The sequence below is a fragment of the Vreelandella alkaliphila genome (assembly GCF_016107625.1).
GTDB lineage: Bacteria > Pseudomonadota > Gammaproteobacteria > Pseudomonadales > Halomonadaceae > Vreelandella > Vreelandella alkaliphila.
In genome coordinates, this window is the sequence record NZ_JABASV010000004.1 from 230,355 (window position 1) to 286,575 (window position 56,221).

The window sequence follows — 56,221 nt, forward strand, 5'->3', positions numbered from 1 at the left end:
GCAGTTGCCAAACTACCTGCTCTACCCGAAGAGCGCCACGTCGATCTTACCAGCGATACAGTGAGCGTTGATGTCGCTTTGAGTGATAGCCAAAAGCGCCAGTGTTTTAACCTGCTGCGCAAACTGTCGCCCTGGCGCAAAGGCCCCTTTCGGTTGGGTGGCATTGATATCGACACCGAATGGCGCTCCGACTGGAAATGGCAAAGAGTTGCCCCGCATCTTGCGCCGCTAAAGTACCGTAAGGTATTGGATGTTGGCGGTGGCAGCGGCTACCACGCTTGGCGCATGGCCGGAGAAGGCGCAGCCTTTGTGCTTGTGATTGATCCTTCACCACGCTTTTATTGGCAGTTTCAGGCGGTGCGCCACTTCGTTGGCAATGCCGACGGCGGCCGCACGCAGTTTCTACCGGTAGGCATTGAAGATGTGCCGGAAAAGCTGGGATTTTTCGATACGGTATTTTCCATGGGCGTGCTCTACCACCGTCCTTCGCCACTTGAGCATCTGCAGCAACTAAAAGAGGCGTTAGCCCCTGGCGGTGAACTGGTGCTAGAAACACTAGTGGTGGAAGGCGATGAGCAAAGCGTGTTTGTACCCGGCGAACGCTACGCCGCGATGCCTAATGTTTACTTCCTGCCCTCTTCAAAAGCGCTATGCCACTGGCTAGAACGGTGCGGTTTTACCAATGTGCGAGTGGTCGACGAAGCGCTAACAACACTTGACGAGCAGCGCTCAACCGAGTGGATGACCTATCAATCGCTAGCGGATTTCCTCGACCCCAGCGACCCAACCCGCACCATTGAAGGCTACCCCGCCCCACGTCGAGCGGTGATTATCGCCAACCGAAACTAATACGAATACGTTATGTCGTATTTTCAGCAGTATAGGCCTTAATGAAACAGTTCTTAATTACACAGCCAGTCATCACCTAGTTCATAATGACGTGCTCACTAATAGAACATCGAGGAGTAAAGATGGGTTTTTTAGCATGGATTCTATTCGGTCTTATCGCCGGTGTTATTGCAAAAGTGATTATGCCTGGTAAAGATCCAGGTGGCCTTATCGTTACCATTCTTCTCGGTATTGCTGGCGCCTTTGTCGGTGGCTGGATTGGCTCACTGGTTGGGCTTGGCACCATGGGTGACTTTAGCTTTGGAAGTTTTGTGACCGCTATTGTAGGTGCTTTGGTATTGTTGGCTGGTTACCGGATGATTAAGAAGTAATTTGTCTGCATCCAACGCATAACGCTGAAAAGCCGCTCTAATGTTGAGCGGCTTTTTTGTTACTCATCGTGGCTTCCCAAGCTCTAGCCAATCTCAACGCCGCAAAATCACCAGCCAGCGGCCAAGGTTCATCACGCTGGCTAACGAAGCAGCAACGTAGGTGAACGCGCAGGCGGTAAGCACATGGCGAGCGCCGGGCATGTCATAGGGCGGCACGTACTCTTTAAGCAGTGGCAGTGCACGGTTAAAGCTGGCATCGAACTCAACGGGCAGCGTCACTAGATGCACCAGCGCGGCGGTGCCAAAACTAATAACGGCCATGGCGATAACCGCTGCCAGCCCACCGGGCAGTCTTGTGAGCACAAACAGAAACGGTGCGGCCATCATTAAAATAGCGCCCAGCTTTTCTGCCTTTTGCGCTACTTGAACCAAACGACTTCGGGCTAGCAAAGGCGCGTAGCCTTCATGGTGTTGAATAGCGTGCCCGACCTCGTGGGCAGCTACGGTCACCGCCGTCAGTGAACGGCCATCATAGTGGTCCGGGGTGAGACGTACGCAGCGCGATTCCGGGTCGTAATGATCGCCAAACTCGGTACGCTCTACCCTCACGCCTTCTACACCTAAACGACGTAGCAGATGCTCGGCAAGCTCCGCGCCGGTACCCGGATAGTCATCCCGTCCACGGGTGTGGCGTTTCAACACCCATTTTGCCCATAGGTTAGGCAGAACAAAAATGGCCAGCGCCAATACGATTAACACAATGACCATGATCACACTCACCGCTGATTAAGAGCCTAAATTAACGACCCGCTAACCCGTGTTTAGTTTTACCATGAGCACAAAATAGGCGCACTCACCTGCAACTATTCAGGGTCATGGTGATGCGCGTCTACATCCCGCTGCACAGCCTGCAGCCCTCTGGCAGAAATATCGCCTTTAGAGTAGGCATGTTCGGCGATCAAAATACTGTCAGCAGCGAGTACTAATTCACAATCAGTATGGGCAAGTTCATCCCGTAAACGCTGAATCGCCTCTTCCCGTTGAGGATCCTTATCAACCCGACGAATATAGATCGCTTTGATTCGCGTCGGATATGCCTTCACCACCTCGGTATAAACCTCTGGGTCGTGCTGGCCGCTGTCACCAATCAAAATACAGGGCATATCGTGATAGAGCGCTAACATGCGGTCGATCAAATCACGCTTGTGCGCTTCGGCCCGCCGAGGCCACGGGCGGCGCAGAGAAATCCCCCACTCGCGTAGAAACAGAATGGGCCCGACGGGTATGCGATTGAGTTGAAAGAAGGTTTCCAACATCTCATAGATTGCCCAAGGCCCTCTGGAAACATACAAAATAGGCCGTTCAGCTTTCTCAGTTTCCCCTCGATACAGCGCCTGATAAAGCGATGCCACCCCAGGAAAAGCCGTGCGTCGATGCGGCTTACGGACAAACAAGCGATACAGCATTTTGAGCTTTTCAGCGACACCAGTGAACATGACGGTGTCGTCAATATCACTGATCACCAACAGGTCTGCTTCGGGAGGCGGCACGTAAACTTCGACGCTGGTCCGGATTGGCGGGTGGCCGTCAGCATGAACCATGATATCGGCACGATGCCAGGAAACATCAACCGGTAACGCAGTACTGATCGGCAAGTGAGCGTCAAAGTAACCGTCGCGGTCAGTCGTTAGACACAGCTGATTATCGCCAATGCGTATATCCACTTTGGCATTAGCGAGGCCGCGGCGAAAGATACGTCGAGCAACATCTGCAGTGTCTCGCAACATACCTCGCCGAGGTATCGCCCTACCTAATGCGGCCTGACGAAACACGCGCCCCATCACAAACACCTCTTGCTGGGAACCATAACCACGGTAGGGGTGCACCATCATCCCCCCATGACCGCTGTCGCGCTTCATCGGCTGTGCCACCACGTGAGCCAACCGCTTGGCAAAGCTTGCCCACTGGTGGTACCACGCCATTATTGGCACCCACACGAAAAACACTCAGCCACGTCATCGGCAACCGCTATATTTTGCGTCATTCCCAACATTGTTCACTTCCTGTGATGGCTCTGTTAAATAGCTAAACGGTCACCAGTGTGGCGTAATGGCGGGTGTCCCTCAACCGCCAAAAGCCATATTGCTAAGCGTTGTACAACACTTCTCCCAAGCCGCTCACGTCATAGCCTTGCAAAGCCCCCGCCCGCTGGATAAAACGCTCCTGGCGAGTAAATGAGATAAGCGCCTGAACCGCTGGTTCGAAGTAACTTCGGCGGTGCATCACCAAGTCAAATGATTCTTCAATTAGCGGTATAAAGTGTAGGTGTTGACGGTGGGCTGCTGCTTCGACCCCAAGTCCAACGTCCGCTTCACCTTGAGCAATGGAAAGGGCCAGATCATCTTCGCTCAACGAAACGTTAGCTGCCAAATTTAGTGTATTCGGTTCAATCGCTGACCGCTGTAGCAGGCAACGCAGCAATTGAGCCGCACCTGCATCAGGCTGACGGTGGGCAAGCGTAGCCTTCTGCCGAGAAATATCATTAAGCGTTTGAATGCCCAGTGGATTTCCTGGTGCCACTAGCAACCCTTGCTGACGCTTCGCCCAATGCAGCACGATTAAGTCCCGCACCCCCCCCAGCCCTAGTGCCGCTGGCTCGTTATAGCGCCCGGATTCAAAGTTGAGTAAGTGAATACCCGCCAGCATCGCTTTTCCTTCCATCAAACGGCGCAGGCCATCGCCACTGCCGTGGCACAGTGAAGCCAAATCACTACCGCTTTCGCGAACCGCCCACTCCAACAGTGGATCTTGGCTACCCGCCACTATCAACGGCAGCGGCGAACGCAGCGCTTGGTCACCTTCTAAATGGCTAAGCACCCACATATCGATATGCTGACGAGGAAAGAGCAATTTTCCGGTAGCGCGGCTGCAAGGTATCTGCCCCTGGCGCACCAAGTCATACACCTTTCGCTCTTTTAAGCGCAGGTAGTCGGCCACCTCTGCCGTGGTGAGGAATTCCCTTAACATGCTCATGCGCCTCGCACTTTACTGCATATAGCTGCATATATTTCAGGCTAAAGTGCATTACATCAAGTTTGCGTACATTATGCTAGCTGATGCACCTAAGGTGATTGAACTCACATGATGTCGGTTGTTAAAACGATGCTGAATTACAAAAATGAGGGTGCGAACAGCAATGTCCCCAAGTGAGAACCCCTTTTACACAGCGTTTGCCTTGATTCTGGGCATGGATCAGGGGTTAATCGATATCGTGACGCTGTCACTGCAGGTATCGTTGCTTGCAGTACTGCTCGCTAGTGCACTGGCATTACCACTGGGCGCAGCGCTGGCTCTTTGGCGCTTCCCTGGCCGCAACGCGTTGATCGTGCTGCTTAACGCGCTCATGGGTCTTCCCCCAGTGGTCGCTGGGCTATGTGTTTATCTACTGCTTTCCCGCGCGGGGCCACTAGGTCAGTTTGGGCTGCTGTTTACGCCAACGGCCATGGTGATTGCACAAGTCATTTTAGTATTCCCGATTATTGCCGCGCTTACTCGCCAGCAAGTAGAGACACTGCATAACGAGTATGCCGAACAGCTGCGCTCTCTTGGCCTGAAGCAGCTACGGATGATGCCTACTCTACTGTGGGACGCACGTTTCGGACTTTTAACCGTGATACTCGCAGGCTTTGGCCGCGCTAGCGCTGAAGTCGGTGCAGTGATGATTGTCGGTGGCAATATCGATGGCGTCACCCGCGTAATGACTACAAGCATTGTGTTGGAAACCAGCAAAGGCAACCTCCCCCTCGCGCTGGGGTTAGGCATCGTGCTGCTTAGCCTTGTAACGCTGATTAATGCATTGGCTCACACGGTCAGTGAGACGGCTAAAAGGCGGTTAGGATGAACGCGTCTATTTTTCCACCAGCGAGTTTCCCCCAGTCTCTTATGACGACCGTGCCTTCGCTGCATTTTGATCAGGTCAGTTTTGAGCATCGCGGCCATCGTTTACTCGCCCCCACCACGCTGACACTCTCAGGCTGCCAGCGCACACTTATTATGGGTCCCAACGGTGCAGGAAAGAGCCTGTTAATGCGTTTGGCCCACGGCCTGCTCACCCCCAGTAGTGGCCACATTAGTTGGCAGGAAGAGCCGCCTGCCCAAGCCATGGTGTTCCAGCGCCCGGTGCTACTGCGCCGCTCGGCAATCGATAATTTGACCTATGCCCAGGCAGTTAGCGGAGTGCCACGTCGGCAGCGCAAGCACATGGCCCAGCAGGCACTCGAAAAATTTGGCTTAGTCGCGCTTGCCAAGCGTCCTGCCCGGGTGCTCTCCGGCGGCGAACAGCAGCGCCTTGCGCTTGCTCGTGCCTGGTTACTTAACCCTGCCGTGCTGTTTTTAGATGAGCCTACATCTGCTCTAGACCCTGCTGCTATCAAAGCGGTTGAAGATGCGGTAAATGAATTTCACCAGAACGGCACCCGCATCATTATGACGACCCACGACCTGCATCAAGCACGCCGCCTGGCTGATGAGGTGGTGTTTATGTATAGCGGTCAAGTGCTAGAGCACACACAGGCCCAACACTTTTTTGACACGCCAGCTTCCACACAAGCGGGAGCCTTTATTCGCGGCGAACTTGTTTGGTAACCCCAGGAGAAACCCTATGAAAAAAACCACAACGTTGGCTACCGCTAGCTTATTAACCTCAGGATTAGTAGGCCTCTCGTGGAGTGCCTCACTGCTCGCTAACGATGATTTCATCACCTTAGCGTCAACCACTTCCACTGAAAACTCAGGGCTATTTGACGCGATTATTCCTACCTTCACCGATGCCACTGGCATTGATGTGCGTGTGGTCGCTGTAGGAACAGGACAAGCGTTTGAGATTGCCCGCCGAGGAGATGCCGATAGCCTGCTGGTGCATGACACGGCGGGCGAAGAGCAGTTTGTCGCCGATGGCTACGCCAGCGAGCGCCTGGACGTCATGTATAACGACTTTGTGATTGTCGGGCCCAGCGATGACCCTGCAGACATTAGCAGTAGTGCCAACGTCGCCGAGGCGTTTGCACGTATCGCGGAAAGCGAATCGCCCTTTGCATCCCGTGGAGATGATAGTGGCACCAACCGTGCCGAACTGCGTTTATGGGAAGATGCAGAGGTGACCCCTCAAGGTGAATGGTATCGCGAGTTAGGCAGCGGTATGGGCCCAACCCTAAACACCGCAGCAGGGATGAACGCCTACACATTCACTGACCGCGCGACTTGGGTAGCGTTTGAAAACCCGCAAGACTTAACACTGTTATTTGAAGGCGACGATGCGCTGTTTAATCAGTACGGCACTCTGCTGCTTTCTGAACAGCGACACCCGCACTTGAAGCATGATTTAGCGGCCCAGTGGCACCAGTGGCTGGTGTCTGAAGAAGGACAGCAAGCGATTGCCGATTTTACTGTCAACGGCCAACAGCTATTTTTCCCTAACGCGCAGTCTTCGTCTAACACACAGTAGCGCTGCTCCTTACGTAAAAGCCGCCTTGATCTCAATGACCAAGGCGGCTTTTTGATTCAGCTCACGTACCTGCTACCAGTACCTACTAACAGTACCTACTAACAGTACCTGTTAACGCAGCAAGTCGCGCACATCCTTCGCTTCCCAGTGCGGAAAATGCTTACGCACCAGCGCGTTCAAATCACGCTCAAAGGCTGCCCAATCAGTAGCGCCACTGACCTGCTCGCGGGCATCGGCTGTCTCGCGAATCATGCCAGCGCCAACCGTTACGTTGGTCAGTCTGTCGATGATGATAAAGCTACCAGTACCAGGGCTGGTGCGATAGTCATCCACTGGAATTGCGGCTGTTAACTCTACCTCACAGCAAGCAATCGCGTTTAACCCCAGCAAATCAATGGCGTGTCTTTCAAGTGTATTAACGTCAATCTGGTACTCGATGGCACTTACCTGCCCAGATAGATCTCGGGTGGCGAGCTTAAAGTCATACAGTTTTCCCGGCGCCAGTGCATCTTCATGCATCCATACAATATCCGCCATGAACGCATTAGAAAGCGGTAAGTCGGCGTCGGCACTGACAATCCAATCACCGCGGGAAATATCAATCTCATCTTCCAGGGTGACAGTTATTGCTTGGCCTGGATAAGCGGCGCTTAAGTCGCCGTCAAACGTCACAATTCGCTCAACCCGTGACGTTTTACCCGATGGCAGCGCTTTTACTTCCTGGCCTGGGTGTAGAATACCTGCCGCTAATGTGCCGCAATAACCGCGAAAATCCAGATTCGGGCGATTAACGTACTGTACCGGCAAACGTAAATCAGTGAGGTTTTGGTCACGACTGATTTCGACACTTTCCAGCAGCTCAATCAGCGTTTTACCTTCATAATCCGTGCCGAAATACCAAGGCGTCTGATCACTTGGGTTGACGACGTTGTCGCCGTTGAGAGCCGACATTGGTACAAAGCGAATATCCGGCGCGCTAAGGTTGGTGGCAAACGCGCGGTACTCATCAACAATCTCGTGGAAGCGCTGCTCGGAGAACTCCACCAAATCCATTTTGTTTACTGCAATCACCAAGTGCTGAATACCCAGCAAATCGGCAATAAAGCTATGACGACGAGTTTGGGTCTGCACACCATAACGGGCATCAATCAAAATAATCGCCAAGCTGGCTGTTGAAGCGCCCGTGGCCATATTTCGGGTGTACTGCTCATGCCCTGGGGTATCCGCAATGATGAACTTACGCTTTTCGGTGGAGAAAAAGCGATAAGCAACATCGATGGTAATGCCCTGTTCTCGCTCTGACTGCAAACCATCTACCAACAGCGCCAAATCAACTGTGTCACCGGTAGTGCCACTGGTTTTTGACGCTTGGGTAATTGCCGCCAGTTGATCTTCAAAGATCATTTTAGAGTCGTGCAGCAGTCGCCCGATCAGCGTAGATTTGCCGTCATCAACACTGCCGCAGGTAATAAAGCGCAGCAGGTCTTTGTTTTCGTGCTCGTGAAGGTACTGCTCGATATTGTCAGCAATTAAATTGGATTGATGAGCCATTAGACCTACTCCTTAAAAATAGCCTTCGCGCTTTTTCTTCTCCATCGAACCGACCTGGTCACGATCAATGGCACGGCCACTACGCTCGCTGGTTTTGGTCAACAGCATCTCTTGAATAATCTCGGGCAGTGTAGCAGCCGTTGATTCCACCGCACCGGTCAGTGGGTAACAGCCCAGCGTTCTGAAGCGCACAAACTTCTCTTCGGGCACTTCATCTGGTGCCAGGGGCAAGCGATCATCGTCAACCATAACCTGCATGCCATCACGCTCAACCACAGGCCGCTTGGCGGCGTAGTAAAGTGGCACAATCGGAATCGACTCAAGATAGATGTACTGCCAGATATCCAGCTCGGTCCAATTCGAAAGTGGGAAGACGCGAATTGACTCGCCCTTGTTAACGTTGGCGTTATACACATTCCAAAGCTCAGGGCGCTGGCTCTTCGGATCCCAGCGGTGGTATTTATCGCGGAAGGAGTAGACACGCTCTTTAGCGCGCGAGGCTTCCTCATCACGCCGTGCGCCACCGAAAGCCGCATCAAAGCCATGCTTATCCAGCGCTTGCTTGAGCGCCTGAGTTTTCATGATGTCGGTATATTTCGCACTACCGTGGTCGAAGGGGTTGATATTGGCAGCCCGCCCCTCTTCATTGGTATGCACAATCAGCTCCATCCCCGCTTCTTCTGCCATGCGGTTACGAAACTCGATCATTTCACGAAACTTCCAGGTGGTGTCCACATGCATCAACGGGAATGGCGGTGTCCCCGGGTAGAAGGCTTTGCGCGCCAAGTGCAGCATTACCGAGGAGTCTTTACCGATGGAGTACATCATGACCGGGTTACTAAACTCAGCGGCAACTTCCCGGATAATATGTATCGATTCAGCTTCTAGCTGCTTTAGATGGGTCAAACGTGCCGCGTCGGGTGTGGCAGACACCTCACGCTGGGACGCTGACGGCGCAGAAAACTGGTTCATTACCTACTCCCTCATAAAACGGTGCTTGCACGTGCAAACGCTATTTTCCGACTAACGGCAATGTTGCCGAAAGACGGTTATTTGAGGATAGGGTAACGCCGAGTCAATAATAACCCAAAAGAATTAATAACTATCTTTTTATATCTTTATTGCCTAACAGTGTCATCACAGGCACAGACTATACGACGACACGCTCAATCCAGGTCTGCCAATCACTGCCATGCAGGTCAATGATTCGATAGCCGGGTCGAGACGCTTCATCAATCGCAAACTGCTCAGCGCCGGGTAAGAACTGGTCTGCGATGGCAGGACAACCATATACGTCAATCTTGCCATCCGCGATACGGTGCGACTGGGCATAGGCTTGGTGGGCATGACCAAACAGGATGATCTGAACCTGAGGGTGGCGGTTTAACAGTTGCCAAAACGCATCGCGATCTTGAAGGCCAATAGCGTCCATCCACACAGCGCCCACATCAACGGGGGGATGATGCATCACAATCAAGGTAGGGCGATCATCTTCTAGGCGCTCAGCCAATGCATTTAAGCGCTCAGCGCCCAATTCGCCATGCGGATGGCCTTCCACATGGGTATCCAACAGCAATAATCGCCATTGGACCAGGTCGACTTCCTCCACCAGCGGGTGCTCCGCTTGCATGAATGCCAACTGATCGTGATTGCCAGGAATCCAGAACCATGGGCACGGCAATGATGCCAGCGCTTGGCATGCCAACGCGTAAGAGGCAGCCGTTTCATCTTGGCTTACATCACCGCTAAATACGACGATGTCGGGCCGCTCAGCAATCACTGCTTCCAGCACACGCTCAAACTGCTGCCACGGAATTCCTGCTCGTGAGCGAGCCGCCTTATCGGCATGCAGGTGCGAATCGGTAATCTGAACCAGCCGCATCAGGGTAACTCCGGCATATCATAGGCATGACCATGGGCTAAGCCATGCGCCAGCCACTCACCTAGAAAGCGATTCAGTTGCAGCTTCTCATCTGGCTGGTGCATTCTGGCATTCGGGTAACGATAGCGACCACTAAAGTGGCGCTCACGCTGAAAATCAGTCACTTCTGCCATACGTACATCATGGTAGAGATGGACACGCATTCTGGGGCCTTCAATAACCGCATCTAGCGGCCCACTCTGGGTCACTTCCACCATCGTGGTATAGGGCGCCTGCTCCAGAATCTTAAGATGTAAATCGCCGAAATGCTGGTCATCGCCATGCAGCGCGATATCACGTCGCTGGCCACTTTCCATATCACCTACCAAACGAAGCATGCGCATATAGTTGGCGCTACACTCGCCCTGCAGGGACTTTAAATCGGTGACATAGGCGGTTCTAGCCATGTTCACTCCTTTTCAGATTCGCTTGGCATTGTCGCTGCTCGATGAGAAGCAGCACGCAGCGAAGCGCGCTGGCTCGCTAACCAATGTAGCCCAATCAAACACATGGCGTTATCGAGTCTTCCCTGCTCCAGGAGTTCCCATGCTGTTGGGAACGTCACCACATGAACACGGATATCTTCGTGCTCATCATCCAGGCCATGGATTCCCCCCATACCCTGGGTATCGACTAAGCCACAAAATAGCGTCACGCGTTCGTTACACGCCCCTGGGCTTGGATAATAAGTATGTAATTTAGTCAGCACGCCAACCTGGCAGCCAGACTCTTCCATGGCTTCGCGGCGGGCAACATCTTCAAGAGATTCGTCTTTATCTGCCAGCCCCGCCACCAACTCTAACTTCCAAGGGGAAAGCGGATCGTCAATCGCGCCAGCACGAAACTGTTCGACAAGTACTAACGCGTCACGAGCAGGGTCGTAAAGCAGCACGCCAACAGCGTCGAAGCGGTTATGCACCTCACGCCGCATCGTGCCGCTCCAGCCGCCTTCAAACAGACGATGACGCAGTTCTAAGGCTTCCAAACGGAAAAACCCCTGATAAAGGCTCTCTCGCTGAATAAGCTCGACATCGTCTCGGCCTAACTGAGGCGGCGCTGACGCATCGGGCACTAATGAATTAGGGCTAGATGCCATGAAGCACTCCCAGTGTTAACAATCGTTCTATTATCAATGCTTACCACTGGGAATGCCAATGCGCCTATCAACCTTAGCGCTAGACGCCTTGGCTAACAGCCTACAGCTCGCCGAGTAATACCTCGGCATCCCGGCGCAGTGCTTCATCAGATGCTTGACGGGTCTCGCGTGCAGTACCATTCACCGCGCGCTGGGCATGCTCACGAGCAGCTTGGGTATTACCTTCTTCTTTCAAGAACGCCGCGTAGTAATAGTTCACATCAATACCGTCTGGGCGAATCTCTAGCGCGCGCTGAAACATGCGCTCAGCGGTATCGCTGTTGCCAAAGCCTAATGGCCTGCCTGGGGCGCGGTCGTATAGCGCTCCTAGCGTGACATAAGCCGAACCATTACCGCCTTGTGGGTCGATTTCAATGGCCCGCTCCAGCACATCGCGGGCATCGCCCGCGGTGCCTAATGCACCAAGCCCGCCGCGTTCACGTGCATAGGAAGCCAGCACGATGCCTTGCCAGATTAATACTTCCGCTTGATCAGGGTGTTGGCTAGCCAGTTGCTCAGCCTCACTGGCCAGCGCTTTAAGCGTGCTCTCGCGCTCGTTAGCTGGCATCTCAGTGACGGTGTGTTCCCAACGATTTTTTAGCGAGAATACGTCGCCTTCATAAGCCGACACACTTAATGGGGCTAGCGCTAAGGCGCTGCCTAACGCCGCTGCAATGAGTAACCGAGAAAAAGGGGGTGTGCGCATAATAAGCTCCTGGTTTATTTTTGTGCTTTCTAACAAGTAATACGTTTGGTTTTGGGGTCTGAAATCACCCACACCCATAATGTAACGAACGTTTGAATGAATCGCCAATAAATAAGCGCTTTGTTAACCACACTGCCATTAGCGTAAGCTGGTGCTCTTTGAGGAGGTGAAAAACGCAATGAAAGGCCGAAATATGACGCGCTGGCGCGATCCAGCGAAAGACCCGCGCCAACAACCTAAGAGCAACCTGATCACAGCAGAGGGTGCGGCTCGCCTGCGCGCTGTCCTGGACCATTTATCGCGAGTTAAACGCCCCGCCATTTCGGCCAAAGTCGGCGAAGCGGCCGCCCAAGGAGACCGCAGTGAAAATGCCGATTACACCTATAACAAGAAAGAGTTAAACCGCGTTATTGCGCGTATTGGCTACCTAACAAAACGGTTGGACGAACTGCAGATTGTTGATCGTCTGCCCGCTGACACCAGCAAGGTTTTTTTCGGCGCGTACGTAGATTTGGAAGATGAAAGCGGAGAGCAGGTTCATCTTAGAATTGTTGGCCACGACGAAATCGATACCAAAAAGCGCTGGATCAGTATCGATGCTCCCATGGCCAAAGCACTGCTCGGGAAAGAAGTAGACGACGATATCACGGTACTCACACCCAATGGCGAGACGTTCTACACCATCACGGCGATCCGTTATCCGGGCATGAAATCACCGTCTACTTGAGGCGGTAAGGACTACTCTTCTAACGAGTAATCTACCGTAGTGACAACTCTGATTCGCTTGATATGGGGTGTATAGCTATCGAGATCTTCAATGGAAAAGTAGCCCTGGGTCGCTTGGCGTATTCCCCCAACACCACTACCAGAATCTTCGGCAAACTGCTGGGCTGCATTGCGTGCATCAGCCGTCGCTTCAGCAATCATTTCAGGCTTAATCGCGTCTAGGCCAGTAAACAAAAACTCAGTGCGGTATTCATAGCTAGGCGACAACAGCACGCCTTGACGTACCAAAGCAGTGGCTTGGGGCACCGCCTCTATCACCCCACTAACATTATCAGTACGTAGCAGCAACGTAGCCTCAGCGCGATAGCGCTCGTCTGGGCGTTCGCCACCATACATATTGCTAAATTGATCAGTAATACGCGGTGGCGTTACGCTGACGTTGCCCATATCGAAGCCACGGGCCTCCAGAAATTGGCGAATTAACTGCTCATTGCTGGAGAGTTGCTGCTCTAAGTCAGAAAGCGAATTGGCATTAACAGTATAGTTAAGTGGCCATAGCACCATATCCGCCGCCACTTCGCGCTCGGCCAAGCCACGTACGGTGACACTGCGTGAAGACTGCTGCCAAACCTCAGCAGCCCCTTTGAAGTAACTGCCTCCCCACACGAGCCCCAGCGCCAGCAAACTGCCCAAGATCAACGCACTGCCAATAACGGCCGTCGTACGAACGCTTCCTGTCATTTCCATCTCCTTTACACGTAAAGCCGAAACGCGGCTTACTATTGGCATCATAGACGCAAATAGTCGTCTCAGCAGTGGCGCTTGCTATTTAGCGGCTCGATACACTTTAAAGCGCCGATTATCTGCCAAGGTCTCAAAACCACCGAAGGTGCTTTCCAGCACATCAGGGTATGGAAGAAAGGCATTCGCCACTAACACAAGCCGCCCCTTGGCCGATAAATGATTGGGCGCTTCTGAAATAAGGCGTGCGCTAGGGCTATAGGTAATCTCTCGTTCCTGGTGAAACGGAGGGTTACTCACTATCAGATCAAACTGCTGACCTTCAAGCGCTGAATAAACGTCGCTCTCAAGCACCCGACCACTAAGCTGGTTGGCTGCTAGCGTTCGGCGGCACGCTTCCACTGCAAACGCACTGACATCCACAGCGGTGACCTGATGGCCTCGCGCTGCAAGCCAAGCACTAATAATGCCGTCGCCACAGCCCACATCCAGCACGTTGAGCGGCTTTTTGGGCAAGCTAGTCGCTATGCTTTCGAGCATTAAACGCGTGCCTTCATCAACCTTGCCGTGACCAAAGACGCCAGGATGACTCACCAGTTTTAAATCCAGCGCTTCAAAGGTTTGCCACGCATTATCTGGCTGCCCCATCGCTACCGTGCGCGTAGCAAACAACGAGCAACGACGAGCGTTATCAAGCTTATCGCAGCGCATGCCCAACTCACTCAATATCTTAGGCACGCGCTTGATGCCTCCCTGATGCTCACCGACAACATCAAGCGGAGTATTTTCAGGCAACACGTGACATAGCCATGTTAGCCACCAGATTCCCAGTTGATGAGCCTTCGGCCAAAACAGCACCACCTGCCCAGCCTGCTGAATAAAGGGTGCATCAAACGGGCTAGCGGCTGCTTTACCACTGGCCACCCACTGCTCACGCAGCGCTACATCACCACTTATCATTGCCGTAGAATGGGCTTGCAACCAGGCATCAGCAGGCGGCGCAACAGGCCATAAGTTAGCCGATTGGCCATAGAAACGTTCAAGAAGTTGGCAAGCCGGCAGTTGCGCGCTCATACATAAGCCTCGGGTTTGGTGAAGGTATAAAGTAAATAGCGTCCTAGCCGCCAGTGAGGATCTTGGCGGCAATACTGCTTTTCGAGCGCCAGCAGCGTTGCCTGATCACTCTCCTCTGCAGAGGGATGGCGTAAATAATCCTGAAAAATTCGTATCCCGGCAACGGAATCCATGAGCAGGCCGTTATTCGCTGCCCACTGGCACACTTCGTCGTGGGTGACCGGTGAGATAGGCGTTAACCGCTGTCGCTTACCTTTACCCTCAAGCTGGTCGCTAAGCGCTTTTTTTAAGTTACCTTTGATGACGTTGGAAAAGCGCAACGCATCGCGGTTAAACACCATCAAACTTAACTGCCCGCCAGGGGCAAGCAGACTAGCAAGCGTTTGCACGGCCTGCTCAGGCTCTCCTAACCACTCAAGCACAGCGTGACAGGTGATGAGCGGCCAAGGCCCAGGCGCTTGCTGCGGCAGCGACTGAAGCGGCGCGGCAAGATAGCGAAGCTGTTCTGGTGGCCAAGCACCTGCAGCACGTCGCTCGTCATGCCATGCATTTGCATGGGCCAACATATCCTGGGAAGGCTCTGCCATGGTGACCGCGTGCCCGCGCTCAGCAAACCACCCCGATAGTTGTCCTAAACCACCACCAACATCAAGCACTGGCTGTGCCGTCAGGCGCAGCATTTGCGGCAGCAAATAATCCAGCATCGCCAGTCGCAGCTCGCCACGGGGCGCTTGATAAAGCGAACGGGAGAACTTATCGACCAAGCCATCGAAATAACGATCTCCCGCTTGGGTTAGCTCATAGCCTTTTGCAATATGGCTGTTTGAAATATGACTTGTTGATGTATCAAGGGGATGCATGCATGGCGCCAAGCGTTGACTCAAAGTCGCGTAGTTTAACCTGCCTGAGAGCAGAAGGCTTGCCTAGTCGCCTACCGTTCGAGCCACATTTAAAAGTAGGTGGCCAAATGCTCTTTCACGTTTAACTCGTCGTCTACCAGCAGCAGCTGGCGCCACTTATCAAAGGTTAAACAGGGATGGGAGGCACCAAAAGCGATGATATCACCGACCTCAACATCCTGAGATGCTTCAGGAAGGCGCACGAAGGTATGCTGATCCATAAGCTTCGTCACTTCCCAGCCAGCGACTGACAAAAGGTGCGAGGCCTCACTTCCCTCTCGATAACGGCGTAGAGCAATGGGGAACTGGTCGTGGCCAATATCGCGTTTGCCGAGCGCCACAATAGCAAGCCCAGGTTCAGGCAGCGACTGCACTTGAGCAAAAACTTCCAAGGCTGGTTCAAGCCCCTGCTGCAGATCTGGCCGACGTTTTAACACCGCAGATTGCGCGTCACGATAAAGGCCATGATCATGGACGATATAGCAACCGGGGCGTAACACGGGGGTAAATCGCCCTTGAAGCGGTGCGCTGTCAAAGGCTTCTGCAATCACGTCATACCAGGCAGAACCCGATGCGGTGACCATAGGATTTTCCTCTGAGAAACGTCCAGCGGCCTCAAGCTCTACCGCCACGTCCACCAACTGCTTGGCATAGTCACGAACACGGGGCTCCGGGTTATCGCCATGCATCACACCTTCATAGCCCTCTAGCCCCACCAGTGAGAGCGCGGATTCATTAGCAATGGCTTCCGCGAGCGAGAGAATCTGCTGTTTGCTGCGACAGCCACAACGTCCTCCGGGCACCCCTACCTCAATGAGCACCGTTAGCGTCAATCCTCGCTCGGCAAAGAAACGCCCAAGCTGACGTACGTTATCCTGGCTATCGACCACACAGTAAAACGTCACACCCTGCTCAAGCAGGCTAGCGATGATGGCCATATTAGCTTGGCCGACCAACTGATTCGCCATGATCAATCGGGTCACGCCGTTAGCGTAGGCAGCACGACACTGGGGCGCGGTTGCCAAAGTAATGCCCCACGCCCCCGCCTGCAGCTGACGCTGAAAAAGCGCAGGGGCCATGGTCGTTTTGCCATGGGGTGCCAAGTAAGCACCATGAGCGTCAGCGAATCGCTGCATCCACGTGATGTTATGCGCCAGCGGGCCTTCATGCACCACCGCAGCGGGCAAGCTGACGCCTGACAAAAGATTCGGCCCCAGCTCCACACCGCCTTTATCCATCGCTAACGTCGTTGTATGCATTTACCTATAATCCTTGAGAAAACAATCTGCTTTTTACGCTATACAGTTGCTGTATGCGCCATTGACCACCACACACCGAACCTTAATGTTGGCCTACACGACACTGCCAATCACCATGTCGCTCCATATCTGCCGCCAGCTGTAGCAGTTGCTTATCCTCACCCAGGCGCCCTACCACTTGCACCCCAACGGGCAACCCATTGGCCGCCACATGGAAAGGTACCGACATAGCAGGCTGGCCGGTAAGATTCGCCAATTGCGTAAACGGGGTACGGCTAAGCGCATCCACCGCCAGGTGCTTTAACACCCCCGCTTTCAGTGCCAGCGCTGATGCACCAGGAACCGCTAACAGAGACATTAATCGCTCGCGAGCCGCAGAGGGATAAAGCTCGCCTATTTTGGGAGCAGTATCCGCGGCTACCGGCAATACCAGAGCATCATAACGCTGGTGGAACTGGCTCATCTGCTCGGCAGCCTCGTGCCAATAGCGCTTTGCTAGCTCGTAATCTTTTGCCGAAAGCTTAGCGCCCAGCCTACCAACGGCGCGGGTAGACGGCTCAATGGCTAACCGATGCACCGGCACACCGGTTTGCTGGCTTACCCACTGAAGGTCAGCGGCTAAATGGCCAAGGTAGAGCGTCAGGTAACTGTCGGCCAAGGCATCACCATCAACCGGTGGGTCACACCACTCCACCTCGTGACCCATGTCGGCCAGTGCCTTTGCGGCTTTCTCAACGGCTATTTTCACATCTGCACTTAATTGGGTATCCAGTCCGTAACTTAAAAAATTACCCAGCGACACGGCGATGCGTAGCGGCTTAGTGGAGGCTGATAAGGCATCCACTAAGCCCGTTTCCCGCGGCACTGGGTAAGGGCCAGAAGGTGCCATGCCGTTAATCTGTTCTAGCAACGCTGCACTATCGCGCACGCTACGGGTGATGGCGTGCTCGACCACCGCGCCCTGCCAGACTTCACCGTGGGCAGGCGCTAACGGCACCCGCCCGCGAGAAGGTTTAAAACCGAACAAACCACAATAACTGGCAGGAATGCGGATAGAACCACCACCATCGCCTGCCAGCGCAATAGGCACCATTCCGCTAGCGACCGCCGCTGCTGCACCTCCGCTTGAGCCGCCTGGGGAATAGCCCTTTCGAGATGGGTTTTGCGGGTGGGGAAATGCCTTAGGTTCTGTAATCCCCATTAGTCCTAATTCCGGCGTGGCCGTTTGCCCCACCACCACTAACCCTGCCGTCCGCACACGCTGAATAAGCAGCGAGTCTTCTTTGGGGCACCACGCTGATAATGATGAACTTCCGAATGCCAGCGGCTCACCCGCTAATGCCATCAATAGATCTTTACTTAACGTTGGGACACCAGCAAATATCGAGTTTGCCGACACTTGGTCACGCTCGTGTTTCGCTTTGTCGAAGCGCGTTCTAACCACCGCATGAAGAGATGGGTTAAGCGTTTCAATCGCAGTCACCGCCGCGTCGAATACCTCAGTCTGGCTGACGTCTCGGCGGCGAATGAGTTCAGCAAGACCGGTGGCGTCGTACTTCTGGTAGTCCTTAAGTTGCATCGCATTAACTCCGTTTAATTAACAACGACGCTTTATGCGCATCTAGCGTCGCTTAATGACAATCGCTATCTCGCTATCTCGCCATACTTAAGTACGTTTCCCATCGCTACTGTCAAGGAGCGGCCAATGAACCGCAACGTTATTTTGACCTGTGCTGTCACCGGCGCAGGTGACACCACAAGCAAGAACCCCAATGTTCCTATCACGCCCGAACAGATCGCGAACGACTGTATTACCGCCGCAAAAGCCGGTGCCAGCGTGGCCCATATTCATGTACGTGACCCTAAAACCGGCGGCATCAGCCACTCTCTCGAGCATTTTCGTGAGGTGATGCAGCGTGTGCGCGAGGCCGAGGTGGATATCGTCATGAACATTACCGCCGGTGGAGGCGGAGATTGGATTCCTGACGCTCAGGATCCCACCCACGGTGGCCCCGGCACGGACATTCAAACGCCCGCCCAACGCCATGAGCCAGTCGGTGAGCTTTTGCCCGAACTCTGCACCCTAGACTGCGGCAGCCTCAACTTTGGCGATATGGTCTACGTAAACCCTGCCGACTGGCTACGCGAGCACGCCCGCCTGGTGCAGGCTGCTGGCGTCAAACCAGAGCTTGAATGTTTCGACCTGGGCCACGTTTGGTTCGCACGCCAGCTACAGCAGGAAGGGCTGATCGATGGCGATCCTCTTTATCAACTCTGCTTGGGCATTCCCTGGGGCGCTGAAGCCGATACTGAAACGATGTTGACCATGCGCAATAAACTGCCAGAAAACGCTCAGTGGGCAGCTTTCGGCATCGGTCGACATCAGATGCCCATGGTGGCTCAGGCGGTTCTACTAGGCGGCCATGCCCGCGTCGGTCTTGAAGATAATCTTTATCTTAAAAAGGGCGTAATGGCGACTAATGGGCAATTAGTTGAGAAAGCCGCCACTGTCATCGACAACCTTGGTGGCCGAGTGATGACACCTGCAGAGACACGCGCTCACCTGTCCCTACGCGATCCACACACCGGGAATATCAGCGCGGGAGGTGACGTATGAGCCGCCAACTTAGCGTGATAGGAACCGGCGTCATTGGCAATGGCTGGATTGCTCGCGCCTTGGCACAAGGCTGGGATGTCGTGGCCTTTGACCCAGACCCCAATGCAACCGATCGCACGCGTGCCTTTATTGACAATGCCTGGCCCTCTTTACAGCGTCTTGGCTTGGCAGAAAGCGCTAACCCAAAACGCTTACGGTTCGTCGATAGTGTAGAAGAGGCGGTTATTGGCGCTGACTTAATTCAGGAAAACGTACCTGAGCGACTTGAGCTTAAGCGCGAAATGCTTGCGGCGCTGGATTCAGCTGCGGAAAAGCACGTCATTATCGGCTCTTCCACATCTGGCTTTAAACCCAGCGACTTGCAGCAAGACTGCCACAATGCTCCTGGGCGAGTTATCGTGGCTCACCCCTTTAACCCGGTCTATCTGCTACCGCTAGTGGAGCTCGTTGGCGGAGAAGCCACCACGCCTGACGAGTTAGAGCGTGCTCATGCGCGATACCAAGCACTCGCCATGCGCCCACTGGTCGTGCGCCGAGAAATTGAGGGGCATATTGCTGACCGCCTGATGGAAGCGCTCTGGCGTGAGGCGCTGCACCTAGTCAATGATGGCGTGGCGACAACCGAAGAGATAGATGCCGCCGTCGTCTACGGCTGTGGTTTGCGTTGGTCACTAATGGGCACCTTTCTCACCTTTCATTTGGCTGGTGGCGAGTCAGGGATGCGCCATATGCTTGAACAGTTCGGTCCAGCGTTAAAACTACCGTGGACAAAGCTTGAAGCTCCCGAGCTTACCAACGAGCTTATTGATCGCGTGGTGGAAGGCTGCGAGCATCAAGCCGCTGGTCGCTCAGTGGCCGAGCTGGATCGCCGCCGTGATGACTTTCTGGTGGAACTGCTCGGCTTAGTACAAAAATATTGGCCTGAAGCCGAAGGTTTGGAAGGACGTATTTAATGATTATTTTACAAAGCCGCGTTGCCTCGGAGTGGGTCGACTACAACGGCCATATGAACGACGCCGAATATGCCCGAGTATTCTCACTTGCGGTAGAAGCACTCATGGATCATATCGGCCTGGACACCTCCGGTCGTGCCCGCCATGGCTATACCATTTACACCCTTGAGACGCATCTTTGTTATCGCCGCGAGGCCCATGAAGGACAGCCACTCGGCGTGGAGCTGACCCTGCTGGATCGCGATAACAAGCGCCTGCATGTCTTTTTCAAGCTGAATGATGAAGCAGGCAACCTGCTAGCCACCAGCGAGCAGATGCTGATGGGCATTGATATCGATACCGCTCGCCCTGCGCCTTTCCCATCCCCCGTTGAGGAAGCCATCTCTGCGTTACCTTTAGCAGCGCCATCAACATGGCCAGAGCTGGCTAACCGCACAATTGCCATACGGCGATAACGACACGGCAAAAAGGAATAGCAAAACCACATAGCAAAGCAAAACTAAAAATAATGAGAACCGTCCGCCAGCACGGACGGTTGACCGGGATTGCCGGCCCGACGTCCGGCCCAAGAGGACAAGCATATCGCTACGCCAACTCCCCCTCATCGATCCACGCCGCCTTCGCATAACAACTCACCCAAGGCCGAACTCAGTACAGACTACATGGTGACAGAGCTCGCCCAAGGCGGTTTCTTCCAAGGCATGCACAAGGGAATGACGCTAAGTGCTAGCGGCCTAGTGCTGATCTTCGTACTTTTCACCGGGCTTGGCTCAGATACAGCTGGCAGCGTGTTCGGAGCAACACGCGCCTGGATTGAGAGCACGTTTAGCGGTTATTACCTGATTACCGTGATGCTGCTACTAGCGGTCTGCGCCTTCATTGTCTTCAGTCGCTATGGAAGCGTAAGACTTGGCGCTGACGACAGCCGCCCAGAGTTCAGTAACTTTGCGTGGTTCTCGATGCTCTTCTCAGCAGGTATCGGCATTGGCATCCTGTTTTTTGGCGTCGCTGAGCCAATCTTTTATCTTGACGATACCGGTGCGTTTGGCTACCCCAACAACCCCCATGCCGATATGGCCGGTGCCGCCGCCATCGGTCACGAGCGCGCTATCGATGCGTTACGCGTTACCGTTTTTCACTGGGGCCTTCACGGCTGGGCCATCTATGTGATTGTCGGTATGTCGCTGGCGTATTTTGCTTATCGAAAAGGGTTGCCGCTAGCACTGCGCTCGGCGCTTTACCCCTTTATAGGCGAACGCATCTTCGGCCCTATCGGCCACCTGTTTGATATCCTTGGGGTGCTCGGCTGCGTCTTTGGCGTCGCTACTTCGCTAGGGCTTGGGGTTAGCCAAATGGCCGTTGGCTTAGAACGGCTAATAGGTGTCGACCCAGGACTAAATACCCAGTTAATACTTATCGCGGGTATTTCAGTTATCTCAATACTCTCAGCCGTATCCGGCGTACGCGGCGGTATTCGTCTTATCTCCGAGATGAATATCTGGGTGTCCCTAGTGGTCGTGAGCATTTTCCTAATTGCAGGCCCCACGCTGTGGCTCATCATGGCGTTCGGCGAAACCATGCTCGACTACGCTATCAATTTTATTCCCATGGGACTTTGGTACGCTGATGAGGAAGGAACCGCCGCTTGGCAACAGGGTTGGACAATCTTCTACTGGGGCTGGTGGCTAGCCTGGGCTCCCTTTGTCGGTCTTTTCATCGCCCGAATTTCTAAAGGACGTACGTTACGCGAGTTTGTATTGGGCGTTCTGTTAGTACCTACCCTGATCATTTTTGTTTGGCTGATCATCTTTGGCGGCAACGCCATGTATCAGGAGTTATATGCAACGAATGGCCCAGGTAGCGCCGGTATTATTGAGCTGGTTAACGCTTGGAACCTACCCTCAGCACTGTTTGCCACGGCTGATGGCATTGTCGGCAGCGGCACGTTTGGCTGGATACTCTCCGCCATGATGGTATTTCTGCTAATGAGCTGGTTTGTCACCTCTTCAGACTCCGGCACGTTAGTGCTGACCACCATTTTATCATTAGGTGACAATGAACCGCCTAAACGCTTCCGAGTGTTCTGGGGCGTGGTGATTGGTTTGGTGGCGGCAGTGTTGTTGGTTGCCGGAGGCCTGAACGCACTGCAAACAGCGCTTATTGCTGCTGCCTTACCGCTAAGTGTTGTTGTACTCGTGATGACCGCAGGTGTACTACTTTCGCTATTCCGCGAGACGCTCGATGGACGACGCAAAAGACGCTGATCTAACCATCCCGATGACATCAGGCGTGCTTAACGGCAGCGCCTGATTGTCAGTGAGAGACAGCATCAAACCAACGCAGTAACGACTGACTGGTGGAGCCGCTAATGGACATTAACGCTTTTATAACCCGCTTCGATGCGGGCTTAAAAGATATCGAAAATGGCTCTCCTGCAGTAGCACGACAGCGCTACGATCAATTATGTCAAACGTTTGCGCCGCCTAATCCGTCAGGCATGACAATCACTGACGAAACCTGGGAAAGCGTAGCCCTCCGACACTTTATCCCTGCATCCGCTGAGTCTGGCCAAGTGCTATACATTCACGGGGGGGGATTTACCCTGGGGTCTATCGACAGCCATCATGGCGTTGCAGCAAGCCTTGCAGAGCAGCTAAAGCGCCACGTTATCAGTGTCAGCTATCGCTTAGCGCCGGAGGCGGGCTACCACAACATGCTAGAAGACTGCCTCAAGGTCGCTGAGGTTATAAAGCCCATCGCAGTAGTAGGTGACAGCGCTGGCGGTCGCATAGCCATAGATTTAGCGCCCTTACTGCACCGTTGCGTGCCCCTAGGACTTATCTATCCGCCGGTCGGCAAACTAAATCAGCAGACGCTGGGAGCCGATGCGCCGTTACTTAGCCGACACGATGTTTTGTCGCTCATTGCCTACTGCCCATGGATTGGGAACCACTTCGATACACTTCCACCGGAAACGCAGATTGAGGTTCTTTCAGTTGAGCACGACCCTTTGACCGCACCGCTCGAAAAAGCCATTGCGGACTGGAGGAACAACGGTATGCCGGTAGGCTATCGCTGTGCAAAAAACATGGTTCATGCGGCATTACATGCCCACGCGAACCTGCCTGAAATGCAAAGCGCTTGGCAAGATTTTTGCCAAGCGCTTAACAAACGGTTAACACGAAATATTGGTTACTGGTAAGTCGAACGTACCGCCTGTATCGCTGGCTGCCCATCTTTAGTCGTCACGCCATCCAGCCATGTCTCTACCGTGTCTAAATTAGCGCTAATCCATTCAGACGCTACCTCGTTGGCGGGACGATCCTCATAGCTGTAGTCATGCACCCACGCGTTTTGATCCTCAATATCCACTACATACTGTGAAAGAAAACGATGCAGCTGGGGATCATCTTCAGCCATATTGGCCGGAACGATAGTCCAAACAGTGCTCTCAATTTGGGCAATGCCCGCCTCATCGGCATCATCCAGATAAGCTATGTCGAAACTGACGTTCATCCAGTGGGGCTCCCAACCAACAAAGGTCACCCACTCTTCATCCGCCATCTTTTGCTCTGCCTGCGCCAACATAGCGGCGGTGGAGCTTTCACGCAGACGCCAGTCTCCTAAGCCTGCAATGTCATTATCAATAGCCGCCAGAATGGCCGTGTTAATCCCGGTGCCCGCCTCGATGCCCTGAATATCACCGTCGAAACGGTCACGGTAGGCGTCCAGGTCGGCCACCGATGTCACACCGGCATCGTAAACGTACTGAGGAACCACCAGGCCAGAGTTCGCCCCCTGGATATTGGAGACCAGCTTTTCAATTTTATTATCAGCAACCAGTGGCTCAACCATATCGGTTTGCACCGGGTACCAGCCCCCTAGATAAACATCCACATCGTTACGCGCTAGCCCCTCAAGAATAACGCTTACGGCCAAATCACGCTGACTTGTTTGATAGCCCATCGCTTCCATCAGTTGCGCTGCCACTTCAGATTTCACGGTGACACCTGGCCAAGGGGGGACGCCCAAACTTACTTCGTCAAGTTCAGCGGCGGCAGGACCAGCAATCGCAAGCGCTGCCAGTCCTGCGGCGCCAAGCGTGTAAATACTCTTTAAACCACCGTGTGCGTTCTTCATTGTAATGTCCTCTTTTATCGATATACGACATCAGTTTGCCTGCTAAGCCGCAGCAGAAACGACACAAAGCGACATTACTTAAACACAAAGCGACAGCCGCTCCGAGAACACTCAACTATCTGCTTGTTGGCGCGCTTCAATCGGTGAGCGGCCAAAGTGTGCACGGAACGCACGGGCAAAGCTCGAACTAGAAGTAAAGCCGCAGGCCACACCGATGGCAAGTACGCTCATATCGGTCTCCGTCAACAACCGCTGGGCACGGCGTAAGCGGAGTTGCTGATACCACTGGCGAGGAGATACATTCAAGTGCTGTTCAAAAAGCCGCTGTAACTGGCGAGATGACACACCACTCCGGTGGGCAATATCAGCCAATGGAAGAGGCTCTTCTAGATGCCTCTCCATCAGTGCAACGGCCTCGACCAAACGCCGATTGTGGGTGCCTAAACGCTGAGCTAGCGACATTCGCTGCTGATCGCTACGGCTACGTAAACGCTCGTGAATAAGCTGCTCGGAAACATCAACCGCCAGCTTGGTTCCGTGACGCCTGGCGATCACTGCTAAGGCCATGTCCATGGCTGCGGCTCCCCCCGCACAGGAAAAACGTCGCTCCCCGATCTCAAATAACTCGTCGGTTGTTTCAATCGTTGGAAAACGCTCACGGAATACCGGCAAGCTCTCCCAGTGCAAGGTGATTCGCTCTCCCTTCAATAACTGAGCGGCGGCTAATATAAAGCCTCCGGTGTCCAACCCCCCCAGGGCACATCCGGCTTGATCAAGCCGATGCAGCCATGAAATGAGCGCTCGGCTTAAATGATCTTCAGGCTCAAAGCCGCTACACACCGCCAACGATGGCAGGTCGAGACCCTCGCCCATCGACTGATCGACTAATAGCGTCATACCATTGCTTGCGGTGACAGGCTCACCATCACGACTAAATAGCGTCCACTCAAACAGCGTTTGGCCGCTGATCCGATTGGCTATTCGTAACGGCTCTACCGCAGAAAAAAATGCCATCATTGAAAAGCGCGGTAATAATAAAAAACCAACGCGCTCTGGCAGTGATCCAGAATAGTTAAGGCGCAAAATAACTCCTAAAATAAGCGCTTTCTTATCGATGCTGACGATTACTAAGCGAATCAGGCAACGCCAATGAATCCTCGTACATAATACACGCCCAACCAGCAACAGGATGCCCTGGGCCTTTGCACAAGGTACACTGGAGATGGTTAGACATTAGATTCATTTGAAAGGCACTTCATGACCAGCGCTCCTCCACTTTATCTGCAAATACAGCAGCACCTGTTAGAAAAAATCCAGGGCGGTGCCTGGCAAGCACACCACCAGATCCCTCCCGAAGAGCAGCTTGCCCGAGATTTTGGGGTAAGCCGAATGACGGCTAATAAAGCGATTCGTGATCTCGTCCAAAAAGGCTACCTTACACGCCAGCCTGGGTTAGGTACCTTCGTGACAGATCGCAAGGCAGAGTCGTCGCTGGTCGAGGTCTACAACATTGCCGATGAAGTGCGCTTCAGGGGGCACCATTACAGTAATCACGTACTGGTATGTGAAGCCATTGAAGCGGATGACGAAGTCGCTTTGCGGCTAGGCGTTCGCTTGGGTAGCCGCGTGTTTCAAACGCTGCTGGTGCATTTGGAAGACGACACGCCTATTCAGCTTGAAAACCGTTATGTTAACCCTCGCTGGGTACCCAACTACTTAACCAGCGACTTCTCACTGCACACACCCAATGAAGTATTGGTAGCGGCCTGCCCGATTACTGACGTAGAGCACACTGTTGAAGCTGTGCTTGTCGACCAGCAAACTGCCGACTGGCTTGCTATTGATACCGCCACCCCCTGCCTGAGTATGGTACGACGCACGTGGTCAGGCGAGCAGCTCATCAGCTATGCCCGTTTACTGCATCCAGGCGACCGCTACAAGCTGCGCTCCTCGGTGCATCGCCAAGCGTCATAAAGACTTAGATGGTAAAAACTTAGCTGGTAAAGACCTATCTGGTAAAAACCTAGCTAATAAGCGCTTGTACCAAATACCCGGTGGGTACGGCGAGCATCAAGCTTAATGCAACGCGAATAAACCACACCACCACCATGCGCCCTACAGAAAGCGGAATGCTCGTAGAAAGAATGCAAGGAATTGAGGCTGAGAAGAACAGCACAGCGGATACTGATACAACGCCTGCAGCAAAACGCGCGACAAAGTCCGCTTCTGCCATTAACAGTGCCGGTAAAAACATTTCGGCAAGGCCAGCAGCGGATGCCTGGGCAAGCGCAGCCGCATCAGCAATGCCCCACACGGCCACAAAGGGGTAAAACAGCCAACCCAGCCACTCAAATAGCGGCGTGTATTTAGCCGCAAGCAAGCCTAGCAAGCCCACCGACATGATCGAAGGTAGGATGCTAATCGCCATCACTAGCCCTTCTTTAAAGTTGATCGCGACACTTTTATGCAACGCGGGCGCTCGGGCGGCCACTTCCAACCCGGTCTGCCATGCCGTTAGCAAGCGTTTTCCTGGCACCGCGGTCGGTTCACCATCGTCAGCGCTGTCATCCATACGCGATAAGGGCGGCAAACGAACGGTGACCGCCGTGACGATAAACGTGATCACTAACGTTAGCCAAAAATAGGCGTTCCACACCGCCATTAAATCCAGCGTGCGCGCCACAATAATCATGAACGTCGCCGAGACAGTCGAAAAACCCGTGGCGATAATGGCCGCTTCTCGCGCGGAATATTGCCCCGCCTGATACACCCGGTTGGTAATCAATAATCCGATAGAGTAACTGCCCACGAATGAAGCGACCGCATCGATTGCCGAGCGACCTGGCGTTCGCCAAATGGGCCGCATTACGGGTTGAACCAGCACGCCAATAAGCTCAAGCAACCCATAGCTGATCAACAAGGCCAGGAAAATCGCGCCAATAGGAACAATCAAACCAACGGGAATCACCAGCTTTTCAAACAGGAAAGGCAGCATATCGGGTTCATGCAGAAAGGCAGGCCCCCAGCCAGTCAGCGCCATCAGAGCAGCCATTACCCCAAGCAATTTTAGTGCGGTAAAAATGCGCTCGGTAACGTTTCGATTCCAGTAGCCTCGAATCAACGGGTACGCAGCCCCAGCGGCAATCAGCGCCAGCGCATAGAAGCCACTTGCATCTCCTAGCCAGCTCCGGGCACCGGTCACCATATGATCGAGCAATATAGTGCTGCGACCGCCAATTTCGACAGGCACGAAGAAAATCAAAATCCCCAGCGCACTTGGCAAAAACAGTTTGAGGATCAGCGCGGCGCTGGGCCGCTGACGGGTTGTAGTATTGGGAGGGAGCATGAGCATGCCTCTTGTTATGTAACAGCGTTTAGAGAGCCTTCCACGTATCTTCAACACTTAATGTATATACATATACACACCAATTGAAGAGCACCACCAGCCAATATAAATAGACATTAGTCTAATGAATCAGACTAAAAACAGTCTTCATTAACATCAAAAAACACATAACAAACTGTTTAAAATACCAAAAACAACAAAACCTCATCTTTTCATGCATTTCACCCTTCCCTCTATTTTGTAACAAGCAGCTTGACGAATCGGCTCATATTGACCTTAATTGTATATACATTAAGATTTGAAAATAAATTTTTGCACATCGCCTTTGAAAGGAGCTCCTCATGCCGAATGCAACGGATCGTCGCCTCTGGCGCGATATCAGCGTCTTCGATGGCTTGCGGACATTGCCCGACCGCATGGCCGTTATTACCGAAGGGGCACACATCATCACCTTGTCGCCCATGAGTGAGTTCGACGAGCAACTCGCCAATAACTGCACAGAGATGGGCAGTGGCGGTGTGATGACCCCTGGTCTTGTGGATTGCCACACCCACCTTGTATTTGGCGGTTCTCGGGCTGAAGAGTTTGAAGCGCGGCTTGAAGGGGCTAGCTATGAAGAGATTGCTAAACGCGGTGGCGGCATTCTCAGTACCGTTCGTGCCACGCGTGAGGCTAGTGAAGATGAGCTGCTAAGGCTCGCTAAACCGCGCCTTGAAGCACTGATTGCCGACGGCATTACCACCGTGGAGATTAAGTCTGGCTACGGGCTTACTGTCAAAGATGAACTCAAGATGCTGCGTGTCGCGCGCCGTCTCGGCAAGATGCTGCCAGTCAACGTCGTCACGACGCTGTTGGGCGCCCATGCCCTCCCCCCAGAATACAAAGATGACAGCGACGGCTATATCGATCTTGTCTGCCAGGAAATGATCCCCGCAGCAGTGGCTGAAGGCCTGGCTGATGCCGTTGATGTGTTCTGCGAAAAAATCGCTTTCTCGGTGGAACAGTGCGAGCGAGTGTTTGCAGCCGCCGAGGCCCACGGCCTACCCATCAAGGCCCACGCCGAACAGCTCTCTAACCTGGGCGGAACGGCCATGGCCGCGCGCCACGGAGCCCTATCTGCTGACCACATTGAGTACCTGGATGACACTGGCATCGCTGCCATGTGTGAGGCCGGTAGTGTGGCAGTAATCCTGCCCGGTGCCTTCCACACCCTTCGGGAAACGCAACAACCGCCGATTGCGGCGCTGCGCACCGCGGGCGTCCCGATGGCGGTGGCAACCGACGCCAATCCCGGCAGTTCCCCACTGTTTATGCCCACGCTAATGCTCAACCTAGCCTGCACGCTGTTCCGCCTGACTCCCCAAGAGGCACTGGCGGGCATGACCTCTCATGGGGCAACTGCGCTAGGCCTATCGGGCAAAGGGCGCATCCACGAAGGTGCAGAAGCCGACCTCTGTGTATGGGATATCGATGCACCCGCCGAGCTCGCTTACGCCGTACAACCAGGCCGCCTTCGTCAGCGCATGTTCCAGGGGGTGCTTACCCATGGCCATTAACAGTAAAGCCACTGCCACTGAACTCGACATGTCACTCTGGACGGGCCGAACAGACCCTGAGCCCAACAGTGAGCGTTGGCATCAAAAGATCCAACCGCTCAGCCCAACGGCAGCGCCGGGCTGTGCTTTATTAGGTTTTGAAAGCGATGCAGGTGTAGCCAGAAACCAAGGACGTACCGGTGCCGCGCAAGGCCCTTCGGCGCTGCGTAAAGCGCTGGCACCGCTGGCGTGGCACCGCACAGGCCCGGCCTATGATGCGGGAAATGTACGCTGCGAAGGCGATGCCCTAGAAACCGCCCAACAAGCCCTGGCCGATCGATTAGCAGCGTTAATTAAGGCTGAACACTTTCCCGTTGTGCTAGGTGGCGGCCATGAGGTGGCCTACGGCAGTTGGCTGGGGCTTGCCCAGCATCTCGCTGATAACGGTGAAAAAGCACCACGCATCGGCATTATCAATTTTGATGCCCACTTCGATCTGCGCGATCCCTCCCATGTGCGCTCTTCGGGCACCCCCTTTACGCAAATTGCTGATGAATGCGCCAAGCGCGGCTGGCCGTTTCGCTACGCCTGCTTAGGCTTAAGCCGCGCTGCAAACACGCGCGCGCTGTTTAGTCGCGCAGCAGAACTCGGCGTCATGGTTCGTGAAGACCGGGAGTTTCAACCGGCCCACCTTGAGTGCATTCGGCGCGACCTGGAGCGCTTCATGGTGCGTTGCGATCACCTCTATCTGACCATCGATCTGGATGTACTGCCCGCTGGGGAAGCCCCTGGGGTCAGTGCTCCCGCCGCTCGCGGCGTCTCACTCGCACTGATTGAACCACTGCTTGAGGCCATTCGCGACAGCGGCAAGCTCCGCTTAGCTGATCTAGCCGAGCTAAACCCCGATCACGATATCGATAGCCGTACGGCCCGCGCGGCAGCACGGATTGTCTTTCAGTTAGCGCTCGACACCTAGCGCCTTGCATTAACGAATCAACTAACAAAAAACCGCCAAATCAGAGGAACCAAATCATGTTACCAAACGATAAACGTCACGACGCTTCCCGTAAGATTGCTGCTCCCACCGGTAGCCAACTCAGCTGCAAAAGCTGGCTGACTGAAGCACCGCTGCGCATGCTAATGAACAACCTCCACCCTGACGTGGCTGAACGCCCCGAGGACTTGGTGGTGTACGGCGGCATTGGCCGCGCTGCGCGTGATTGGGAGTGCTATGACAAAATCGTTGAGACCCTGCAGCGCCTAGAAGACACGCAAACCTTGTTGGTGCAATCCGGCAAGCCGGTAGGCGTATTTGAAACCCATAAAGACGCCCCGCGGGTACTTATTGCCAACTCCAACCTGGTTCCTGCCTGGGCTAACTGGGAACACTTCAACGAGTTGGATCGTAAAGGCCTAATGATGTACGGCCAGATGACCGCAGGCTCATGGATTTACATCGGCTCTCAAGGCATTGTCCAAGGCACCTACGAAACCTTTGTGGAAGCGGGCCGCCAACACTTCGACGGCAACCTGACAGGCCGCTGGGTTCTCACTGCGGGTCTGGGTGGCATGGGCGGTGCTCAACCGCTCGCCGCTACTCTGGCCGGCGCCTGCTCGCTGAATATCGAGTGTCAGCAAACCAGCATCGACTTCCGCCTGCGCACGCGCTATTTAGATGAACAAGCAGACGATCTCGACGATGCGTTAGCGCGTATCGAACGCTACACTGCCGAAGGCAAAGCCGTCTCGATTGGCCTGTGTGCGAATGCCGCGGATGTATTACCCGAACTGGTCAAGCGTGGCGTTAAGCCCGACATGGTGACTGACCAAACCAGTGCCCACGACCCGCTACACGGCTACCTGCCTGCAGGCTGGACCTGGGAAGAGTACGTGGCACGTGGTAAATCCGAACCACAAGCCACCGTCAAAGCGGCCAAGCAGTCGATGGCCGTGCATGTACAAGCCATGCTCGACTTCCAGAAGATGGGCGTACCCACTTTCGACTACGGCAACAATATTCGCCAAATGGCTCAAGAAGAAGGTGTTGAAAATGCCTTCGACTTCCCTGGTTTTGTACCCGCCTATATCCGCCCCTTATTCTGCCAGGGAATTGGCCCCTTCCGCTGGGCCGCGCTTTCAGGCGACCCGGAAGACATTTACAAAACCGACCAGAAAGTCAAAGAGCTGATCCCTGACGACCCGCACCTGCATAACTGGCTGGATATGGCCCGCGAGCGCATCAGCTTCCAAGGCCTTCCGGCACGTATCTGCTGGGTCGGCCTGAAAGATCGTGCGCGTCTTGGCCAAGCCTTCAACGAGATGGTCAAAAACGGCGAGCTTAAAGCACCCGTCGTGATTGGCCGTGACCACCTGGACTCCGGCTCCGTGGCAAGCCCCAACCGCGAGACCGAGGCGATGATGGATGGCTCCGATGCGGTCTCCGACTGGCCGCTGCTGAATGCCCTGCTTAACACCGCCGGTGGCGCGACCTGGGTCTCGCTACACCACGGTGGTGGTGTCGGCATGGGCTATTCCCAACACTCTGGGGTGGTTATCGTCGCCGACGGCACCGATGATGCCCACGCACGCCTTGGCCGCGTGCTGCGCAACGACCCGGGCACTGGCGTTATGCGCCATGCCGATGCAGGCTACGACATTGCCAAACAATCTGCCCGTGAAAACGGCCTCGATTTGCCGATGCTGAAGAGCTAATTCAACAACTACAAGGAGCACTCATAATGACCCATCTCGATATTCAGCCCGGCAAAATGACACTGGCGCAGGCGCGCCAGGTCTTTCAATCCCCCGTCACGGTTAGCCTGCCTAGCAGTGCCGACGAGGCGATCCAAAAAAGCGTCGATTGCGTCAATCGGGTAGTCGAGGAAAACCGCACGGTCTACGGTATTAACACCGGGTTTGGGCTGCTTGCTCAAACACGTATCGCCGATGAAGACCTGGAAGCACTGCAGCGCTCGCTGGTACTTTCCCATGCCACCGGCGTGGGCGCAGCGATGGACGATAGCCTGGTCAGGCTCATCATGGTGCTTAAAGTTAACAGCCTGGCACGCGGCTTTTCTGGTATTCGTCGTGAAGTGCTTGATGCCCTTATCGCATTGATTAACGCCGAGGTGTATCCGCATATTCCGCTCAAAGGTTCTGTGGGTGCATCAGGTGATCTCGCGCCGCTGGCCCATATGAGTGTGGTACTGATTGGTGAAGGCAAAGCACGCTACAAAGGCGAGTGGCTCAGTGCAGAAGAAGCGCTAAAAGTCGCCGGTCTTAGCCCGATTGCCCTGGCCCCCAAAGAGGGTCTTGCGCTGCTCAACGGCACCCAGGTGTCAACGGCTTACGCGCTACGCGGTCTGTTCGATGCCGAAGACCTCTATGCTGCCGCCACGGTTTGCGGCTCACTGACAGTTGAAGCCACCCTAGGGTCGCGCTCACCGTTCGATGCGCGCATTCATGAAGTACGTGGCCAACGTGGCCAGATCGATGCGGCGGCGGCCTACCGACATTTACTCGGCGAGAGCAGCGACATCGGCAACTCCCACGCCAACTGCGATAAAGTGCAAGACCCTTACTCTTTGCGCTGCCAGCCGCAGGTGATGGGCGCTGCGCTTACCCAAATTCGCCATGTTGCCGACATACTGGCCGTAGAAATCAACGCGGTATCCGACAACCCCCTGGTATTTGAAGATACCGACGACATCATCTCCGGCGGCAACTTCCATGCCGAGCCGGTGGCCATGGCGGCTGATAACTTAGCCTTGGCGATTGCCGAAATTGGCTCACTGGCGGAACGACGCATCTCGCTGATGATGGACAAACATATGTCCCAGTTGCCGCCCTTCCTGGTCGAGAAAGGCGGCGTCAACTCTGGGTTTATGATCGCCCAGGTAACTGCAGCCGCGCTTGCCAGTGAAAATAAAGCCCTAGCGCACCCGCACAGTGTGGATAGCCTGCCCACTTCAGCCAATCAGGAAGACCATGTTTCCATGGCCCCAGCGGCTGGCAAACGCTTATGGGAAATGGCCGATAACGTGCGTGGCATTCTCGCCATTGAATGGCTCGGCGCCTGCCAGGGGCTGGATATGCGTCACGGCTTAACCACCACTGCACCGCTGGAACAAGCCAAGCAGTTGCTGCGTGAACATGTCACCCACTACGAACAGGACCGCTTCTTTGCGCCAGACATTGAAGCCGCAAGCGAGCTGTTGGCAAGCAGAGCTTTGAGCCCGCTTATTCGGCCTGGCACCCTGCCAAGCCAACGTTAAATGACACTCGTTTTCCCGCTACGAGGGGTGGCGGGAAACTCTCGCATTCAATTCCAACGACAAGAGTAGCTATCCATGAATGCTATCGTTTTGGCCATTTTAGTGATGGTCAGCCTCAGCTTGGCTCGCGTTTCCGTTGTCTTTGCCTTAATCGTCGCAACGTTGGTGGGTGGGCTTTACGCGGGCATGCCCATCAATGCCATCCTTGATGCCTTTAACGACGGTCTTGGCAACGGCGCTACTGTGGCCCTGGCCTATGCCGTGCTGGGCGCTTTCGCCGTCGCGCTCTCACGCTCAGGCATCACCGAAGTAATGGCAAATCGCGCCATTGCGCGTTTTCATGTTGATGATTCTGGCAGCAGTCGCCGCATGGTGACTTATACCCTGCTGGCCGCCTTGCTGGCCGCGGCGGTCAGTTCTCAAAACCTTATTCCGGTACACATTGCTTTCATTCCTGTGCTGGTTCCGCCGTTACTGAAGCTAATGAATCACCTCCAGCTCGACCGCCGTCTCGTCGCCTGCGTGATTACCTTCGGCATTACCGCCCCCTATATGCTGTTACCAGTAGGGTTTGGCGCTATCTTTCTGAACGATATTTTGCTCACCAACCTCAATGAAAGTGGTGCCGAATTTGGACTGGAGATCACCCGTCAGATGGTCCCCATGGCAATGGTGATTCCTATTGGTGGCATGGCATTGGGCCTTGCCGTAGCCGTATTGTTTAGCTATCGCAAAGGGCGTAACTACCAAGACCGAGACCTGGCCAAGGGTGATGAAACCCCAGCACAAGCGGCCCAGCATTTAAAAGGTTGGCAAAAAGCGGTACTGGCAATAGCACTGGTTGGCACCGTGGCCGTTCAGCTCTACACCGGCTCAATGGTTCTGGGTGGGATCTTTGGCTTTGCTCTGCTCTCTTTAAGCGGCGTCTTCCGCTGGCACGAACAGGACGGTATCTTCACCGAGGGCATGCGTATGATGGCCTTGGTTGGGTTCATCATGATCACCGCGGCGGGCTTCGCCAGTGTGATGCAGGCCAGTGGCGAGGTTGAAGCGCTGGTCAGCAGTTCTACAGAGATAATTGGTGATAACAAGGGATTAGCGGCATTGATTATGCTGCTTGTGGGCCTTTTCATTACCATGGGTATCGGCTCTTCCTTCTCAACAATCCCAATCATCGCATCACTTTACGTACCCCTTGCGCTGAATTTTGGCTTTTCGCCGCTAGCCACCGTGGCGCTGGTAGGCACCGCAGCCGCCTTGGGCGATGCAGGCTCCCCGGCCTCCGACTCAACGCTTGGTCCAACCGCCGGTCTCAATGCCGACGGCCAGCACGACCATATCTGGGACAGCGTTGTACCGACCTTCTTGCACTATAATATCCCGCTGATTGCCTTTGGCTGGATAGCCGCCATGATCCTATAACGCGCACCCCCGCTTTTCAGCGCAATAACCATCCCCCAAAACGAAACCACCCCGCTCAGTTGAGCGGGGTGGCTTCGTCAGCAAACACAGTACATTACTACCTTTATTGGCAATAATTACTCGCTATCACTACCTGTACCTGTATCGCTATCGCTTGGACGCAACACCTTCGGGTTGGAGTTTCCCCATACCGTGTAAAGGTCGGCGAGTAGCGCACTATTGAGGTCTTCAAGTTCACCAATGGTAATTCGCTCGTCACCCTGGAGCCCGTAAAGCACCACTTCATCACCCGCTGCCACTCCCTCGACATCCGTCACGTCGACCATGGTCGTGTTCATCGACACTCTTCCCATGACCGGCACTCGCTCACCGTTGACCAGTACAAAGGCAGCGTCACTGAAAACACGCCGATAGCCGTCAGAATAGCCAACAGGTAAATTCGCCAATAAGCTATCGCGCTCCAACACCCTGACATTATCGTAGCCAACGCCACTGCCTTGCGCGTAATCGTTGACCGATGCTACCCGCGTGCGAAACGACATCACCGGCTTGAACTGCTCATAATGGGGTAGATCGCCATACAGCAAGCCACCCGGGCGTACCATATCAAGGCGAGCTTCAGGCACTTCCATGGTGGTAAATGAGTTGGCGGCGTGAAGCGTTAGCGCCTCGCGATCCAGGTTAGCCGTCTCGATTAACCAGTCACTTTGCTCGTGAAACGCTTCCAGCCCCTGGCGAACAAAATCTTCGTCCTCAAAAGCAAAGTGGGTCATGATGCCCACCAGCTCTAACGACGCTAAGTCTTGAAGCTCTAACGCTTCCTGGCGTCCTGCTTCACTATCAAGCGCCATGCCATTGCGCCCCATACCACCAGCATTCAGACCCAAATGATAGCGCAGTGTTACCCCCGCCTCAGCTGCATCGCTGGATGCTTGGCGGGCGGCCGTTATATCCCCGAATAGCTCTTCCATGCCGTAATCGAAGGCACCGCGCACTTCTTCTGGTGTCGCACTGCGCACGCGCATTAAACGCCCATCGAAACCAGACGCCCGAACAACCCGCGCTTCTTCGTTACTTGCCACACCAATACAAGGAATACCTAACGCGATCACGGAAGGCATTAAATTAGCAATGCCGTGACCGTAGGCATCGGCTTTCATAATGGCGCAAAGCTCCGCTTCTTCGCCCAATAATTCCAGAACACCGCGCACGTTCCCTTCAAAAGCCGATTGCGAGATTTCTACCCAGGCATTGGCACTCAAGTGTTCTGGGCTATCAACGAGCAATGCTTGGTCGCTCAGCAACGGCGCCGCATAGCTGGTAGTAGTAACGGTGGCAGCAACAGCGGCAGCTAACAGGGTTAGTGGATATTTCATTATCAGATCCTTGATTCGTTTTCATTGTTAAGACCCCACTGCTCACACTACCTCTACTAAACAATTCTTAACGATAGCGGGTGCCGCGTTTATTAAAAAAAGCAGCACTAGGACGCAATAACCTGATGAGAAGGAAAGATCTTTCGCTGATTGCTCTGACTGTCGGCGGGGCGCAACTCTTCTGCTCTGCGTGTATCCAAGCTCTGTTCCAAAGCAGGTTTAGGCCACTAACAGACTCGACGATCTGTTGGCTACACCGTTTATCAACGCTTATCTAATACATCTGATCGGCAATCTATCGCTCAAAAACACAATAACTCAATGAAAATTAATAAAAAATTAATTTATAGACGCAGTTTCGGTTTGGTTTGACATCAGTCAACGTAATGTAAAAATGTTGATGTTAGACGATTTTATAGAAATTTTTTATAGCCTGAGCACCATGCGTGTGATTAAACTGGGGGCGCAACATGGTTTCGAAACTGAAGCATGGATGCCCTCTATAACTCTAAACGCTATCAACAAAGAGGTTTTATGAAGCTCTCAACATCCGTGAAATGCGCTCTAGCGACGTCCATCGCCGCTTCCATCATGGCTAGCCAAGCGCTCTATGCCGATACCGTTCGTTTACGCATGCACACGTTTTATGGCACCGAAGTGGATCAGATTGCAGCTGATTTGCGGGAACGGGTAAGTGAAGCGAGTGATGGCACTATCAACATTCAATTTTTCCGTGGCGGCGAGCTAGTCAGCAGCGACCAGTTTGTCGAAGCTGTTGCCCGTGGGAGCATTGATATCGGCCATGGTGTAGGTAGTTACTGGCCTGGCACGGTGGGTATCGGCACGATCGAAGGGGGCCTACCTGGAGCATGGGTAAGCGCTGAAGAAGCACACGATATATTTGCCAACCAAGGTCTTGATGAGCTCATCGCAGAAGCTTACGAAGAGCAAGGCGTTAAGCTGATTGGCCGCGGCTTTGGTAGCGATTATGGTCTAGTCACCCGAGAGCCTGTTTCCAGCCTGGAAGATCTTTCCAGCATGCGCATCCGCGCAACCAGCTCCATTGCAACGGTGCTGGAAAAATTTGATATTCCAACAGCCTTTATTCCAGGTGAAGAACTCTACGTCGCGCTTTCGACTGGCGTTATCGACGGTGCCATTTACGGTGGCCCTGTTGAGTACGAACAGCTACGAATTAATGAAGTGGCGGGCTACTACACCGATATCAACTTACTCAACCCAGGCTGGACAGAAAACGCGTTCATCAACCCTCGCACCTGGGAACGGATGAGCGAAGAGCAGCAGCAAATTTTGGTAGATGAGCTGGCTCAGTACCTGGAAGACGTTCACAACTGGCTGGAAGAAGGCAACCAACGCATCATCGATGAAGGTGAGCTGTTTGAATTCGCCACCCTGCCAGCAGAAGATTCAAAACGCTTAGCCGAAGCATCTTTGCCGATTTGGGAAGAAGAGGCGGCACGCTCTGAGCGAAATGCCCAAGCCGTTGAAATCTTGATTAACAACGCCAAAGCGCAAGGAAGATTGAGTGAGTAAGATCAACCGATATCTACGCTTTCAGGATGGGCTTTCCGACTGGGTCGGACGAGTCACCGCTTGGCTGACGCTAGGTATTATCGGTGTACTGCTCTATGAAGTAGTCGCTCGCTATGTACTCAATGCCCCCACTGTGTGGGGGCACGAACTAGCGACGATGTTCTTCGGTGCGCTGAGTATCCTGGCTGGCAGCTATACCTTACGCCACCAAAGCCACGTGCGCAGTGATGTCATCTATCGCCTGCTGCCCTTCCGCATGCAGGCGTTGTGTGACGTGATTGTGTTCTCACTGGGTATCTTGGTGCTGAGCGTATTTTTCACCATGGCCGTGGAATTTGCCCACCGCTCCTGGCTAATTGGTGAGTATTCCAACCGAAGCATTTGGCGTCCAGCGCTTTGGCCGATAAAAGCGACCATTCCAATTGCCGTTGGATTGCTAATTCTGCAGAGCGTAGCAGAGCTAGTGAGGGCCATCGTGCGTTTACTTGGCATTCCCTATGATGATCCGCGAGACGACATTAGCGACGCTGACTAAATACAGCCCGACTCTGTTTAAACAGAGTGCTGCTTAACCCTCGCTCTATTTCAACGTGGTTTTACCGTGAAAAATAAGAGACACACCCCGGCACGTCCTTGTGGATATGCCATGCAAAGGGTATCCCTATGTTAAATTTAGACCCCATGATAATTACGGCGATCATGTTTCTCTCCATGATCGTCCTAATGGCAATAGGCGCTCCGCTAGCGTGGGCGTTGATGATATCGGGCATGGGAAGTGCCTACATGATGTTTGGCCCTGGTGGCTTGGACTTCTTGCTATCGTCGGCATACAGCACCATGGATAACTTTCTCCTGGTGGCCCTCCCGCTCTTCATCTTTATGGGATTGGTACTGGAACGTTCCGGTATTACCGATGATCTTTTCGAGATGATGCATAAGCTGATGGGCAGCCTTCCTGGCGGGCTTGGAATTGGCACCATTTTGATCTGCGCCCTTATCGCTGCCATGGCGGGAGTCTCAGGGGCAGCTACCGTCAGCCTAGGGATCATTGCATTACCGGCAATGCTCAAGCGGGGCTATCACAAGCGGCTAGTCACCGGCACTATCATGGCTGGTGGGGCATTAGGTTTTCTCATCCCACCTAGCATCTTAATGATTGTTTATGCGTTTCTGGCCCGTGAATCGGTAGGAAAGCTATTTGCTGCTGGCTTAGTGCCTGGCCTAATGCTTGCCGGTATTTATATGGCCTATATATTGATACGCTGCCGTATAAACCCTTCTCTAGGTCCCGCTGCGCCAGTAGAAGAACGCTTTAGTGCCAAAGAAAAGCTGATGTCTTTGCGCCACGTTATTGCCCCTGGCCTTTTGGTCACTGCCGTATTGGGCTGCATTATCGGAGGGGTGACCTCGCCTTCCGAAGCCTCTGCAGTCGGGGCTGGCGGTGCCATGCTTATTGCAGCGCTGAGAGGTCGGCTTAACTGGAGCCTGCTGCGCTACGCGATGCTCAGCACGGCCAAAATAACCGGTATGTTGCTCTGGATTGCCATTGCCGCGGTATTCTTTAGCCGTATCTATATGGGCTTAGGCGCCGGTATGATCGTCAGTGATTTTATTAATGACTTCTCGCTGTCGCCCTATACCGTCATCATCATCATGCTGATTAGCTTTTTTGCACTGGGCATGTTTCTCGATGACTTTGCGATCCTGTTCATCACGATTCCGCTTTATGTGCCAATCGTACGTGACTTAGGGTTCGATACTACCTGGTTTGCGGTGCTGTTTATTATAAGTATGCAGTCCGCTTATCTGACACCACCCTTCGGGTATAACCTGTTCTATATGCGATCAGTCGCACCAAAGTCCATTACTATCGTCGATATCTATCGCTCAGCACTGCCGTATGTTGCTCTACAAATAGTGGGTTTAGCACTTATCGTACTATTCCCAAGTATTGCGCTGTGGTTGCCCAACCTACTGTTCTAAACAAGCGTATCAAACGACTATCAACAGAAACCAAACTAAAAAGGCCCTAATGATTAGGGCCTTGTCTTTTATTCTTTCTCCGATTCATTCTTTTACCTTGCCTTACGCCACACTTTGTTGGCGCATCACCTGTGCAATAATCGGCACAGGAGACATCAAGTGTTCGTGCATCAATGCCACTGCTTCATCCTTCCGGCGCTCAAGGGTGGCGTCTACTAAAGCGGCATGCTCTTGGCGCTTTACTTCAAGGGCTTGAGCAGAAAACACAGTTTCCTTAAGCCACAAAAAGCGGTAGCGCTGAACTTTATCAAACAGCCCAGCGCGCACTTTCATCAAATGCGGAGAGTTACAACCAACGACCATCGCGGTGTGAAAATCACTATGTCGTCTATCCCAAATATCTAACAGCCCTTCTGCCGAGCTCATTTCCGTCAGCTTTGCTAATTGATAAGACTTTGCCAAGATATTAGCTTCCCAGGCATCATCGCCACGCTCTATCGCAAGCCCCAACATCATCGCTTCAACCTGCGCCCGGGCATCGTATATATCGTTAAGCTCAGCGAGCGACATGGGTGCCACACGATAGCCACGCTGGCTAATAGCCACCACTAGATGCTCAGCAACAAGCTGGGAAAGTGCTTCTCGCAGAGGACCAATACCCAGGTCATAGCGCGCTTTAAGCACACTCATGCGCAATTTTTCGTCAGGCTGAAAAATGCCTTTAATAATATCTATCTTAAGTAGCTTGTAAGCACGAATACCCAAGTTTTCCTTGGCATCCGCCTTTTCGTCTGGGAAGAAAGATGAATTCATGAGTATGCATTTTGCAAAGTGGGTCAAAATAATAGCACACCTTGTAACAGCTGTTTGAACGTGTTCTGCCCTGGCACTCAATAACAACGGCAACAAGCAATAAAAAAAGCCGATGCAGACTAGCTGCATCGGCTCCTATCAACACTCTCTATATCAATACTCTTATCAGCGCTCTCTACAAACGCTTCTATTGGCGCTTAACTAACCAATGAGACGCTAGATATTACGCTGTAAGCTCTTCGAGCAATTCTTCAACAATCGTCAAACCTTCTTCAAGGATGCTGTCTTCAATAGTGACCGGCATCAAGAAGCGGATCGTATTGCCGTAAAGCCCACACGACAGCAGGATAAGCCCTTTCTCCCGGGCACGTTTGCACATGGCCGCTGCGAGTTCTGGGTCGGGCGTTTGATCAGCTGCAACGATATCCAATGCCGCCATCGAACCTAAGTGACGCACGTTTTCGACACAGGCAAAGCGTTGCTGCCACTGGGTAAAGCGCTGCCCCAGCACTTCTCCTAAGGCTTGGCTCTTCTCAAGAATTTTTTCTTCTTCGAATACTTCAAGCACCGCTAAAACGGCAGCACAAGAAACCGGACTGCCTGAGTAGGTGCCACCCAGCGAGTTAGGGCCACACGCATCCATATGCTCAGCCGTTCCCACGACGGCTGAAATCGGCATGCCACCAGCCATGCTCTTGGCCATGGTCATAAGGTCAGGCTCAACACCACTGTGCTCAATGGCAAACAACTTGCCGGTACGACCAAAGCCAGACTGAACTTCATCGACGATCATCAGCATGCCGTGCTCGTCGCAAATTTCACGCACCGCTTTAAGGAAACTGGCCGGGGCAGGATAGAACCCGCCTTCACCCAACACAGGCTCGATCACGATAGCCGCGGTATCTCTTGGGTTGGCATCGGTCTTCAGCGTCATTTTAAGACCGCGGATGGCGTCTTCTTCGCTTACCCCGTGGAACGGAACGGGGTAAGGCGCACGGAAAACATTCCCAGGCATGCTGCCGAAATCAGCCGAGTAAGGCACCACTTTGCCGTTCATTGCCATGGTCATAAAGGTACGGCCATGGTAGCCGCCATCGAAGCAGATCACGTTATTCTTGCCGGTGGCGGCACGCGCAATCTTAACGGCATTCTCTAGCGCTTCAGCCCCGGAGTTAACCAGCATGACTTTGCCATGGCCGCGCACAGGCGTGAGCTGACTGAGTTTTTCAGCGACTTTCACGTAGCCTTCGTAAGGAATAACAGTCTGGCAAGTGTGCATCACCCGGCCCAACTGCTCCCTAACCGCTTCGACGACTTTGGGATGGCAATGGCCGATATTAAGCACGCCAATACCACCCGCGAAATCAATAATACGGTTACCATCCGCATCCCAGATAATCGCGTTTTCAGCACGGTCCGCAAATTGCGTTGCAGGGCTGGCGGCACCATTAGCGACATATTTCTGTTTAAGCTCATTCAGCTGTGCATTGCTCATCTTCATTTACTGCATTCCTCAGTTAATTAGTGAAAATCGCTTATAGGCCGCCAACACAGACGTATTTCAACTCAGTAAACTCATCAAGCCCATGACGTGAGCCTTCACGGCCCAGCCCAGACTCTTTCACCCCACCAAAGGGCGCTAGCTCGGTAGACAGAATGCCCTCGTTAACCGCAACCATTCCGTACTCCAGCCCTTCCATGACGTGCCAAATTCTGCGGTAGTCACGGGCATAGAAGTAAGCTGCCAACCCGAACTCAGTCGCATTCGCCATGGCAATGGCTTCTTCGTCGGTCTCGAAACGGAACACAGGCGCCAAGGGACCAAACGTCTCTTCACGGGCAACCCGCATGCTGTCGGTCACATCAGCAATAATCGTCGGTTCGAAGAAAGTGCCGCCCAACGTGTGCGGCTTGCCGCCACAGACCAAACGCCCACCCTTTTCCAACGCATCGCCAATGTGGGACTCGACCTTTTCGACCGCAGCCTGATTGATCAACGGGCCTTGCATAACGCCATCATCCAGCCCATTGCCTACGTTCAGTTCAGCCACCCGCTTGGCAAACTTCTCAACAAATGCCTCGTAAACGCCGCTTTGCACCAAGAAACGGTTGGTACACACACAGGTCTGGCCAGAGTTGCGATACTTGGAGGCAACAGCCCCTTCAACGGCGGCGTCTAGGTCGGCGTCATCAAACACGATGAAAGGGGCGTTACCGCCTAACTCCAACGATACTTTTTTGACCGTACCGGCACACTGAGCGAGCAACTTTTTACCCACCGGTGTGGAGCCTGTGAAAGAGAACTTACGCACGCGCGGATCGGTGGTTAACACCTCGCCAATGGGTGCAGGCTGGCTAGCCGTGACCACATTGATCACCCCAGCAGGCAGGCCAGCAAGCTCAGCCAAGCGCGCCACCGCCAACGCCGTGAGTGGCGTTGCTTCTGCAGGTTTAATAACCACCGTACAGCCTGCCGCTAAAGCGGGGGCACACTTACGGGTGATCATTGCCAACGGGAAGTTCCAGGGCGTAACGGCGGCCACAACGCCAATGGGTTCGCGAAACACCAGAATGCGCTTATCAACACCATGGCCCGGCAAGGTTTCACCGGCCATGCGCTTGGACTCTTCGGCATAAAACTCGACAAATGACGCGCCATACGCCACTTCACCACGGGATTCTGCCAGTGGTTTGCCCTGCTCCAACGTCATTAGCCGAGCCAGGTCTTCCTGGTGCGCCATGATGGCGTCGAACCAGGCGCGCAACAGCGTTGCACGCTCTTTCGCAGTACGCTTTTTCCAGCCATGCCCTGCTGCCTCTGCTGCGGCAACTGCTGCCAGTGCACCATCAGCATCCAGGTCAGGGACTTCTGCTAATAGCTCACCATTTGCCGGATTAGTGACCGCAAAGCGCTTGTCAGCACCGCACCACTCTCCGCCAATAAATGCGTCAGGTATCAAAATATCGGGTAACTCACTCATCTTGTTTTCCTTTTTGCCATGACATTAGAGCGTGCTCTCAAACGCTGGCCGCGCCTCCCACGAACTCGCTACAACGCCATTGCCTGTACTTCCGAAAGCACTAGCGAGCCAGCTTCTTCATTTTCAGATAGGCAGCATCAACCGTAATGACTAACAAAAATATCTACATTTATAAAAAACGTCAAAATATATTTTTAGCATATACAATAAAACATGTACTGAGGTATTTGTACTGAGCTATTGGATGACATCGAAAATGATGACTAGGCTGCGGGTAGGATTGGTACAAAAAGCGATCAAGACGTGTGCCTCAGCATTTCCGACCCGCAAGCAAGCCTTTATCGGGTATCGCTTTCGGATAAAATCAATCTGAAAAAGAGGCCGCCCCTACATCGGCGAAAATGAACAACGTAACGGCTAACTCCAACTTAAAGCGCCCTACCCACTGGGCACTATTCAGCGCGATAGCACTGATGTTGATAGGCAGCGGCACGCAGGCCGTTGGTGATTCACACGGCGACAGTCCTTATAGCGACAGCACCAACAGCGCGTGTGGCCTGACGGAGCAGAAACAGGAAATGCTAAGACTGGTAAACGAGGCACGAAACAACGCTCGTCAATGTGGCGATCAAGCATTTCCAGCAGCCAGCCCACTAACATGGAGCTGCCAACTGGAGGCCGCTGCCGAAATGCACGCCAGCGATATGGCCAACAACGACTACGTTAGCCATACCGATGCTAACGGCGCAGGAATTGAGCAACGCGCCAATCAACATGGCTACACGTGGCAAGCCTTGGGAGAAAATATTGCTGCTGGGCACGCATCTGCCGCCGCCGTGATAAACGGCTGGCTAGAGAGCCCCGGCCATTGCCGCAATATGATGAATGGCACCTTCACCGAAATGGGCATGGCCAAGGCCAGCAATGCTGATTCGCGCTATACCACCTTCTGGACACAGATGCTGGGGAAGCCCCGCTAAGCCCTTCTTAAAACCCACCGTAATGGACCGCCGAAATCGCATTCTTTGGTGAACCATCTACCAGCTTGGTGCTGTAAGTTAAGTACACAAAGGTTTCGGTTTCAGCATCGTGCATGCGCACCACGCGCATATTTTTAAACAACGCAGAGCGGCGCTGGTTAAAAACGACCTCTTGCTCGTCTACCTCGTCAGGGTCGAAGACGATTTCTCCCGTTTGCCGACAAGCCACGCTCGCCTCGCTAGCTTCCTCAGCAAGCCCTACCGCACCTGAAATCCCGCCCACCTGAGAGTAGGAAAGATAGCAGGAAATCCCCTGTACTTTTGGGTCGTCAAAGCGCTCCACTTCAATCGTACTGTTCGGGCCGATCAACCTAAACTCCGTTCGCACGCTGCCAATATGGGCATCCTGCGCCAAAAGCGAAGTAGGCAGCAGCAACGAAGACATCATCACAAGCGACGTAATAACAACCGGTGTAGAAAAACGCATAGAAATGTCCTTAGCAGGTGCAGCAGAAACGGCAAGCCAAGAGCATACCTGATACCGGTAGAGCCGGGGCAGTCAAGAAAGGCTGAATGTCGAAATGGACAGAGGTGGCAAAGGGACAGGTAACGCTAGTTAGTTAAAATGGAGCTTTACTCCCATAATGAGAGCAGGGCTATGACGACGCCAAAACCCCTTTAACCGAGTGGTACAACATGATGCTCAAAGCATCCTGGGAAACGCCACAACAGTTGAAGGCCGACATTGGAACCGCCAGCATCCTTAAAGGCGGCAGGGTTGTTTTCAATATCGGTGGTAACAAATACCGAGTCATACTCTCCATTCGGTATGAGCAGCAAATTGCTTGGGTTCGTTTCGTTGGCACCCACGTCCAGTACGATAAAGTCGATGCGGAGACAATATAATGAACATTCAGCCTATCCATAATGAAGCCGATCTTGACCGCGCATTTGCTCGTCTTGAGGAGCTTTGGGCTGCTGAGCCAGGTACTCCTGAAGCGGACGAGATCGAAGTGCTCTCAATTCTCATAGAGAAATATGAGGATAAACACTACCCCATTGGGCCGTCTGATCCTATTGAGGCGATCAAATTTCACATGGAGCAGCAGGGGCTTACGCCGCGCGATCTTGAAGCATACATAGGCTCTAGCGGCCGAGTGTCAGAAGTGCTGAACCGTAAGCGAAAACTCAGCCTACGCATGATCAAGCGCCTGCATGAAGGACTGCGAATCCCTTATGAGAGCTTGATGAGTCAGGCCACTTAATTATTCAGCCCCGCATTAGCGGGGTGTTTTATGCCACAGTGACCGTATTAGAGACTTGTCCGCTCGCAACACACACTCGCATACACAAAAGCATGGTTTGAGTGGGGTTTACGTGGGGCGACTAGAGGCAGGCTATCAGTTAAAAAGCCGCATGGTTGCAAGGTTTATGGTGTAACTAGGAGCGACTAGGGGGAGTTACATGGCGTCCCTGGCAGGAGTTTAAAAACACATTAAGCGATTGAATTATATGGCCTTAACATGAAATATAAAAAACCAATATACCACACCGTATACCAGCCCCCTCCATTTGCAACCTGCTAACGGCTTATCATTGGATAACATCACTCGCGATTCAGTTTGCGGCACAGATGGACTGCTTACGGCCAAGAGCAGTCTTTGAGGTAGTGCTGATTAGCGCCGCCAGCACGCGCGGCTACGAAATAGAGGCGAAGCCACAATGCAGTAGACGTCGCCGTGACTGACCTTGTTATATGCTCTCTAGTTTCCGAGCCCATGATCCGAGTTGCTTCTCACAGCTACGATTCTTCTGGCCACCAAGCTGGGTTTGAATCATAGAATCTATTATTTCAGACTCCTTCTCTCGAAAATTGTCTAGCAGACCAGGTATGGATTCAAGCTTAAACTTTGCGGAAGCATAATGGTCTTCGAGGGATAGAACAGGCCGTTCTAGCTTATTCTCAAAAGCCGGAACAAGAGCGATCGCCGCTTTTAATATCACACAAACAGCATTTCCCTTCGGAGACTCCGAGGCTACGTATGCAAACCGTTTAGATTTCCTATCCCATTTGAACCTTTGCAAGTCAGTTTGGAATAGGAATTCCTCAACATTACCACCGTTTAATGCCATCGAACCATCATGAGCATTTGCATTCCTCGCATCTTTCATGAAGCGAAACCAGTAGTGCATAGCCGTATCGCATTCAAAGTACTCAGCGAAAATTTGTGGATTGCTCTCAAGATCCCTCTCAGAAACCAGTCCTTCCCTTTCAGGAAGACCGCCTAACTCATTAGCCAGAGATTTACTTAATTTAGCAACTTCCCAAGTTGATACAAGGGCATTAATGCAAGCAGAGAAGGTAAACTGCATCTTATCAAAGTAAAAATTATCTTTTGGAACCGGAGCATTCTTGTAGCTAAATGCGTTATCAGCAGCCTCTGTGATAAAAAAATCTAACTCATCAACCTTCCGGTAGAATTGGAAGTAAACCATTTCTGCGTAATTCTTCAAATCCATGAGGTAGGCTTCTCTTTATCATGCAACGCCGTTTTAAGCGGCTAATTGCAGTTGGCTATAATGTGTAATGAACGAACAACAGTCAACTGTAATTTGTCCGACTTGAAAACCCTTTTCATAGGGCATTACACCTCAAAATAGACGGCTATGGGATCAATGACGACTTCATTGTCTTGCTTACCTGAAATAGAATTTTCAATTTTAGTCAAATGATCGACAAGATTTAAAAGTGCAGCCTTCATGTTTGAATAATCTTTACCTTCTTCATCTAATTCCACTTCATTATCTGAAAATGCTTGAGATATTATTCCGAAGACAACAACTTCCTTTTCAGTTTTTCGAGAATATTTTTTAATTAATATATCCTCACTCTCCCTCAGAAAACCACGCTTTAAACACGAAGTAAAAAGTGCCTCGCCGATAGATTGAGCAATTTCAAATTGATCCGAGAAACCATATTTGGTTAACAACCCTAAGTTATCCAAAAACTTTTGATCTTGATAAAGGTTGCCCTCTTTAGCTAATGTTTTGAGGTTAGTTAGTTTTTTATGCTCGGCTTCGAGTTGGGATTTTTTATTCCTATCTGGTGTTTGCTGCTTCAACAATGCAAGCTCGGCATTTAGTTCATTAATTCGGCTAAATGCCCCTATATGCGCTAATGCCTCACCAATCGTATTAAATTCGGAAAATAACTCCGTTATTTTATTTACATCATTAAATGTTGATTTAGCCTTTACTTTTATAAAAGAAAAGTCAGCAATGGATGCTTTAAGATTTTCTAAAGAAAGTGCTGAACTTGTTAGATCTAAAACCCGACCTTGCTCCATTAGGTGGTTTTCAAATAATGTAAAGGAGTAGTCATGAAAGAATTTTTTCTCAGTTGCTTTACTACTTGAAATAATTACATCAGCTAAAACTTTACCACTCCCTACTGGACCTTTTTGAGTTTCACTTTCTTGATTGTCTGAGGAGTTTTCATTTAAAACATATTCAGTTATCCCTTCAAATATTTGAGATGATAATGAATACATTTTATCTTCATCTAAGTATATAAAATTCTTTATCATTTGTTGCGCTTCCTTGACTTGTATTCTTCGTAAAATTTATTTCTTGTATTAATAATTGACCAAGCAACAGTAAAAATACCGACAATGCCTACAACCAGAGTTAATGAGATGATAATTGTAGTAGCCATTATGCAGCATCCTCATTAGCTGCAATTTTCGAAACTCTATGGAATACAGAAAAACTAATTAAAAACGAAATAACAGCTAAACCTACAGCGCAATTTCTTATTGCTTCAATGTCTATAAAGCTTGGAACCCCCTCACTTATCATTATCAATGCAAATAAAACGCTATAAAAAGCAATGAAGGTTATAGATGTACCATTTTGAACGGTTTTCCACGACTTTTCATCATCAGCTAGATGTTCAATTTCATTGATATTGGAAATATGTAAAATTAGACCAAAAGCAATAAAGTCTGATGCCATTATTAAACTGACCACACCAGACTCAGTTACACTCCAGACAAACATTCTTGAGAGGATAGGAATTAGCCCCACTAGAACAGTGTAAATCAGCCATTTGATTTTTTTGTTTTCCATGTTCAATGCTACTCCATGCAATTATGTGTCCTATAACGCCCGGCTATGGCGCCGGAGTGCAGTTGAGCTTTTTTGTGGTAGCTACCACAAAAGAGCTCAACAGAACGGAGGTCGCGCATGAGCCGATTGTTATGCACGACTTTCAATACTCACATATCTTACATAACAAAATTCACGACTAAAAAATGGCTTCATTTTTTCAAGCAATTCTTGCTTTGACAAAGCTGTATCGACACATATTTGATTATTGGAATCTGATACAGAATTTACCTCATCGAGGTTTTCAATATCTGAAGCCAACGATTTCAAATGAAACTCATAGTCATCTAAATCAAAATTCCCATATGGGCAATCTCTACTCAAATCGTTCTCGGTTAGTGGTCTTACTGTAATTACGTATTTCAAGAGTACCTCCTGCATAACAGTGTATTAGACGGCGCACTCTATGATTGAATGAACGTGCTGGCACTTTTTCCCGGTAAATGCAGCCTGCTAGGTTCTTCTAAGCCTATGATTCTTAAATACATCAATTTTAATTAGGCTATATATTCAAAATTCGTGCGCCTACTGCATTTCCTGGCATGTCCGCTCAGTGTCGATAGCTGCTAGTTGGGGTGGACAGGTCACTGAACAGAAAACTACTAGCTTCTGTAATCAAACGATGACATCGGCACCACTTACTATTGCTAGTGATTTGCAAACTCTGGCCACAAGTGAATTGATACTCATAAGCCCCAATTTTAGCTTTAATTATTTTTAGCAGTATTGCCTATTCCTTTACGCCTGTGCAACCCGTACAGCTGCGACTTTAGGCCATCCTGCGCCGGAAGGCTTCGGCTCTACAGGGTTTTGTCAGGAATGTCCTTTTTAGCTATCGGCCAACCGATAGCACAGCTTTAGATTGTTGCTCCCCATCCTATTCGTCAAAACTGCATAACTTCGCATGAATTCGCATGATTTTCATGCACCCATTTTTCACCAGCCAGCCCAGTATTGGCGCAGCTTGGCAGCGGGCGCAGGGGTGCATAAAAACCACTACATTTAGCGCGCGGGCGGGGCGGGGTGTCGAGTGCGCGGCGTGGGTCGCGGCCGGTGTGGGGGTGGATGGTTGGCAACATCGCCGCATGAAGCCCTCTAGACGCTCGCACAAGGCTGGCTACCCTTCCGCCCTCCTCTCCATCGCCTAACACGACAACGCCCCGCACAAAGGCGGGGCGTTGGTCACATACTAGCTTCTTTCGACGATGCAGCGTCCTTGCTTAGCGCAGTGTACTCGCGGCCACGGATCTTATCTTCTGAGCTGCGAAGCGATAGCGCGCCGTAGGTCGCGGTTAGGGCGAACGCCTATGACTGTCAAAACTGCCGATAGAGCGACCTTGAGAATGTTTGGTTATGAATGCGCTGTCTGATACCGCATTTCAATCAGTTGATGTTCGCCAACGACTTCTACTTCCTTGATGAACTCAAATCCAAACCTTTCGTAGTAATCTCTAAGGTAAGTGTGGGCATGGATCTCAATAGAAGTGACCCCCAACTCCTGGGCATATTGCATCATTGCCTGGACAACTTTCGAAGCGACGCCCATTCCTCGACATACCTCACTGACCGCTATCCTGGCCATGGTAGAAGAGCCGTCTTCTTTCACCGTTAGCCGGGCCGTTGCAATGGGTTCACCGTTGTCCGTTACCAGCGCGTGGAATGATTCCTCATCCAGTCCATCCAGTTCCAGCTCTGCAGGAATCTGCTGTTCACGTGTAAACACCTGATAACGAATACCTTGAGCCTGCCTGATCAACTCAGAATCATTACCGATAGTGACTTCCATTGCTGTTTTTCTCCAAAACAAAAATAGCTATAAATTAGCACATGCGTCTCTCCCGCTTGAATGGGTGGGCGCCAGCCAGAGCTTGGATTCCTAGCGCTAACATGCGAACGCCCCGCACAAAGGCGAGGCGTTGGTCATACACTAGCTAGGTCATTCTTAGGCGTTATCGAGGTCATCGAGGCTGGGGGAGTCGGTAACTGTGTAATTGAATCACTGACAGATGGTTTCATTCAGTCGATAGTCCATCGCGGCCACGGCTTCATTGCCACCACTTCTTGTCAAAACCGTTAAGCCATTTTGGCCTTAACAGCCGCAAGCGGTGGGACAATTTGCGGCATAGGCCTCGCCCTCCAGTTGCAGCACCGTGTGACGGATTTCAAAACGTTCGTGCAACATATCTGTCGCCAGCGCCAGCAGCTGGTCATGGCCAACGCCACCGTCTGCCATAACCAAGTGAGCGGTGATGGCGTTGTCACTTGTGCTTATAGCCCACACGTGGAGATCGTGAACGGACACCACGCCGGGTAATGCCAGCAGTTCCGTTTGTACTTTCTCCAAATCAATTTCCTCGGGAACACCGTCAAAGAGCAGATGCAGCGATCGGCGGAACAGCGACCAGGTGCCGACGACGACCACCAGTGCAATGACCAGACTCATGACTGGATCAATCCAGCTCCAGCCCTGCCAAAGATAAGCGGCACCAGCGACCACCACACCCAGGGACACCAGGGCATCGGCTGCCATATGCAGAAAAGCCCCTCGTATATTCAGATCGCCTTTGCTGCCAGCCAGAAATAACCAGGCGGTCACCGAATTGATCACCACCCCAATGCCGGCTACCACCATTACGGTACCCGCGGCCACTGGCGACGGCATTTGCAAACGATCAATGGCCTCCCAAGCTAAGTAACCCATAGCCACCAGCAGGACCACCGCATTCACAAAGCTGGCCAGGATGGAGCCTTTGCGCCAACCATAGCTGTGGCGCATATTAGGCTGCAATTGCGCCGCACCAAAGGCAGCCCAGGCCAGCAGCAGCCCTCCTACATCACTCAGGTTATGAGCCGCATCGGCCAGCAAGGCCAGGGAGCCAGTTTTCCAGCCATAAAAAGCTTCGATGACCACAAATGCCAGGTTCAGTGTTACCCCGATGGTAAACGCCCGGCCGAAACTGCGGGGAGCATGATCGTGATGGTGAGCCATCAGTTCTTTTCCTTGCGGGTAAAGGGTGTGGGGCTTTATGCGTCAGTGGCAGTCTTATTGAGCGTTAGTAGCATCTGCCTTCGCACTCCTGACCCCGGATTCAGCGCGTCTTGCTGCGCAATGCCTCGAAGCCAATGATGACATCCAACAGCTCAGTGGTGATGTCATCCTGACGAACCGACCTCAGTTGCCCTTTGACCTCGTCCAGCCGGTCGTCTACCGATTGTTCTGCCTGCTGCATCAGAGCAAGCCGTGCGGCATTTTCGGTGACCATGGCCTCCGCCGAGGCGCGAAAGACACTGGCGAAGATATGGCTGCGCAACAAGGCGGCAAACAGCTCAGGTGGCGGCATTGAATAGTCGGGCAGGGAGCGGGATTCCCAGGGTCGATCGGCGAGCTCCGCCAGGAACGCCTGCCCCAGGGGTAGCAGCGGTACCAGCACCGGCTCGTGCTGTCCGCGACCAGCTCGTTGGGTAAAGGCCAGCGTGACTTTCCGGTTGTGAGGCTCGCCGTGCCCGATGTCATCCAGTCGGGTTACGATGCTGCTCGCCAGGCGTCCGATGCCATCCGCCGAGGCCGGTGGCAAAAAAACACTTTCGGGACTGAGCCCCTGCCCCGCCAGGGCATCATTCATCTGGGCGCCAACACACAATATCCGAACACCCAAGGTTGCTGCTTTTAGCGGCGCGATTTCGGTCTGAACCTTTTCGGCAAGTACCTCGTTGTAGTTACCGCACAGACCATGGTCGGAACCGAACACCACCACGATGGTGTCGACAGGTTCCGCTTGTGGCAAGGCGATGGAGCCGGTTCTGGCGACAAAGGCTCTGAGCCCACTTCGCACCGTCCGATGATAGGCCTCGATAGATCTGGCGGCACGCTCATAGGGCATGGCATTGATGGCGGAGATGGTCTTCATGGTGTGAACGATCCCGCGAATGCTGGTGAGCGTCTCATCACGGCGGGTCAGGGCTTCAAGTGTCTGCGTCACGGCCGTGCTCCGGTACACTCAGGGCGGCACGTGCCACCTTCAACAGAGAAGCGCGGTCATCCTCATCCAGAGGCAGGTTATCGGCGATTCGCGTTGCGATCCTTGTCAAGGTGTCCCCCACCGACGCCCTGACGCTTTCCATAGCAGCTACCACCTCGGCTTCCGACAGCCCGTCGAACATGCCGTCCATCGCTGCTAGCAACACCATTAGCTGCTCCACCGCCGGTATCGGGTCCCGCTCAGGCTGACGCAAAGCCGCCCGAACCGCAGCACCTCGGACCAGACGCGCCCGGGTGGCGTCATCCAGCCGGGTGCCAAAGCGGGCAAAGTCTTCCAACTCCTCGAACTGGGAGAGGGTGACGCGTAAGTTACCGGCAACTTCCCGAAACGCACGGTGCTGCGCCTTGCCGCCTACCCGCGAAACTGACACTCCGAGATCGACTGCCGGGAACTGGTTTTTGCGCACCAGCCGCGGTGACAGATAGATCTGGCCGTCGGTGATTGAGATGAGGTTGGTCGGGATATAGGCCGACAGGTTTTCCGCCTGGGTTTCCACCACGGGCAAGGCGGTAATGGAACCTCCTCCGGCCTCCGGGGTGAACTGTCCGGCGCGTTCGAGCAGCCGGGCATGCACATAGAAGATGTCTCCCGGAAATGCCTCGCGTCCCGGCGGGCGCCGCAGCAGCAGCGAGAGTTCACGGTAGGACCGTGCATGGTGCGTGAGGTCATCGAAGACGACCAATACATCCTGGGCTTGATCGGCGAAGTACTCCGCCATCGTCATCGCCGCATAAGGGGCGATGTAAGCAAGGCCTGGCGCGCTCTCATCACCGGCAACTACCACGATCGTCTTCGCCATCTGTCCGCTCGCCCTCAACGTTTCGATGACTCTGGCGACCGCATCCCCACGCTGGCCGATGGCGCAATAGATACTCAGGACCTCTGAACGGGCCTGATTAAGGATGGTATCCACGGCAATAGACGTCTTGCCTGTCTGCCGATCACCGATGATCAATTCTCGCTGCCCTAGACCAACAGGCACCGCAGCATCGATCGCCTTGAGACCGGTCGCCAGGGGGCGGCTAACAGCAGCGCGGCTGAGAATATCGGGTGCCCGGGCTTCCACTGGTCGTTCGGCCACGGCGGTCACCTTGCCCTTGCCATCCAGGGGCTGGCCCGTGGCATCGACAACACGTCCCATTAGTCCCGGCCCCACCGGCACACTGATTACCTTGCGGGTACGCCAGACATCCTCTCCGGCCCTCACCTGCTCGGAAGGGCCTAACAAAACGACCCCTAACCGATCCGGCTCAAGATCCAGCACCACGCCGCGAACCCCAGAGGCAAACACCAGCAGCTCATCCGCCAAGGCACGCCCCAACCCGGCTACCACCGCAATGCCATCTCCCACTGCAGCCACCGTGCCTACTTCGTCCAGTACCGGCGAGGGTGCCGAGCTGGCCAGCAGAAGGTCGATAAACCCCTGTACGCCAGGCAGCCGCGATTCATCCGCCATAATTGTGCACCCTGCTCGACTCGCCACTTGCTAGGCGCTCTTCCAGCAGACCCACCAGCTCGTCGGTATAGCTGTCCACCGTCCAGTCGAGCTGGATGCTGCCGATTCGCAGGACCATCCCAGGGGACTGACTATCATCTGTGGCAAAGCGTAAGGAAAGCCCGGGCACTAGCCCCTGGAGAGCGGCTTCCACCTCTTGCCGTGCGTCCTCCGGCAGCGGTGCATGAGTGGTGACAACTGCGCCTTGGGCATTGCTAGCCGCGGCGGCCAACTCCTCCGACAGCGGCGGCGCCAGCTGGCTAATGACGTGCAGGGCAATGCGCGCCTCCAGACGTTCGTCGGCCAAATCGCGCAGCGCCCGGCTAGCCAGTTGGTAAAGCGTTTCGGCACTCGCCTTGTACAACTCCGTCGTGAAGCGTTTCTGCTCACGCGCCAGGTGCGCCTGCAAATCCAGCCGTTCCTGCTCCAGTGTCTCCCGGGCCTCAACCAACAGGGCGTTCCGCTTTTGTTCGGCTTCCTGGCGAACCTGTGCCTCCAGAGCGGTTTGATCGGCCAGTAGCTGCTGTTTCTGTGTTACGAAGTCCACCTCAGCAGCTTCCGCCTTCTGCTGGGCGCGTGCCGCCTCCCCCATCTGCTCCGCGATCTCGGCCTCGCGGGAATCGATGCCATTCAAAATAGGCTTGTAAAGAAAACGTTTGAGCAGCCAGACCAGCACCAGAAAATTGGCGATCTGAGCGAGAACCGTAACCCAGTCAATCGACATGGCCTAGCCTGCTGTCGTTTGGGTGGCTTGCATAAACTGATCCAGGAACGGGTTGGCGAACAGCACGATCATCGCCACCACAAAACAGTAGATCGCGGTAGATTCGATCATTGCTAGGCTCACGAACAGGGTTCTCGACAGCATGGAGGCCGAGTCCGGCTGCTGAGCGATGGCGTTAAGAGCGGCCGCTGCGGCGCGGCCTTCACCCAGCGCCGGGCCAAGGGCGCCGAACGACACTGTCAGTCCCGCAGTGAAGATGGAAATGGCCGCAATAAAGGCTGCATCTGTAATTGATCTTCCTCCTTGTTTTCCGGTTTCTTAACAATGGCCGTTGCCGACGAGATATAGACGGTCGCCAGGATGGCGAAGATGTAAGCCTGGATTAGACCGGTCAGCAGGCCCAGTACGTCCATCACCACGGGAAAGAAGAACGGCGCCACGCCGAGCAGTATGCCGGCGATGACCGCGCCGCTCATCACGTTGCCGTAGAGGCGGATAGCCAGCGAAATACCCCGAGAGAACTCACTGATGATGTTGAAGGGCAGCATGATGACCGATGGTTGGATGTAGGTTCTCAGGTAACCGCGAATGCCCTGTTGGGTGATGCCAAACAGCGGGACGGCAATCAACACCGCCAAGGCCAGAGCGGCGGTAGTGGAGAGCGAAGCCGTAGGCGGCGTGAAGCCAGGCACGACGAGTAGCAGATTTGATAATGCAATGAACAGAAACAGCGTTCCCGAAAAGTACAGGACATGGCGAGACGACTGCGGCGAGATTTCCTCGATCTGCCTCTGGATCCCGGTGACGATCACTTCCAGGGTGGTTCGCCAGCGATTCGGCGGTACATCCGGCCGTAGTCTCCGGGTCACGAGGATCGAAGCGCCGGTCAGCAAGGCCATGAGAATCCACGTGTTGACGACGGTTTCATTAATACAGAGGCCCCAGAGAGTGAAGACCGTCGTTTCGTCGGGTGTCAGTTGCATTTGGCCTCCTTCACCCGGGGTAACCGGGCCATTAGGGTGGCGGTGAAACGCACGATGAAGAAGGCCAACACATAACCAGCGAACGCCCAGCCCAGGGTTCCTC

56 protein-coding genes and 1 pseudogene (2 of these 57 only partly in view) are annotated in these 56,221 nt (G+C 53.2%); 23 read left to right on the forward strand and 34 right to left on the reverse strand.

Going from position 1 to position 56,221, the window contains the following annotated elements:
* Together cmoB and JFC11_RS08155 are read left to right on the forward strand one after the other, a co-directional pair.
* Window positions 1-849, forward strand: the 3' portion of a protein-coding gene (gene cmoB / locus JFC11_RS08150; protein WP_198349151.1) for a tRNA 5-methoxyuridine(34)/uridine 5-oxyacetic acid(34) synthase CmoB. It extends 159 nt beyond the left edge of the window; only the last 849 of its 1,008 coding nucleotides appear in the window; the start codon falls outside the window, past its left edge; it ends in the stop codon at window positions 847-849.
* Window positions 850-971: 122 nt separating this feature from the next.
* The gene (locus JFC11_RS08155) at window positions 972-1,220 is read left to right on the forward strand and encodes a GlsB/YeaQ/YmgE family stress response membrane protein (RefSeq protein WP_038485698.1); all 249 of its coding nucleotides are present in this window, start codon (window positions 972-974) and stop codon (window positions 1,218-1,220) included.
* 93 nt (window positions 1,221-1,313) lie between these two features.
* Here JFC11_RS08155 and JFC11_RS08160 read toward each other — a convergent pair whose 3' ends face one another.
* From JFC11_RS08160 to JFC11_RS08170, 3 genes are all read right to left on the reverse strand, one after another.
* Window positions 1,314-1,988, reverse strand: a complete 675-nt coding sequence (locus JFC11_RS08160; protein WP_193061248.1) for a zinc metallopeptidase — start codon at window positions 1,986-1,988, stop codon at window positions 1,314-1,316.
* A gap of 95 nt (window positions 1,989-2,083) precedes the next feature.
* On the reverse strand, window positions 2,084-3,202 hold the full coding sequence (locus JFC11_RS08165; protein WP_038485704.1) for an App1 family protein: 1,119 nt from the start codon (window positions 3,200-3,202) through the stop codon (window positions 2,084-2,086).
* A 163-nt stretch (window positions 3,203-3,365) separates the two neighbouring features.
* Window positions 3,366-4,253, reverse strand: coding sequence for a helix-turn-helix transcriptional regulator (locus JFC11_RS08170; protein ID WP_232482825.1), 888 nt, complete (start codon window positions 4,251-4,253; stop codon window positions 3,366-3,368).
* Between the two features lie 163 nt (window positions 4,254-4,416).
* On the opposite strand from JFC11_RS08170, the gene JFC11_RS08175 reads away from it, so the two are divergent.
* The 3 genes from JFC11_RS08175 to JFC11_RS08185 are packed head-to-tail and all read left to right on the forward strand — an operon-like array spanning window position 4,417 to window position 6,723.
* Window positions 4,417-5,121 (forward strand): ABC transporter permease, encoded by a 705-nt coding sequence (locus JFC11_RS08175; protein WP_193068147.1) that lies wholly within the window; start codon window positions 4,417-4,419, stop codon window positions 5,119-5,121.
* Complete coding sequence (locus JFC11_RS08180; RefSeq protein WP_198349152.1) at window positions 5,118-5,864, forward strand: ATP-binding cassette domain-containing protein; 747 nt, start codon at window positions 5,118-5,120, stop codon at window positions 5,862-5,864. Before JFC11_RS08175 ends, JFC11_RS08180 begins: the two co-directional genes overlap by 4 nt.
* Window positions 5,865-5,880: 16 nt before the next feature.
* Window positions 5,881-6,723 carry an ABC transporter substrate-binding protein gene (locus JFC11_RS08185; RefSeq protein WP_198349153.1) on the forward strand — a complete coding sequence of 281 codons (843 nt, stop codon included), beginning with the start codon at window positions 5,881-5,883 and terminating at the stop codon, window positions 6,721-6,723.
* Between the two features lie 111 nt (window positions 6,724-6,834).
* On the opposite strand, the gene cysN is transcribed toward JFC11_RS08185, so the two are convergent.
* The 6 genes from cysN to JFC11_RS08215 form a co-directional block, all read right to left on the reverse strand.
* Window positions 6,835-8,274, reverse strand: a complete 1,440-nt coding sequence (cysN, locus tag JFC11_RS08190; protein ID WP_198349154.1) for a sulfate adenylyltransferase subunit CysN — start codon at window positions 8,272-8,274, stop codon at window positions 6,835-6,837.
* A 12-nt stretch (window positions 8,275-8,286) separates the two neighbouring features.
* The gene (gene cysD, locus JFC11_RS08195) at window positions 8,287-9,246 is read right to left on the reverse strand and encodes a sulfate adenylyltransferase subunit CysD (protein ID WP_089037579.1); all 960 of its coding nucleotides are present in this window, start codon (window positions 9,244-9,246) and stop codon (window positions 8,287-8,289) included.
* 178 nt (window positions 9,247-9,424) lie between these two features.
* The gene (locus tag JFC11_RS08200; protein ID WP_198349155.1) at window positions 9,425-10,156 is read right to left on the reverse strand and encodes a phosphodiesterase; all 732 of its coding nucleotides are present in this window, start codon (window positions 10,154-10,156) and stop codon (window positions 9,425-9,427) included.
* A complete protein-coding gene (locus JFC11_RS08205) occupies window positions 10,156-10,602 on the reverse strand; it encodes a DUF1249 domain-containing protein (protein WP_009721899.1) in 447 nt (148 codons plus the stop codon). The genes JFC11_RS08200 and JFC11_RS08205 overlap by 1 nt, the downstream gene beginning before the upstream one ends.
* Window positions 10,603-10,604: 2 nt before the next feature.
* Window positions 10,605-11,291, reverse strand: coding sequence for an NUDIX domain-containing protein (locus tag JFC11_RS08210; protein ID WP_198349156.1), 687 nt, complete (start codon window positions 11,289-11,291; stop codon window positions 10,605-10,607).
* A gap of 100 nt (window positions 11,292-11,391) precedes the next feature.
* Complete coding sequence (locus JFC11_RS08215) at window positions 11,392-12,036, reverse strand: tetratricopeptide-like helical (protein WP_038485734.1); 645 nt, start codon at window positions 12,034-12,036, stop codon at window positions 11,392-11,394.
* A gap of 178 nt (window positions 12,037-12,214) precedes the next feature.
* On the opposite strand from JFC11_RS08215, the gene greB reads away from it, so the two are divergent.
* A complete protein-coding gene (gene greB, locus JFC11_RS08220; protein ID WP_084183742.1) occupies window positions 12,215-12,763 on the forward strand; it encodes a transcription elongation factor GreB in 549 nt (182 codons plus the stop codon).
* A gap of 11 nt (window positions 12,764-12,774) precedes the next feature.
* On the opposite strand, the gene JFC11_RS08225 is transcribed toward greB, so the two are convergent.
* The 5 genes from JFC11_RS08225 to JFC11_RS08245 all read right to left on the reverse strand — a co-directional run bounded on the left by JFC11_RS08225 (window position 12,775) and on the right by JFC11_RS08245 (window position 18,314).
* Entirely contained in the window at window positions 12,775-13,503 is a 729-nt protein-coding gene (locus tag JFC11_RS08225) for an SIMPL domain-containing protein (RefSeq protein ID WP_120386734.1), read from the reverse strand.
* Window positions 13,504-13,587: 84 nt separating this feature from the next.
* Window positions 13,588-14,577, reverse strand: a complete 990-nt coding sequence (locus JFC11_RS08230) for a methyltransferase (protein ID WP_198349157.1) — start codon at window positions 14,575-14,577, stop codon at window positions 13,588-13,590.
* Window positions 14,574-15,437, reverse strand: coding sequence for a methyltransferase domain-containing protein (locus JFC11_RS08235; RefSeq protein ID WP_120386732.1), 864 nt, complete (start codon window positions 15,435-15,437; stop codon window positions 14,574-14,576). Before JFC11_RS08235 ends, JFC11_RS08230 begins: the two co-directional genes overlap by 4 nt.
* Window positions 15,438-15,526: 89 nt before the next feature.
* Window positions 15,527-16,735 carry an amino acid deaminase gene (locus tag JFC11_RS08240; protein WP_198349158.1) on the reverse strand — a complete coding sequence of 403 codons (1,209 nt, stop codon included), beginning with the start codon at window positions 16,733-16,735 and terminating at the stop codon, window positions 15,527-15,529.
* Window positions 16,736-16,817: 82 nt separating this feature from the next.
* Window positions 16,818-18,314 carry an amidase gene (locus JFC11_RS08245; protein WP_198349159.1) on the reverse strand — a complete coding sequence of 499 codons (1,497 nt, stop codon included), beginning with the start codon at window positions 18,312-18,314 and terminating at the stop codon, window positions 16,818-16,820.
* Between the two features lie 126 nt (window positions 18,315-18,440).
* Between JFC11_RS08245 and JFC11_RS08250 the strand changes: the two genes are divergently transcribed.
* The 5 genes from JFC11_RS08250 (at window position 18,441) to JFC11_RS08270 (ending at window position 23,507) form a co-directional block, all read left to right on the forward strand.
* On the forward strand, window positions 18,441-19,352 hold the full coding sequence (locus JFC11_RS08250) for a beta-keto acid cleavage family enzyme (RefSeq protein WP_198349160.1): 912 nt from the start codon (window positions 18,441-18,443) through the stop codon (window positions 19,350-19,352).
* Window positions 19,349-20,305, forward strand: coding sequence for an L-carnitine dehydrogenase (locus tag JFC11_RS08255; protein WP_120386729.1), 957 nt, complete (start codon window positions 19,349-19,351; stop codon window positions 20,303-20,305). The genes JFC11_RS08250 and JFC11_RS08255 overlap by 4 nt, the downstream gene beginning before the upstream one ends.
* The gene (locus tag JFC11_RS08260; RefSeq protein ID WP_120386728.1) at window positions 20,305-20,760 is read left to right on the forward strand and encodes a thioesterase family protein; all 456 of its coding nucleotides are present in this window, start codon (window positions 20,305-20,307) and stop codon (window positions 20,758-20,760) included. Before JFC11_RS08255 ends, JFC11_RS08260 begins: the two co-directional genes overlap by 1 nt.
* A 207-nt stretch (window positions 20,761-20,967) precedes the next feature.
* Window positions 20,968-22,569 (forward strand): BCCT family transporter, encoded by a 1,602-nt coding sequence (locus JFC11_RS08265; RefSeq protein WP_198349284.1) that lies wholly within the window; start codon window positions 20,968-20,970, stop codon window positions 22,567-22,569.
* A gap of 104 nt (window positions 22,570-22,673) precedes the next feature.
* Window positions 22,674-23,507: an alpha/beta hydrolase gene (locus tag JFC11_RS08270; RefSeq protein ID WP_198349161.1), complete on the forward strand. Its 834-nt coding sequence runs from the start codon at window positions 22,674-22,676 to the stop codon at window positions 23,505-23,507.
* Here the strand turns inward: JFC11_RS08270 and JFC11_RS08275 are convergent.
* Both JFC11_RS08275 and JFC11_RS08280 read right to left on the reverse strand, forming a co-directional pair.
* Entirely contained in the window at window positions 23,498-24,445 is a 948-nt protein-coding gene (locus JFC11_RS08275) for an ABC transporter substrate-binding protein (RefSeq protein ID WP_038485792.1), read from the reverse strand. The two genes, JFC11_RS08270 and JFC11_RS08275, sit on opposite strands and share 10 nt — an antisense overlap.
* A 111-nt stretch (window positions 24,446-24,556) precedes the next feature.
* Window positions 24,557-25,528: a GlxA family transcriptional regulator gene (locus JFC11_RS08280; RefSeq protein WP_095603237.1), complete on the reverse strand. Its 972-nt coding sequence runs from the start codon at window positions 25,526-25,528 to the stop codon at window positions 24,557-24,559.
* 174 nt (window positions 25,529-25,702) lie between these two features.
* Here JFC11_RS08280 and hutC point away from each other — a divergent pair, with 174 nt between their 5' ends.
* Window positions 25,703-26,419 carry a histidine utilization repressor gene (hutC, locus tag JFC11_RS08285; protein ID WP_038485798.1) on the forward strand — a complete coding sequence of 239 codons (717 nt, stop codon included), beginning with the start codon at window positions 25,703-25,705 and terminating at the stop codon, window positions 26,417-26,419.
* Window positions 26,420-26,468: 49 nt separating this feature from the next.
* On the opposite strand, the gene JFC11_RS08290 is transcribed toward hutC, so the two are convergent.
* Entirely contained in the window at window positions 26,469-27,791 is a 1,323-nt protein-coding gene (locus JFC11_RS08290; protein ID WP_232482826.1) for a YjiH family protein, read from the reverse strand.
* A 341-nt stretch (window positions 27,792-28,132) separates the two neighbouring features.
* On the opposite strand from JFC11_RS08290, the gene hutI reads away from it, so the two are divergent.
* The 5 genes from hutI to JFC11_RS08315 all read left to right on the forward strand — a co-directional run bounded on the left by hutI (window position 28,133) and on the right by JFC11_RS08315 (window position 35,022).
* Window positions 28,133-29,347 carry an imidazolonepropionase gene (hutI, locus tag JFC11_RS08295; RefSeq protein ID WP_198349163.1) on the forward strand — a complete coding sequence of 405 codons (1,215 nt, stop codon included), beginning with the start codon at window positions 28,133-28,135 and terminating at the stop codon, window positions 29,345-29,347.
* Complete coding sequence (gene hutG / locus JFC11_RS08300) at window positions 29,337-30,302, forward strand: formimidoylglutamase (RefSeq protein WP_198349164.1); 966 nt, start codon at window positions 29,337-29,339, stop codon at window positions 30,300-30,302. The genes hutI and hutG overlap by 11 nt, the downstream gene beginning before the upstream one ends.
* A gap of 56 nt (window positions 30,303-30,358) precedes the next feature.
* Window positions 30,359-32,038 (forward strand): urocanate hydratase, encoded by a 1,680-nt coding sequence (gene hutU / locus JFC11_RS08305; protein WP_193085336.1) that lies wholly within the window; start codon window positions 30,359-30,361, stop codon window positions 32,036-32,038.
* A 26-nt stretch (window positions 32,039-32,064) separates the two neighbouring features.
* Window positions 32,065-33,600 (forward strand): histidine ammonia-lyase, encoded by a 1,536-nt coding sequence (hutH, locus tag JFC11_RS08310; protein WP_038485808.1) that lies wholly within the window; start codon window positions 32,065-32,067, stop codon window positions 33,598-33,600.
* Window positions 33,601-33,675: 75 nt separating this feature from the next.
* Complete coding sequence (locus JFC11_RS08315) at window positions 33,676-35,022, forward strand: Na+/H+ antiporter family protein (protein WP_095603240.1); 1,347 nt, start codon at window positions 33,676-33,678, stop codon at window positions 35,020-35,022.
* Window positions 35,023-35,138: 116 nt separating this feature from the next.
* On the opposite strand, the gene alr is transcribed toward JFC11_RS08315, so the two are convergent.
* Entirely contained in the window at window positions 35,139-36,398 is a 1,260-nt protein-coding gene (gene alr / locus JFC11_RS08320; protein WP_120386721.1) for an alanine racemase, read from the reverse strand.
* Between the two features lie 534 nt (window positions 36,399-36,932).
* On the opposite strand from alr, the gene dctP reads away from it, so the two are divergent.
* The 3 genes from dctP (at window position 36,933) to JFC11_RS08335 (ending at window position 39,935) form a co-directional block, all read left to right on the forward strand.
* Window positions 36,933-37,952 (forward strand): TRAP transporter substrate-binding protein DctP, encoded by a 1,020-nt coding sequence (gene dctP / locus JFC11_RS08325; RefSeq protein ID WP_095603242.1) that lies wholly within the window; start codon window positions 36,933-36,935, stop codon window positions 37,950-37,952.
* A complete protein-coding gene (locus tag JFC11_RS08330; RefSeq protein ID WP_038485821.1) occupies window positions 37,945-38,487 on the forward strand; it encodes a TRAP transporter small permease subunit in 543 nt (180 codons plus the stop codon). The genes dctP and JFC11_RS08330 overlap by 8 nt, the downstream gene beginning before the upstream one ends.
* A gap of 128 nt (window positions 38,488-38,615) precedes the next feature.
* A complete protein-coding gene (locus tag JFC11_RS08335; protein ID WP_198349165.1) occupies window positions 38,616-39,935 on the forward strand; it encodes a TRAP transporter large permease in 1,320 nt (439 codons plus the stop codon).
* Between the two features lie 102 nt (window positions 39,936-40,037).
* Here the strand turns inward: JFC11_RS08335 and csiR are convergent, their stop codons facing one another.
* From csiR to JFC11_RS08350, 3 genes are all read right to left on the reverse strand, one after another.
* Window positions 40,038-40,748 carry a DNA-binding transcriptional regulator CsiR gene (gene csiR / locus JFC11_RS08340; protein WP_198349166.1) on the reverse strand — a complete coding sequence of 237 codons (711 nt, stop codon included), beginning with the start codon at window positions 40,746-40,748 and terminating at the stop codon, window positions 40,038-40,040.
* A gap of 223 nt (window positions 40,749-40,971) precedes the next feature.
* The gene (gene gabT / locus JFC11_RS08345; protein ID WP_038486928.1) at window positions 40,972-42,243 is read right to left on the reverse strand and encodes a 4-aminobutyrate--2-oxoglutarate transaminase; all 1,272 of its coding nucleotides are present in this window, start codon (window positions 42,241-42,243) and stop codon (window positions 40,972-40,974) included.
* A 40-nt stretch (window positions 42,244-42,283) separates the two neighbouring features.
* A complete protein-coding gene (locus tag JFC11_RS08350) occupies window positions 42,284-43,729 on the reverse strand; it encodes an NAD-dependent succinate-semialdehyde dehydrogenase (RefSeq protein WP_198349167.1) in 1,446 nt (481 codons plus the stop codon).
* Between the two features lie 401 nt (window positions 43,730-44,130).
* Between JFC11_RS08350 and JFC11_RS08355 the strand changes: the two genes are divergently transcribed.
* Window positions 44,131-44,709 (forward strand): CAP domain-containing protein, encoded by a 579-nt coding sequence (locus JFC11_RS08355; RefSeq protein ID WP_198349168.1) that lies wholly within the window; start codon window positions 44,131-44,133, stop codon window positions 44,707-44,709.
* Window positions 44,710-44,716: 7 nt separating this feature from the next.
* Here JFC11_RS08355 and JFC11_RS08360 read toward each other — a convergent pair whose 3' ends face one another.
* Window positions 44,717-45,196 carry a CreA family protein gene (locus JFC11_RS08360; protein ID WP_095603245.1) on the reverse strand — a complete coding sequence of 160 codons (480 nt, stop codon included), beginning with the start codon at window positions 45,194-45,196 and terminating at the stop codon, window positions 44,717-44,719.
* Between the two features lie 191 nt (window positions 45,197-45,387).
* Here JFC11_RS08360 and JFC11_RS08365 point away from each other — a divergent pair.
* Both JFC11_RS08365 and JFC11_RS08370 read left to right on the forward strand, forming a co-directional pair.
* Window positions 45,388-45,615 (forward strand): annotated as a pseudogene (locus tag JFC11_RS08365) (type II toxin-antitoxin system HigB family toxin); the annotation flags it as partial.
* Window positions 45,615-45,974 (forward strand): helix-turn-helix domain-containing protein, encoded by a 360-nt coding sequence (locus tag JFC11_RS08370; RefSeq protein WP_198349170.1) that lies wholly within the window; start codon window positions 45,615-45,617, stop codon window positions 45,972-45,974. The pseudogene JFC11_RS08365 and the gene JFC11_RS08370, both read left to right, overlap by 1 nt.
* A gap of 487 nt (window positions 45,975-46,461) precedes the next feature.
* Here JFC11_RS08370 and JFC11_RS08375 read toward each other — a convergent pair whose 3' ends face one another.
* From JFC11_RS08375 to JFC11_RS08430, 12 genes are all read right to left on the reverse strand, one after another.
* Window positions 46,462-47,229, reverse strand: coding sequence for a hypothetical protein (locus tag JFC11_RS08375; protein WP_198349171.1), 768 nt, complete (start codon window positions 47,227-47,229; stop codon window positions 46,462-46,464).
* A 125-nt stretch (window positions 47,230-47,354) separates the two neighbouring features.
* Window positions 47,355-48,296 carry a DUF6414 family protein gene (locus JFC11_RS08380; RefSeq protein WP_198349172.1) on the reverse strand — a complete coding sequence of 314 codons (942 nt, stop codon included), beginning with the start codon at window positions 48,294-48,296 and terminating at the stop codon, window positions 47,355-47,357.
* A gap of 127 nt (window positions 48,297-48,423) precedes the next feature.
* On the reverse strand, window positions 48,424-48,837 hold the full coding sequence (locus JFC11_RS08385; protein ID WP_198349173.1) for a hypothetical protein: 414 nt from the start codon (window positions 48,835-48,837) through the stop codon (window positions 48,424-48,426).
* Between the two features lie 129 nt (window positions 48,838-48,966).
* Window positions 48,967-49,242, reverse strand: a complete 276-nt coding sequence (locus JFC11_RS08390; RefSeq protein WP_198349174.1) for a hypothetical protein — start codon at window positions 49,240-49,242, stop codon at window positions 48,967-48,969.
* A gap of 985 nt (window positions 49,243-50,227) precedes the next feature.
* A complete protein-coding gene (locus tag JFC11_RS08395; RefSeq protein WP_027958988.1) occupies window positions 50,228-50,662 on the reverse strand; it encodes a GNAT family N-acetyltransferase in 435 nt (144 codons plus the stop codon).
* A 303-nt stretch (window positions 50,663-50,965) separates the two neighbouring features.
* Window positions 50,966-51,865: a cation diffusion facilitator family transporter gene (locus JFC11_RS08400; RefSeq protein WP_198349176.1), complete on the reverse strand. Its 900-nt coding sequence runs from the start codon at window positions 51,863-51,865 to the stop codon at window positions 50,966-50,968.
* A 100-nt stretch (window positions 51,866-51,965) separates the two neighbouring features.
* On the reverse strand, window positions 51,966-52,856 hold the full coding sequence (locus JFC11_RS08405) for a F0F1 ATP synthase subunit gamma (protein ID WP_198349177.1): 891 nt from the start codon (window positions 52,854-52,856) through the stop codon (window positions 51,966-51,968).
* Window positions 52,840-54,372 carry a F0F1 ATP synthase subunit alpha gene (locus tag JFC11_RS08410; RefSeq protein ID WP_198349180.1) on the reverse strand — a complete coding sequence of 511 codons (1,533 nt, stop codon included), beginning with the start codon at window positions 54,370-54,372 and terminating at the stop codon, window positions 52,840-52,842. The genes JFC11_RS08405 and JFC11_RS08410 overlap by 17 nt, the downstream gene beginning before the upstream one ends.
* Complete coding sequence (locus JFC11_RS08415; RefSeq protein ID WP_198349182.1) at window positions 54,362-55,135, reverse strand: F0F1 ATP synthase subunit delta; 774 nt, start codon at window positions 55,133-55,135, stop codon at window positions 54,362-54,364. Before JFC11_RS08415 ends, JFC11_RS08410 begins: the two co-directional genes overlap by 11 nt.
* Window positions 55,136-55,138: 3 nt before the next feature.
* Window positions 55,139-55,372 (reverse strand): F0F1 ATP synthase subunit C, encoded by a 234-nt coding sequence (locus JFC11_RS08420; protein ID WP_319618643.1) that lies wholly within the window; start codon window positions 55,370-55,372, stop codon window positions 55,139-55,141.
* A gap of 2 nt (window positions 55,373-55,374) precedes the next feature.
* Window positions 55,375-56,118, reverse strand: a complete 744-nt coding sequence (locus tag JFC11_RS08425; protein WP_198349184.1) for a F0F1 ATP synthase subunit A — start codon at window positions 56,116-56,118, stop codon at window positions 55,375-55,377.
* Window positions 56,109-56,221: the final stretch of a hypothetical protein gene (locus JFC11_RS08430; protein WP_198349185.1), read on the reverse strand. 190 nt of this gene lie beyond the right edge of the window; the window shows 113 of its 303 coding nt (coding positions 191-303); the start codon falls outside the window, past its right edge; the stop codon is at window positions 56,109-56,111. The genes JFC11_RS08425 and JFC11_RS08430 overlap by 10 nt, the downstream gene beginning before the upstream one ends.

What these genes read in the sequence shown, in the direction of transcription:
- JFC11_RS08155 (WP_038485698.1), top strand. Translation starts at nt 972, where the DNA reads ATGGGTTTTTTAGCATGGATTCTATTCGGTCTTATCGCCGGTGTTATT.
- JFC11_RS08160 (WP_193061248.1), bottom strand. Translation starts at nt 1,988, where the DNA reads ATGGTCATTGTGTTAATCGTATTGGCGCTGGCCATTTTTGTTCTGCCT.
- JFC11_RS08165 (WP_038485704.1), bottom strand. Translation starts at nt 3,202, where the DNA reads ATGGCGTGGTACCACCAGTGGGCAAGCTTTGCCAAGCGGTTGGCTCAC.
- JFC11_RS08170 (WP_232482825.1), bottom strand. Translation starts at nt 4,253, where the DNA reads ATGAGCATGTTAAGGGAATTCCTCACCACGGCAGAGGTGGCCGACTAC.
- JFC11_RS08175 (WP_193068147.1), top strand. Translation starts at nt 4,417, where the DNA reads ATGTCCCCAAGTGAGAACCCCTTTTACACAGCGTTTGCCTTGATTCTG.
- JFC11_RS08180 (WP_198349152.1), top strand. Translation starts at nt 5,118, where the DNA reads ATGAACGCGTCTATTTTTCCACCAGCGAGTTTCCCCCAGTCTCTTATG.
- JFC11_RS08185 (WP_198349153.1), top strand. Translation starts at nt 5,881, where the DNA reads ATGAAAAAAACCACAACGTTGGCTACCGCTAGCTTATTAACCTCAGGA.
- cysN (WP_198349154.1), bottom strand. Translation starts at nt 8,274, where the DNA reads ATGGCTCATCAATCCAATTTAATTGCTGACAATATCGAGCAGTACCTT.
- cysD (WP_089037579.1), bottom strand. Translation starts at nt 9,246, where the DNA reads ATGAACCAGTTTTCTGCGCCGTCAGCGTCCCAGCGTGAGGTGTCTGCC.
- JFC11_RS08200 (WP_198349155.1), bottom strand. Translation starts at nt 10,156, where the DNA reads ATGCGGCTGGTTCAGATTACCGATTCGCACCTGCATGCCGATAAGGCG.
- JFC11_RS08205 (WP_009721899.1), bottom strand. Translation starts at nt 10,602, where the DNA reads ATGGCTAGAACCGCCTATGTCACCGATTTAAAGTCCCTGCAGGGCGAG.
- JFC11_RS08210 (WP_198349156.1), bottom strand. Translation starts at nt 11,291, where the DNA reads ATGGCATCTAGCCCTAATTCATTAGTGCCCGATGCGTCAGCGCCGCCT.
- JFC11_RS08215 (WP_038485734.1), bottom strand. Translation starts at nt 12,036, where the DNA reads ATGCGCACACCCCCTTTTTCTCGGTTACTCATTGCAGCGGCGTTAGGC.
- greB (WP_084183742.1), top strand. Translation starts at nt 12,215, where the DNA reads ATGAAAGGCCGAAATATGACGCGCTGGCGCGATCCAGCGAAAGACCCG.
- JFC11_RS08225 (WP_120386734.1), bottom strand. Translation starts at nt 13,503, where the DNA reads ATGACAGGAAGCGTTCGTACGACGGCCGTTATTGGCAGTGCGTTGATC.
- JFC11_RS08230 (WP_198349157.1), bottom strand. Translation starts at nt 14,577, where the DNA reads ATGAGCGCGCAACTGCCGGCTTGCCAACTTCTTGAACGTTTCTATGGC.
- JFC11_RS08235 (WP_120386732.1), bottom strand. Translation starts at nt 15,437, where the DNA reads ATGCATCCCCTTGATACATCAACAAGTCATATTTCAAACAGCCATATT.
- JFC11_RS08240 (WP_198349158.1), bottom strand. Translation starts at nt 16,735, where the DNA reads ATGCATACAACGACGTTAGCGATGGATAAAGGCGGTGTGGAGCTGGGG.
- JFC11_RS08245 (WP_198349159.1), bottom strand. Translation starts at nt 18,314, where the DNA reads ATGCAACTTAAGGACTACCAGAAGTACGACGCCACCGGTCTTGCTGAA.
- JFC11_RS08250 (WP_198349160.1), top strand. Translation starts at nt 18,441, where the DNA reads ATGAACCGCAACGTTATTTTGACCTGTGCTGTCACCGGCGCAGGTGAC.
- JFC11_RS08255 (WP_120386729.1), top strand. Translation starts at nt 19,349, where the DNA reads ATGAGCCGCCAACTTAGCGTGATAGGAACCGGCGTCATTGGCAATGGC.
- JFC11_RS08260 (WP_120386728.1), top strand. Translation starts at nt 20,305, where the DNA reads ATGATTATTTTACAAAGCCGCGTTGCCTCGGAGTGGGTCGACTACAAC.
- JFC11_RS08265 (WP_198349284.1), top strand. Translation starts at nt 20,968, where the DNA reads ATGGTGACAGAGCTCGCCCAAGGCGGTTTCTTCCAAGGCATGCACAAG.
- JFC11_RS08270 (WP_198349161.1), top strand. Translation starts at nt 22,674, where the DNA reads ATGGACATTAACGCTTTTATAACCCGCTTCGATGCGGGCTTAAAAGAT.
- JFC11_RS08275 (WP_038485792.1), bottom strand. Translation starts at nt 24,445, where the DNA reads ATGAAGAACGCACACGGTGGTTTAAAGAGTATTTACACGCTTGGCGCC.
- hutC (WP_038485798.1), top strand. Translation starts at nt 25,703, where the DNA reads ATGACCAGCGCTCCTCCACTTTATCTGCAAATACAGCAGCACCTGTTA.
- JFC11_RS08290 (WP_232482826.1), bottom strand. Translation starts at nt 27,791, where the DNA reads ATGCTCCCTCCCAATACTACAACCCGTCAGCGGCCCAGCGCCGCGCTG.
- hutI (WP_198349163.1), top strand. Translation starts at nt 28,133, where the DNA reads ATGCCGAATGCAACGGATCGTCGCCTCTGGCGCGATATCAGCGTCTTC.
- hutG (WP_198349164.1), top strand. Translation starts at nt 29,337, where the DNA reads ATGGCCATTAACAGTAAAGCCACTGCCACTGAACTCGACATGTCACTC.
- hutU (WP_193085336.1), top strand. Translation starts at nt 30,359, where the DNA reads ATGTTACCAAACGATAAACGTCACGACGCTTCCCGTAAGATTGCTGCT.
- hutH (WP_038485808.1), top strand. Translation starts at nt 32,065, where the DNA reads ATGACCCATCTCGATATTCAGCCCGGCAAAATGACACTGGCGCAGGCG.
- JFC11_RS08315 (WP_095603240.1), top strand. Translation starts at nt 33,676, where the DNA reads ATGAATGCTATCGTTTTGGCCATTTTAGTGATGGTCAGCCTCAGCTTG.
- alr (WP_120386721.1), bottom strand. Translation starts at nt 36,398, where the DNA reads ATGAAATATCCACTAACCCTGTTAGCTGCCGCTGTTGCTGCCACCGTT.
- dctP (WP_095603242.1), top strand. Translation starts at nt 36,933, where the DNA reads ATGAAGCTCTCAACATCCGTGAAATGCGCTCTAGCGACGTCCATCGCC.
- JFC11_RS08335 (WP_198349165.1), top strand. Translation starts at nt 38,616, where the DNA reads ATGTTAAATTTAGACCCCATGATAATTACGGCGATCATGTTTCTCTCC.
- csiR (WP_198349166.1), bottom strand. Translation starts at nt 40,748, where the DNA reads ATGAATTCATCTTTCTTCCCAGACGAAAAGGCGGATGCCAAGGAAAAC.
- gabT (WP_038486928.1), bottom strand. Translation starts at nt 42,243, where the DNA reads ATGAGCAATGCACAGCTGAATGAGCTTAAACAGAAATATGTCGCTAAT.
- JFC11_RS08350 (WP_198349167.1), bottom strand. Translation starts at nt 43,729, where the DNA reads ATGAGTGAGTTACCCGATATTTTGATACCTGACGCATTTATTGGCGGA.
- JFC11_RS08355 (WP_198349168.1), top strand. Translation starts at nt 44,131, where the DNA reads ATGAACAACGTAACGGCTAACTCCAACTTAAAGCGCCCTACCCACTGG.
- JFC11_RS08360 (WP_095603245.1), bottom strand. Translation starts at nt 45,196, where the DNA reads ATGCGTTTTTCTACACCGGTTGTTATTACGTCGCTTGTGATGATGTCT.
- JFC11_RS08370 (WP_198349170.1), top strand. Translation starts at nt 45,615, where the DNA reads ATGAACATTCAGCCTATCCATAATGAAGCCGATCTTGACCGCGCATTT.
- JFC11_RS08375 (WP_198349171.1), bottom strand. Translation starts at nt 47,229, where the DNA reads ATGGATTTGAAGAATTACGCAGAAATGGTTTACTTCCAATTCTACCGG.
- JFC11_RS08380 (WP_198349172.1), bottom strand. Translation starts at nt 48,296, where the DNA reads ATGATAAAGAATTTTATATACTTAGATGAAGATAAAATGTATTCATTA.
- JFC11_RS08385 (WP_198349173.1), bottom strand. Translation starts at nt 48,837, where the DNA reads ATGGAAAACAAAAAAATCAAATGGCTGATTTACACTGTTCTAGTGGGG.
- JFC11_RS08395 (WP_027958988.1), bottom strand. Translation starts at nt 50,662, where the DNA reads ATGGAAGTCACTATCGGTAATGATTCTGAGTTGATCAGGCAGGCTCAA.
- JFC11_RS08400 (WP_198349176.1), bottom strand. Translation starts at nt 51,865, where the DNA reads ATGGCTCACCATCACGATCATGCTCCCCGCAGTTTCGGCCGGGCGTTT.
- JFC11_RS08410 (WP_198349180.1), bottom strand. Translation starts at nt 54,372, where the DNA reads ATGGCGGATGAATCGCGGCTGCCTGGCGTACAGGGGTTTATCGACCTT.
- JFC11_RS08415 (WP_198349182.1), bottom strand. Translation starts at nt 55,135, where the DNA reads ATGTCGATTGACTGGGTTACGGTTCTCGCTCAGATCGCCAATTTTCTG.
- JFC11_RS08425 (WP_198349184.1), bottom strand. Translation starts at nt 56,118, where the DNA reads ATGCAACTGACACCCGACGAAACGACGGTCTTCACTCTCTGGGGCCTC.